Origin of the sequence: Bacillus sp. FSL K6-0923 (assembly GCF_038630825.1) — a bacterium.
Lineage (GTDB): Bacteria > Bacillota > Bacilli > Bacillales > Bacillaceae > Bacillus > Bacillus pumilus.
In genome coordinates this window covers 627960-685630 of sequence record NZ_CP152044.1, presented here as the reverse complement: position 1 = coordinate 685630, position 57671 = coordinate 627960, and the positions used below count along the sequence as shown (strand labels likewise).

The 57671-nt window shown below is 40.9% G+C and carries 65 protein-coding genes, 1 pseudogene and 2 riboswitches (2 of these 68 cut by a window edge); of the genes and pseudogenes, 14 read left to right on the top strand and 52 right to left on the bottom strand.

Translation table 11 applies throughout. The annotated features are described in order from the left end of the window. The 12 genes from purL to MHI16_RS03480 form a co-directional block, all read right to left on the bottom strand. On the bottom strand, nt 1-1208 hold the 5' portion of the coding sequence (gene purL / locus MHI16_RS03535) for a phosphoribosylformylglycinamidine synthase subunit PurL (RefSeq protein WP_268467451.1). Its footprint begins 1024 nt before the window's first position; 1208 of the gene's 2232 nt are visible here — the first part of the coding sequence; the start codon lies at nt 1206-1208; its stop codon lies off the left edge, out of view. Then, nucleotides 1192-1875 (bottom strand): phosphoribosylformylglycinamidine synthase subunit PurQ, encoded by a 684-nt coding sequence (purQ, locus tag MHI16_RS03530; protein ID WP_058015531.1) that lies wholly within the window; start codon nt 1873-1875, stop codon nt 1192-1194. The genes purL and purQ overlap by 17 nt, the downstream gene beginning before the upstream one ends. Next, nucleotides 1872-2126: a phosphoribosylformylglycinamidine synthase subunit PurS gene (gene purS / locus MHI16_RS03525; RefSeq protein WP_003214349.1), complete on the bottom strand. Its 255-nt coding sequence runs from the start codon at nt 2124-2126 to the stop codon at nt 1872-1874. Before purS ends, purQ begins: the two co-directional genes overlap by 4 nt. Beyond that, on the bottom strand, nt 2119-2841 hold the full coding sequence (gene purC / locus MHI16_RS03520; protein WP_268467453.1) for a phosphoribosylaminoimidazolesuccinocarboxamide synthase: 723 nt from the start codon (nt 2839-2841) through the stop codon (nt 2119-2121). Before purC ends, purS begins: the two co-directional genes overlap by 8 nt. Nucleotides 2842-2913: 72 nt before the next feature. After that, nucleotides 2914-4209, bottom strand: a complete 1296-nt coding sequence (purB, locus tag MHI16_RS03515; RefSeq protein ID WP_058015533.1) for an adenylosuccinate lyase — start codon at nt 4207-4209, stop codon at nt 2914-2916. After that, a complete protein-coding gene (gene purK / locus MHI16_RS03510) occupies nt 4206-5348 on the bottom strand; it encodes a 5-(carboxyamino)imidazole ribonucleotide synthase (RefSeq protein WP_268467456.1) in 1143 nt (380 codons plus the stop codon). Before purK ends, purB begins: the two co-directional genes overlap by 4 nt. Continuing rightward, nucleotides 5341-5829, bottom strand: coding sequence for a 5-(carboxyamino)imidazole ribonucleotide mutase (gene purE, locus MHI16_RS03505; RefSeq protein WP_058015578.1), 489 nt, complete (start codon nt 5827-5829; stop codon nt 5341-5343). Before purE ends, purK begins: the two co-directional genes overlap by 8 nt. Before the next feature lie 169 nt (nt 5830-5998). Further along, nucleotides 5999-6100, bottom strand: a riboswitch (purine riboswitch). 79 nt (nt 6101-6179) lie between these two features. Continuing rightward, complete coding sequence (locus MHI16_RS03500; RefSeq protein ID WP_012009137.1) at nt 6180-6380, bottom strand: NETI motif-containing protein; 201 nt, start codon at nt 6378-6380, stop codon at nt 6180-6182. After that, nucleotides 6377-6931: a DUF2179 domain-containing protein gene (locus MHI16_RS03495; protein ID WP_024424505.1), complete on the bottom strand. Its 555-nt coding sequence runs from the start codon at nt 6929-6931 to the stop codon at nt 6377-6379. Before MHI16_RS03495 ends, MHI16_RS03500 begins: the two co-directional genes overlap by 4 nt. A gap of 408 nt (nt 6932-7339) precedes the next feature. After that, the gene (locus tag MHI16_RS03490; RefSeq protein WP_268467458.1) at nt 7340-8140 is read right to left on the bottom strand and encodes a hypothetical protein; all 801 of its coding nucleotides are present in this window, start codon (nt 8138-8140) and stop codon (nt 7340-7342) included. Nucleotides 8141-8359: 219 nt separating this feature from the next. After that, nucleotides 8360-9685: an NCS2 family permease gene (locus MHI16_RS03485; protein ID WP_050945706.1), complete on the bottom strand. Its 1326-nt coding sequence runs from the start codon at nt 9683-9685 to the stop codon at nt 8360-8362. A 144-nt stretch (nt 9686-9829) separates the two neighbouring features. Further along, a riboswitch (purine riboswitch) is annotated at nt 9830-9931 on the bottom strand. Nucleotides 9932-10046: 115 nt separating this feature from the next. Continuing rightward, nucleotides 10047-10943, bottom strand: coding sequence for a LysR family transcriptional regulator (locus tag MHI16_RS03480; protein ID WP_253622898.1), 897 nt, complete (start codon nt 10941-10943; stop codon nt 10047-10049). A gap of 101 nt (nt 10944-11044) precedes the next feature. On the opposite strand from MHI16_RS03480, the gene MHI16_RS03475 reads away from it, so the two are divergent. Then, nucleotides 11045-12232, top strand: coding sequence for an MFS transporter (locus MHI16_RS03475; RefSeq protein WP_268467460.1), 1188 nt, complete (start codon nt 11045-11047; stop codon nt 12230-12232). Between the two features lie 18 nt (nt 12233-12250). Here MHI16_RS03475 and MHI16_RS03470 read toward each other — a convergent pair whose 3' ends face one another. Continuing rightward, nucleotides 12251-13696, bottom strand: a complete 1446-nt coding sequence (locus tag MHI16_RS03470) for a DUF4179 domain-containing protein (protein WP_268467461.1) — start codon at nt 13694-13696, stop codon at nt 12251-12253. Further along, nucleotides 13665-14210, bottom strand: a complete 546-nt coding sequence (locus MHI16_RS03465; RefSeq protein WP_268467463.1) for a sigma-70 family RNA polymerase sigma factor — start codon at nt 14208-14210, stop codon at nt 13665-13667. The genes MHI16_RS03470 and MHI16_RS03465 overlap by 32 nt, the downstream gene beginning before the upstream one ends. A 179-nt stretch (nt 14211-14389) precedes the next feature. Here MHI16_RS03465 and MHI16_RS03460 point away from each other — a divergent pair, with 179 nt between their 5' ends. The 5 genes from MHI16_RS03460 to MHI16_RS03440 all read left to right on the top strand — a co-directional run bounded on the left by MHI16_RS03460 (nt 14390) and on the right by MHI16_RS03440 (nt 16826). Next, entirely contained in the window at nt 14390-14575 is a 186-nt protein-coding gene (locus MHI16_RS03460) for a hypothetical protein (RefSeq protein ID WP_012009130.1), read from the top strand. 4 nt (nt 14576-14579) lie between these two features. Then, nucleotides 14580-15140: a GNAT family N-acetyltransferase gene (locus tag MHI16_RS03455; protein WP_268467465.1), complete on the top strand. Its 561-nt coding sequence runs from the start codon at nt 14580-14582 to the stop codon at nt 15138-15140. 5 nt (nt 15141-15145) lie between these two features. Beyond that, the gene (locus tag MHI16_RS03450; RefSeq protein WP_058015542.1) at nt 15146-15598 is read left to right on the top strand and encodes a LytTR family DNA-binding domain-containing protein; all 453 of its coding nucleotides are present in this window, start codon (nt 15146-15148) and stop codon (nt 15596-15598) included. 5 nt (nt 15599-15603) lie between these two features. Further along, the gene (locus MHI16_RS03445; protein WP_111912118.1) at nt 15604-16014 is read left to right on the top strand and encodes a hypothetical protein; all 411 of its coding nucleotides are present in this window, start codon (nt 15604-15606) and stop codon (nt 16012-16014) included. A 95-nt stretch (nt 16015-16109) separates the two neighbouring features. Next, nucleotides 16110-16826, top strand: a complete 717-nt coding sequence (locus tag MHI16_RS03440) for a CPBP family intramembrane glutamic endopeptidase (RefSeq protein WP_268467470.1) — start codon at nt 16110-16112, stop codon at nt 16824-16826. Between the two features lie 230 nt (nt 16827-17056). Here the strand turns inward: MHI16_RS03440 and MHI16_RS03435 are convergent. Next, nucleotides 17057-17363: pseudogene (locus tag MHI16_RS03435) on the bottom strand (GNAT family protein); the annotation flags it as partial. Next, nucleotides 17362-17805 carry an Lrp/AsnC family transcriptional regulator gene (locus MHI16_RS03430; RefSeq protein WP_144525949.1) on the bottom strand — a complete coding sequence of 148 codons (444 nt, stop codon included), beginning with the start codon at nt 17803-17805 and terminating at the stop codon, nt 17362-17364. The pseudogene MHI16_RS03435 and the gene MHI16_RS03430, both read right to left, overlap by 2 nt. Before the next feature lie 219 nt (nt 17806-18024). Between MHI16_RS03430 and MHI16_RS03425 the strand changes: the two genes are divergently transcribed. Beyond that, nucleotides 18025-19242 carry an MFS transporter gene (locus tag MHI16_RS03425; protein ID WP_342498089.1) on the top strand — a complete coding sequence of 406 codons (1218 nt, stop codon included), beginning with the start codon at nt 18025-18027 and terminating at the stop codon, nt 19240-19242. A 354-nt stretch (nt 19243-19596) separates the two neighbouring features. After that, the gene (locus tag MHI16_RS03420) at nt 19597-20484 is read left to right on the top strand and encodes an AraC family transcriptional regulator (RefSeq protein WP_058015547.1); all 888 of its coding nucleotides are present in this window, start codon (nt 19597-19599) and stop codon (nt 20482-20484) included. A 513-nt stretch (nt 20485-20997) separates the two neighbouring features. Here the strand turns inward: MHI16_RS03420 and guaA are convergent. The 5 genes from guaA to MHI16_RS03395 all read right to left on the bottom strand — a co-directional run bounded on the left by guaA (nt 20998) and on the right by MHI16_RS03395 (nt 28092). Beyond that, a complete protein-coding gene (guaA, locus tag MHI16_RS03415) occupies nt 20998-22539 on the bottom strand; it encodes a glutamine-hydrolyzing GMP synthase (protein ID WP_342498088.1) in 1542 nt (513 codons plus the stop codon). Nucleotides 22540-22725: 186 nt separating this feature from the next. Then, complete coding sequence (locus MHI16_RS03410) at nt 22726-24930, bottom strand: transglutaminaseTgpA domain-containing protein (protein WP_342498087.1); 2205 nt, start codon at nt 24928-24930, stop codon at nt 22726-22728. A gap of 9 nt (nt 24931-24939) precedes the next feature. After that, nucleotides 24940-26025 carry a DUF58 domain-containing protein gene (locus MHI16_RS03405; protein WP_235567083.1) on the bottom strand — a complete coding sequence of 362 codons (1086 nt, stop codon included), beginning with the start codon at nt 26023-26025 and terminating at the stop codon, nt 24940-24942. A 101-nt stretch (nt 26026-26126) separates the two neighbouring features. Continuing rightward, entirely contained in the window at nt 26127-27089 is a 963-nt protein-coding gene (locus tag MHI16_RS03400; protein WP_058015550.1) for a MoxR family ATPase, read from the bottom strand. Nucleotides 27090-27192: 103 nt separating this feature from the next. After that, a complete protein-coding gene (locus tag MHI16_RS03395) occupies nt 27193-28092 on the bottom strand; it encodes a cation diffusion facilitator family transporter (protein ID WP_044141457.1) in 900 nt (299 codons plus the stop codon). Nucleotides 28093-28574: 482 nt separating this feature from the next. Here MHI16_RS03395 and gabP point away from each other — a divergent pair, with 482 nt between their 5' ends. From gabP to MHI16_RS03380, 3 genes are all read left to right on the top strand, one after another. Then, the gene (gene gabP, locus MHI16_RS03390) at nt 28575-29963 is read left to right on the top strand and encodes a GABA permease (RefSeq protein ID WP_058015551.1); all 1389 of its coding nucleotides are present in this window, start codon (nt 28575-28577) and stop codon (nt 29961-29963) included. Nucleotides 29964-30060: 97 nt separating this feature from the next. Beyond that, nucleotides 30061-31590: a multicopper oxidase domain-containing protein gene (locus tag MHI16_RS03385; RefSeq protein ID WP_342498086.1), complete on the top strand. Its 1530-nt coding sequence runs from the start codon at nt 30061-30063 to the stop codon at nt 31588-31590. A gap of 288 nt (nt 31591-31878) precedes the next feature. Next, nucleotides 31879-32253, top strand: coding sequence for a carboxymuconolactone decarboxylase family protein (locus MHI16_RS03380; protein ID WP_058015553.1), 375 nt, complete (start codon nt 31879-31881; stop codon nt 32251-32253). Here MHI16_RS03380 and MHI16_RS03375 read toward each other — a convergent pair. The 3 genes from MHI16_RS03375 to MHI16_RS03365 all read right to left on the bottom strand — a co-directional run bounded on the left by MHI16_RS03375 (nt 32233) and on the right by MHI16_RS03365 (nt 33961). Further along, complete coding sequence (locus tag MHI16_RS03375) at nt 32233-32355, bottom strand: hypothetical protein (protein ID WP_257474570.1); 123 nt, start codon at nt 32353-32355, stop codon at nt 32233-32235. The two genes, MHI16_RS03380 and MHI16_RS03375, sit on opposite strands and share 21 nt — an antisense overlap. A 114-nt stretch (nt 32356-32469) precedes the next feature. After that, entirely contained in the window at nt 32470-33519 is a 1050-nt protein-coding gene (locus MHI16_RS03370; protein WP_342498085.1) for a hypothetical protein, read from the bottom strand. A 73-nt stretch (nt 33520-33592) separates the two neighbouring features. Then, nucleotides 33593-33961, bottom strand: coding sequence for an RlpA-like double-psi beta-barrel domain-containing protein (locus MHI16_RS03365; protein WP_003213878.1), 369 nt, complete (start codon nt 33959-33961; stop codon nt 33593-33595). 209 nt (nt 33962-34170) lie between these two features. On the opposite strand from MHI16_RS03365, the gene MHI16_RS03360 reads away from it, so the two are divergent. Next, a complete protein-coding gene (locus MHI16_RS03360) occupies nt 34171-34845 on the top strand; it encodes a hypothetical protein (protein WP_061406969.1) in 675 nt (224 codons plus the stop codon). A gap of 320 nt (nt 34846-35165) precedes the next feature. After that, nucleotides 35166-35633 carry a hypothetical protein gene (locus tag MHI16_RS03355; protein ID WP_061406967.1) on the top strand — a complete coding sequence of 156 codons (468 nt, stop codon included), beginning with the start codon at nt 35166-35168 and terminating at the stop codon, nt 35631-35633. A 45-nt stretch (nt 35634-35678) separates the two neighbouring features. Here the strand turns inward: MHI16_RS03355 and MHI16_RS03350 are convergent, their stop codons facing one another. The 5 genes from MHI16_RS03350 to MHI16_RS03330 form a co-directional block, all read right to left on the bottom strand. Then, entirely contained in the window at nt 35679-36095 is a 417-nt protein-coding gene (locus MHI16_RS03350; RefSeq protein WP_058015556.1) for a hypothetical protein, read from the bottom strand. A gap of 169 nt (nt 36096-36264) precedes the next feature. Continuing rightward, entirely contained in the window at nt 36265-36876 is a 612-nt protein-coding gene (locus MHI16_RS03345) for an FMN-binding negative transcriptional regulator (RefSeq protein ID WP_058015557.1), read from the bottom strand. 20 nt (nt 36877-36896) lie between these two features. Then, complete coding sequence (locus MHI16_RS03340) at nt 36897-37415, bottom strand: GNAT family N-acetyltransferase (RefSeq protein WP_058015558.1); 519 nt, start codon at nt 37413-37415, stop codon at nt 36897-36899. 22 nt (nt 37416-37437) lie between these two features. Further along, a complete protein-coding gene (locus tag MHI16_RS03335) occupies nt 37438-37890 on the bottom strand; it encodes a MarR family transcriptional regulator (protein WP_058015559.1) in 453 nt (150 codons plus the stop codon). A 115-nt stretch (nt 37891-38005) separates the two neighbouring features. Then, nucleotides 38006-38131: a hypothetical protein gene (locus MHI16_RS03330; protein WP_268467507.1), complete on the bottom strand. Its 126-nt coding sequence runs from the start codon at nt 38129-38131 to the stop codon at nt 38006-38008. A 488-nt stretch (nt 38132-38619) separates the two neighbouring features. Here MHI16_RS03330 and MHI16_RS03325 point away from each other — a divergent pair, with 488 nt between their 5' ends. Next, complete coding sequence (locus MHI16_RS03325; RefSeq protein WP_322000661.1) at nt 38620-38955, top strand: YolD-like family protein; 336 nt, start codon at nt 38620-38622, stop codon at nt 38953-38955. Nucleotides 38956-39126: 171 nt separating this feature from the next. Here MHI16_RS03325 and MHI16_RS03320 read toward each other — a convergent pair whose 3' ends face one another. The 23 genes from MHI16_RS03320 to MHI16_RS03210 all read right to left on the bottom strand — a co-directional run. After that, the gene (locus MHI16_RS03320; protein ID WP_322000662.1) at nt 39127-39591 is read right to left on the bottom strand and encodes a hypothetical protein; all 465 of its coding nucleotides are present in this window, start codon (nt 39589-39591) and stop codon (nt 39127-39129) included. Between the two features lie 178 nt (nt 39592-39769). Continuing rightward, on the bottom strand, nt 39770-40585 hold the full coding sequence (locus MHI16_RS03315; protein ID WP_322000663.1) for an N-acetylmuramoyl-L-alanine amidase: 816 nt from the start codon (nt 40583-40585) through the stop codon (nt 39770-39772). Between the two features lie 55 nt (nt 40586-40640). Beyond that, nucleotides 40641-40904 carry a phage holin gene (locus MHI16_RS03310; protein ID WP_111927167.1) on the bottom strand — a complete coding sequence of 88 codons (264 nt, stop codon included), beginning with the start codon at nt 40902-40904 and terminating at the stop codon, nt 40641-40643. Nucleotides 40905-40923: 19 nt separating this feature from the next. Next, nucleotides 40924-41202 (bottom strand): hemolysin XhlA family protein, encoded by a 279-nt coding sequence (locus MHI16_RS03305; protein ID WP_251191563.1) that lies wholly within the window; start codon nt 41200-41202, stop codon nt 40924-40926. Between the two features lie 64 nt (nt 41203-41266). Beyond that, complete coding sequence (locus MHI16_RS03300) at nt 41267-41467, bottom strand: hypothetical protein (RefSeq protein ID WP_342498084.1); 201 nt, start codon at nt 41465-41467, stop codon at nt 41267-41269. Nucleotide 41468: 1 nt separating this feature from the next. Beyond that, on the bottom strand, nt 41469-45437 hold the full coding sequence (locus MHI16_RS03295) for a phage tail spike protein (protein ID WP_322000666.1): 3969 nt from the start codon (nt 45435-45437) through the stop codon (nt 41469-41471). Between the two features lie 19 nt (nt 45438-45456). Beyond that, a complete protein-coding gene (locus MHI16_RS03290) occupies nt 45457-46224 on the bottom strand; it encodes a distal tail protein Dit (RefSeq protein WP_322000667.1) in 768 nt (255 codons plus the stop codon). Further along, on the bottom strand, nt 46221-51371 hold the full coding sequence (locus MHI16_RS03285) for a hypothetical protein (protein WP_342498083.1): 5151 nt from the start codon (nt 51369-51371) through the stop codon (nt 46221-46223). Before MHI16_RS03285 ends, MHI16_RS03290 begins: the two co-directional genes overlap by 4 nt. A gap of 4 nt (nt 51372-51375) precedes the next feature. Further along, nucleotides 51376-51684, bottom strand: a complete 309-nt coding sequence (locus MHI16_RS03280; RefSeq protein ID WP_251211291.1) for a hypothetical protein — start codon at nt 51682-51684, stop codon at nt 51376-51378. 17 nt (nt 51685-51701) lie between these two features. Further along, nucleotides 51702-52211: a tail assembly chaperone gene (locus MHI16_RS03275; RefSeq protein WP_304716960.1), complete on the bottom strand. Its 510-nt coding sequence runs from the start codon at nt 52209-52211 to the stop codon at nt 51702-51704. A gap of 68 nt (nt 52212-52279) precedes the next feature. Further along, nucleotides 52280-52555, bottom strand: a complete 276-nt coding sequence (locus MHI16_RS03270; RefSeq protein WP_304716959.1) for a fibronectin type III domain-containing protein — start codon at nt 52553-52555, stop codon at nt 52280-52282. After that, nucleotides 52542-53066, bottom strand: coding sequence for a phage major tail protein, TP901-1 family (locus MHI16_RS03265; protein ID WP_304717722.1), 525 nt, complete (start codon nt 53064-53066; stop codon nt 52542-52544). Before MHI16_RS03265 ends, MHI16_RS03270 begins: the two co-directional genes overlap by 14 nt. 13 nt (nt 53067-53079) lie before the next feature. Beyond that, nucleotides 53080-53481: a DUF3168 domain-containing protein gene (locus tag MHI16_RS03260; protein WP_342498082.1), complete on the bottom strand. Its 402-nt coding sequence runs from the start codon at nt 53479-53481 to the stop codon at nt 53080-53082. 15 nt (nt 53482-53496) lie between these two features. Further along, nucleotides 53497-53916, bottom strand: coding sequence for an HK97-gp10 family putative phage morphogenesis protein (locus MHI16_RS03255; protein WP_342498081.1), 420 nt, complete (start codon nt 53914-53916; stop codon nt 53497-53499). Next, nucleotides 53909-54241, bottom strand: a complete 333-nt coding sequence (locus tag MHI16_RS03250; protein ID WP_342498080.1) for a phage head closure protein — start codon at nt 54239-54241, stop codon at nt 53909-53911. Before MHI16_RS03250 ends, MHI16_RS03255 begins: the two co-directional genes overlap by 8 nt. Beyond that, entirely contained in the window at nt 54238-54537 is a 300-nt protein-coding gene (locus MHI16_RS03245) for a phage head-tail connector protein (RefSeq protein ID WP_342498079.1), read from the bottom strand. The genes MHI16_RS03250 and MHI16_RS03245 overlap by 4 nt, the downstream gene beginning before the upstream one ends. A gap of 8 nt (nt 54538-54545) precedes the next feature. Next, on the bottom strand, nt 54546-54797 hold the full coding sequence (locus MHI16_RS03240) for a hypothetical protein (protein ID WP_342498078.1): 252 nt from the start codon (nt 54795-54797) through the stop codon (nt 54546-54548). A gap of 1 nt (nt 54798) precedes the next feature. Beyond that, nucleotides 54799-55134: a hypothetical protein gene (locus tag MHI16_RS03235; RefSeq protein ID WP_342498077.1), complete on the bottom strand. Its 336-nt coding sequence runs from the start codon at nt 55132-55134 to the stop codon at nt 54799-54801. A gap of 4 nt (nt 55135-55138) precedes the next feature. Continuing rightward, nucleotides 55139-56056 (bottom strand): phage major capsid protein, encoded by a 918-nt coding sequence (locus tag MHI16_RS03230; protein WP_342498076.1) that lies wholly within the window; start codon nt 56054-56056, stop codon nt 55139-55141. Between the two features lie 11 nt (nt 56057-56067). Further along, the gene (locus tag MHI16_RS03225; protein WP_342498075.1) at nt 56068-56649 is read right to left on the bottom strand and encodes a DUF4355 domain-containing protein; all 582 of its coding nucleotides are present in this window, start codon (nt 56647-56649) and stop codon (nt 56068-56070) included. A 115-nt stretch (nt 56650-56764) separates the two neighbouring features. Continuing rightward, entirely contained in the window at nt 56765-57031 is a 267-nt protein-coding gene (locus MHI16_RS03220; protein ID WP_342498074.1) for a hypothetical protein, read from the bottom strand. 3 nt (nt 57032-57034) lie between these two features. Next, the gene (locus MHI16_RS03215) at nt 57035-57217 is read right to left on the bottom strand and encodes a hypothetical protein (protein WP_342498073.1); all 183 of its coding nucleotides are present in this window, start codon (nt 57215-57217) and stop codon (nt 57035-57037) included. 1 nt (nt 57218) lies between these two features. Beyond that, on the bottom strand, nt 57219-57671 hold the final stretch of the coding sequence (locus MHI16_RS03210) for a phage minor head protein (RefSeq protein WP_342498072.1). It continues 465 nt past the right edge of the window; 453 of the gene's 918 nt are visible here — the last part of the coding sequence; its start codon lies beyond the right edge, outside the window — the gene reads right to left on this strand; it ends in the stop codon at nt 57219-57221.

Genomic DNA, 57671 nt, shown 5'->3' with positions numbered 1-57671 from the left:
GCTGGAGCTTCCACTTTTGTTTCTAAAAACTCACGATAGTATGCAGGCTCACTTGACGGCTTATGATAAACCGGTGCTTCTTCTGCAAGAGCGTCAACAGGAAGCTCACACACCACTTCACCTTGATGGAGTAAACGAAGCATTTTATCGTCTGTCACATGACCGACTGATACCGCTTCAAGATCGTATTTTTCGAAAATATCAATGATTTCTTGCTCACGGCCTTTTTCAATGACTAGAAGCATTCTCTCTTGTGATTCAGACAGCATCATTTCGTATGCGGACATGCCTGTTTCACGCTGCGGAATGAGGTCTAAATTCATCTCAATCCCAGATCCTGCTTTACTCGCCATTTCCGCACTTGAGCTTGTTAAGCCAGCCGCTCCCATATCTTGAATTCCAACGAGCGCATCGTTTTTGATGACTTCAAGGCACGCTTCAAGCAAAAGTTTTTCCATGAATGGATCACCGACTTGAACCGCTGAACGTTTTTCTTCTGATTCATCAGAAAATTCTTCAGACGCAAATGTTGCACCGTGAATACCGTCACGTCCCGTTTTAGCACCAACATACATCACCGTGTTGCCGACACCTTTTGCCTGCCCTTTTTTGATGTCCTCATGATTGATTAAACCAACACACATCGCATTCACGAGCGGATTGCCTTCATAGCTTTGATCAAAATGAACTTCTCCGCCGACTGTAGGAATTCCGATACAGTTTCCATAGCCTGCGATCCCTGCCACTACTTCTTCAAACAAGTACTTCACGCGCGGTGAAGTCAGTTCACCAAAACGAAGAGAGTTTAGTACAGCAATTGGACGCGCACCCATGGAGAATACATCACGGATAATTCCGCCGACACCAGTAGCTGCTCCTTGATACGGTTCAATCGCAGATGGATGGTTATGTGATTCGATTTTAAATACAACCGCTTGGTTGTCTCCAATATCAACGATTCCAGCGCCTTCCCCTGGACCTTGAAGAACATGCTCTCCTTTTGTCGGGAATTTGCTTAAAACAGGCTTTGAGTTTTTATAACTGCAATGCTCTGACCACATGACAGAAAAAATACCCGTTTCTGTGTAGTTTGGCAGCCTGCCAATAATGGATTCGATTAAAGCGAATTCTTCATCACTCAATCCCATTTGCTGATACAATTTCTCTTCTTTAATTTGCTTGTTACTTGGTTCAAGCAGTAGTGACATGAGTGTCCCTCCAATTTTTCACGATAGATTGAAACAATTTAAGTCCGTCTGCGCTGCCTAGTAATGAATCCACCGCGCGCTCAGGGTGCGGCATCATGCCGAGTACATTGCCCTCTTCATTCGTAATACCTGCAATTCGATTGACACTGCCGTTAATATCGTCTCCGTAAGTGAAAGCGATTTGGTTATTTTCAATAAGCTTCGCTAAAGTGTCTTCATCACAGTAGAAGTTTCCTTCACCGTGCGCTACAGGAACCGAAATGGATTCGCCTTTTAGATAGCCGCTTGTAAATTGCGTTTCGTTGTTCTCTACAATGAGTTCAACTGGACGACAGATAAATTTTAAGTCTTTATTTCGTCTCATCGCACCTGGAAGAATGCCAAGCTCCTGAAGAATTTGGAACCCGTTACAAACACCAAGAACAGGCTTTCCTTCCGCAGCTGCTTTTTTCACCGCCGGCATGATGTTTGAAAAGCGAGCAATCGCACCGCATCTTAAGTAATCCCCATAAGAGAAACCGCCTGGTACGAGTACACCGTCAAATCCGTCTAGACTCGTTTCGTCGTGCCATACATATTCAACTTGTTCACCTAACTCATCTTGAATCGCATGGTACATATCGATATCACAGTTAGAGCCAGGCAAGACGATCACTGCAAACTTCACTGTGCGACAACCTCCTCCACCTCATAGCGGTAATCTTCAATCACCGTGTTGGCCAGTAATTTTTCGCACATTTCTTTGACGACTGTGTCTAAATCACGATCTGATTTTTCAATGACAAGCTCCATGTATTTTCCGATACGGACATCCTTTACTTCCTGATAAGACATGCTATGCAAGGCGTGCTGCACGGCACTTCCTTGTGGATCAAGAACACTCTCTTTTAAGCTGACAAAAATTTTCACTTTATACATGTTTATGGCCTCCAAGTCTTTTGAAAATTTCTTCGTATGCATTTGTTAAGCCGCCCAGGTTTCGTCTGAACACGTCTTTATCAAGCTTTTCGTTTGTATCTTTGTCCCAAAGCCTGCACGTATCAGGTGAAATCTCATCAGCTAGCAAAATACGATTCTCGTGATCTATTCCGAATTCAAGCTTGAAATCAATTAAATTCACATGGCAGTCTGAGAAGATTTGCTTTAACTCTTCATTGACTTGTCTTGTGATCTGTTTCATTTCCTCGACCTGCTCTGGTGTCGCTGCATGTAAAATGCGAATATGATCTTCTGTAATGAGCGGGTCGCCGAGTGCATCATCTTTGTAGTAAAACTCGATCAATGGTGTATCCAGTTTTGTTCCCTCTGGAATGCCAAGGCGCTTTGACATACTGCCTGCCACCACATTTCGCACAACCACTTCAAGCGGCACAATCTGTACCTTTTGAATGAGCTGCTCTGTTTCAGAAAGGCGTTTCACAAAGTGATTGTTGATCCCTTTCTCATGCAGCATTTGAAAGATTAAGCTTGAAATTTCGTTGTTCAGTCTGCCTTTGCCTTCGATTTCAGCTTTCTTTTCGCCGTTAAATGCTGTCGCTGAGTCTTTATATTCAACATATAAAATTTGCTCGTCATCGGTCTGATAGATTTTTTTCGCTTTGCCTTCGTAGAGAAGTTCTTGTTTCACAGTCATTCAGGTTGGCCTCCTAATTTGAATGTTGGCAATTTTCAGGATTGGGCACCTGACAAGCAGGTGGCCCTTTTCTTACACAAGACCTAGACGTTCGAAAATCATATCGACATTTTTCAAGTGATAGTTGTAATCGAAGCAGTCAGCGATTTGTTCAGGTGTTAAGCGTGATGTGATTTTTTCCTCCGCTTCTACTAATGAACGGAATGGCACTTGCTTCTCCCACGCTTCCATTGCCTTTGGCTGAACCGTATCATATGCCTCTTCACGTGCCATGCCTGTATCGATTAATGCAAGAAGAACACGCTGTGAGTAAATCAAGCCAAGTGTGCGGTCCATGTTGCGTTTCATGTTCTCAGGGAAGACCGTCAAGTTTTTCACAATGTTTGAGAAACGGTTTAGCATGTAGTTCAGTGCAATCGTTGCATCTGGTAAAATGATGCGCTCAGCAGACGAATGAGAAATATCACGCTCATGCCAAAGTGGTACATTTTCATAAGCTGTCAGCATATATCCACGGATGACGCGGGCAATTCCCGTCATATTTTCAGAACCGATTGGGTTCCGTTTATGCGGCATTGCTGATGATCCCTTTTGTCCTTTTGCGAAGAACTCTTCTACTTCACGTGTTTCACTCTTTTGAAGACCACGGATTTCAACAGCAAATTTCTCAATGCTTGTTGCGACGAGTGCAAGAGTAGCCATGTAATCGGCATGACGATCACGCTGCAAGGTTTGGGTGGAGATTGGTGCAGCTTTGATGCCAAGCTTCTCACATACATATTGCTCAACAAACGGGTCGATGTTCGCATATGTGCCAACAGCCCCAGAAATTTTTCCAAATTCGATACCGGCTTTTGCTTGTTTAAAACGTTCTAGGTTACGCTTCATTTCTTCGTACCAAAGACCAAGCTTCAGACCAAATGTTGTCGGTTCAGCGTGTACACCGTGTGTACGTCCCATCATGACAGTGTATTTATGCTCTTTCGCTTTTTCTTTTAGGATGTCAACAAATCTCTCAATGTCCTTGAGCAAGATATCGTTTGCCTGCTTTAATAGATATGAAAGCGCCGTATCCACTACGTCTGTAGATGTTAGCCCGTAATGAACCCACTTTCTTTCTTCTCCTAGAGATTCAGATACAGCACGCGTAAAGGCAACCACGTCATGGCGCGTGTCTTGTTCAATCTCTAAAATACGATCAATATCAAAGCTTGCATTCTTACGCATAGTCACAACGTCTTCTTTTGGAATAACACCAAGCTCTGCCCAAGCTTCACAAGCGAGAATTTCTACTTCAAGCCATGCATTAAATTTGTTTTCCTCTGTCCAGATTGCTGACATTTCTGGTCGTGCGTAACGTTCGATCATTTCCCGTTTCCTCCATCTCTTTCAGTCCATATCTTTGTGATGTTTGTCATCCATTCATCATCAAGCTGTTTCATAAATGTCATATGCCCCATTTTGCGGCCGGCTTTTACTTCATGCTTTCCATATAGATAAAGCTTCGCTTCTTTGAGAAGCTCGGGAAGCTCTATTGGGATGTCTACTTCATCGCCTAATAAGTTCACCATCATGCCCTCTGACAAAAGGGCTGTGCCGCCAAGCGGTAAACCGCATATCGCGCGAACGTGCTGTTCAAACTGACTCGTCTCACATAAATCGAGCGTATAATGACCAGAATTATGCGGGCGAGGCGCCAGTTCATTGACGAGCAGCTCTCCTTCGTTTGTCAGGAACAGTTCTACAGCAAGTGTACCCACTAGCCCCAGCTTTTCAGCCAGTGTCGTTGCCAGCACTTTTGCCTTCTCCTGAATGCTTTCATCAACTCTTGCAGGCACAATGCTCTGGAACAAAATGTTGTGCTTATGAATGTTCTCAGCGACTGGGAATACCGCAATCTCCCCATGAATAGAACGAGTGACGATCACCGAGAGCTCCATTTGAAATGGGACCCAGCTTTCTAAAATACAAGTTCCATGTGTGAGCAATTCAGATGCTTCGTGAAGCTGTCCTGTTTCCTTGATCACATACTGCCCTTTTCCGTCGTAGCCGCCTCTGCATGTTTTCAAAACGGCTGGCAAACCAAGTACAGTTACTGCGTCTTCCAGCTCTTTTTCATCATGAACGATGCGATAAGGCGCAACTTCACAGCCTGCATCTACAATCCCTTTTTTCTCCGTTTCACGATTTTGCGTTAAAAGAAGAAGTTCACTTCCTTGCGGCAAATTGGCTTCTTCCTTCAATTGATTAAGTGCATCGTAATCAATATTTTCAAATTCATATGTCACGACATCGCTGATTTCTGCGAGCTGTCTGATTCCATCCAGATCACTATATGCAGCTGTGATTTCTGTATCAGCAACCTGTCCACAAGGAGATTGTGCGACTGGGTCTAATACAGCTGTCCGGTACCCCATTTGCTTTGCGCTGACGGCCATATATCTGCCAAGCTGTCCTCCGCCGATAATACCGATGGTTGCGTTTGGAAAAATGGTCTGCTTAGCCAAGCTGATCACTGCTTTCTAGTACAGTCTGTTTTGTTTGCTCTCTTCTTTCCTCAAGGCGAGCAGCGATTGTTTCATCAAAAGCTGAAATCATTTGTGCGGCTAGAAGGCCTGCATTTGTTGCACCGGCTTTGCCAATCGCCACTGTCGCAACTGGTACACCGCCTGGCATTTGAACGATGGATAATAAGGAATCCAGCCCATTTAGTGCTTTTGATTGTACGGGCACACCAATGACCGGCAGTGTCGTTTTTGCTGCGACCATCCCCGGTAAATGTGCTGCGCCTCCAGCACCGGCAATGATGACTTTTAGTCCTTTACCTCTTGCTTCTGCCGCATATTCAAACATCAAGTCAGGTGTCCGGTGTGCGGATACGACCTGTTTTTCATACGGAATGTCTAATTCCTCTAAGATATCGCACGCATTTTTCATTGTTTCCCAATCAGATGTACTTCCCATGATGACACCTACAAGCGGCTTCATTTTGTCCCCACCTTTAAGCTGATATTCGATTTTGTATCGTTTGACACGCTTCCCAAACCTAAGCAGCTTGTCAAACGCCGAACAAAAAGGCCCGATTTGCATTGCATTGTTAGGAAGCAACACAAACCGGGCCATGGTAAGCGCTGTTCGCTTTTGAAACGCCATGTCAGTTTTGTTCACTATCCTGCATAGTCCAGTCATTTACGGTAACTGGGTAGAAACTTATGGGCCATATTCCCAAGATTATATGAGGTTCGTGTTTTGAATTCATGTTTATCTTAACAACGGATGTTCATGATGTCAACGGATTTATCGAACAATCTATGAAGTCGTCGTTTTAATGTTCGGATTTAGACTATTTTTCCTTCAAATACGATTTTTTTCCCAATCGGAATGATCTGAATCGACCCATTTTCCTTCTTTTCCTGAAAAATGGGCTCCTCCATTCGTCGGACAGGCGAGTAGCCTTCCGCTGCCATCTGGGACAACACTTGATCGATCGTCATGTTGTCTTCCACATAGAATTTCTTCTTCTTTGGTTTTGCGGTCATTCTTTAATTCTCCTTTTCTTCACAGCCTTCACCCAGAAGCCGCCATGAATCGATTTGGGCTCATATGAAATGATAAATGCCTTTGAATCCAGCGTTTTAATCGTTTCATATAATTGCAGTTCATATTTCCTCGGTGTTAAAATTTGCAATGCTGTCCGGTCTCCTTCAAGACCGCCTGCTACCCAGCTGGTGACACCATATCCTTTTTCTCTCAATTGTCTTGGGAGATCGACATCTAATTCTTTTGTGATCACGTTAACAGTTGTGTAGCCAAGTGCCAGCTTCTCTTCAATTTTCATCCCGACAATGATCCCCATCCCATAACCTAACGCATACGCAATGACATTTTGGATTTGATCTAAGTTATCAAGTACGATACTTAATCCAATCACATAAATCAGCATTTCAATCGTACCAGCAAAAGCTGCTGCGTACCGTCTGCCTTTCATTGTTAAAATCAAACGCATGGTGGAAAAAGAGACATAGACAATATTAATCACTAAAATGATCAAAACCATGGTGAACGCATTGGATAAAAGTTGTTGAAGCACGATTCGAACCCCCTGCACTAAAAAATCAAATAAAGCACCCCATATTCTACTAGAGAACATACCTTGATACAATCAAATTTGCGCGAGAAAAACACATATATCTTTCGACAAGAACGGTGGTCTTTGTTACCAAGAGTTTACCCGTTTTTTCCTCTTCTCAACATGAAAACCTCCTTTTTCAAAAAAGGAGGTTTCAGATTGTTGACAAAGGGCTAAAATGATCTTGATTTTAGCCCTTTGTCTCCTTGTCAGCGTGATAGAAAACCTTTGCAGTCTAGAAAGGACGAGTACTGGCGCGGAGCGAATTTGACATTCGCGAGCACCAGCACGCAGGACTGACACCGAATGCGAGGGTTTGTCTAAACGCTGAACCTCCTTTTTCAAAAAAGGAGGTTTTCAGTGTGTGTATTATCCAAATCGAACAGGCACAAGTGAAGGAATCAAATACTCTCCGACAATGCCCCAGAGCAGTGCAATGATGACAAGCTCCACCAATAAAAAGATCCAGCCGGCATACATCAAATCACCGCGCACCGCTTCATGCTCCGATTGAATCGAGCGAAACAGCACGACCGCAATCAACTGAAGACCAAAAAACATCATCACAGATAAAATGACCGTCACATATGGAATATTCAGCATGGCAAATACAAGCCAAAGGATAGCTAAAACCAAAACCGGTACAAGTGCGGCACCAAACTTCATGATCACTTCTTTCAGTGATATGTTTCCTTTTAACATGTATTTTCCGAGTAACCAGACGGTCAGCATCATCAATGTGAGCAGAATGAGTGTAAAGACCGCTACCCTCAAAAAGGCGTCACCAAAAGAGTAATGAATGCCAAAGCCTAATAAACGAGTCTTTGACGCCTTTAATTGAACATAGTTGCCTAAAGCAAAAAACACGCTGAATAACACAATCGAGATCCAGGCGTACTTCATCCGTAATGTTTCCGCTTGATTGATGGCCCGGCTCGGTGATTTTAACATCGCAAGTCCATATGAGCCATAGCGCTTAAACGCGCCTCCTACACCTTGCAGCATGCGCTGAATGGTAGAACGCTCATCATCGGCTGCCGCTTTTACTTTCGACGTTCTTCCACGTTTTGCGGCGCTTCTGCTAAGACGAGATTGTCTCGTTTCTTGATCTATTGATGGCTCTTCATTTTTTACGTCTGATGTACTTTGCTCTTCATCTTTTTCTAACATCTCATATCAACTCCTATCCAGTACAATCCTTACAGGCTCATACGAATGACCTGTAAGGATGACTCCTCTTAAAGTAGCGGAGTCTCTCTGTTCAGTCAAGATTCCTTGACGTTCATACGAATAGACGGCTAAAGGGCATCAGAGGTTTTAAAATGGCAAGAAAATTAGGACAAAACAAAAAAACAGCAGCTTCCATGAGCTGCTGTTTCAGGTGAACTATTAATGATTTAAGAAAGCAAAGTAGAGAATAAAGATCACAAACAATCCGTACATAATTGGATGTACTTCTTTGGCTTTCCCTTTAAAGATCATCGTAATCGGGTAGAAAATAAAGCCAACCGCAATCCCTGTTGCAATACTATATGTGAGTGGCATCATAATCATGGTTAAGAATGCTGGGACGGCGATTTCAAAACGATCCCATGCAATCTTCGCAAGCGGAGCGACCATCAGTGCACCAACAATGATTAAAGCAGGTGCTGTCACATTCGATGTAACGATAGATAAAAGCGGCGAGAAGAACATCGCAAGCAAGAAGAAAATCCCTGTCACGACAGCTGCAAATCCTGAACGTGCACCAGCAGCAACACCTGAGCTAGATTCAACATAAGATGTTGTCGTCGATGTTCCAAGAATAGAACCTACAACGATTGAAGATGAATCCGCTAGAAGTGCTCTTCCTGCACGCGGCAGCTCATTATTTTTCATTAAACCAGCTTGGGTTGCAACAGCCACAAGCGTTCCTGCTGTATCAAAGAATCCAACGAATAAGAACGTTAAAATCACGACAAGCATTTGAATCGAGAAGATGTCTGGCAAGTGAATCAAGGCTTGTCCAAAGGTTGGAGATAAGCTTGGAATACTTCCCACAATTTGCGTCGGTACTGGGACAAGACCAACAATCATTCCTGCAATAGCTGTCACAAGCATCCCAATGAAGACACCTGCATTCACTCGCAGAACCATTAAAATGACAGTCACCACGATACCAAACACCGTTAATAAGACAGGACCACTATGAATGTTCCCAATGGAAACGAGCGTATTATCGTTATTGGCAATTATGCCAGAGCCTTGCAGACCGACAAACGTAATGAATAGACCAATACCCGCACCAACCGCCAGCTTTAGCTCAGCCGGAATGGCATTGATGATTTTTTCACGGAAACCTGTTAAAGAAAGGGCAACGAAAATCAACCCTGAAACAAATACACCAGAAAGTGCTGCTTCCCATGTGATGCCCATGCCAAGAACAACCGAGAAGGCGAAAAAGGCATTCAAGCCCATACCTGGGGCAATCGCAATTGGATACCTGGCAATCAGCCCCATCAGAATACACCCTGCGGCAGAGGCTAACGCCGTCGCAGTAAAGACAGCGCCCTGATCAATTCGTAATTTATCTGGAAAATCCGGTACCGACACTAAAGCAAGTGTGATCGGATTGACAAACAAAATGTAAGCCATCGACAAAAATGTGGTTAAACCACCGATGATTTCTCTGCGGTAATTCGTTCCTAACTCATCAAATTGAAAAAACTGTTTCAAGCCAACTGACTCCCTTCATGTCCTTTTGCTTTAGTCTGCCCCATTCACAAGTCAAATAAAAAACGCCCCAACAGTTTTGGGACGCTTGACTACATATGTGAATTCAGACGGTGACATAAAACAAGAACAATGCATGATTTATATCAAACGAGTGTGAATTGACGTAGTCAAGCTATTTACGGTAGCTTGGTAGAAACTTGCGGGCCATATCCCCGCTATTATACGACTTCTATCTATTTGATTTCTGTGTCTATTGTACCAACTTCATTTTTAAAACACAATACGAAAAGCGAACATTTTTCAAAGAAATGTCCGCTTCATTCGTCTTATTACACGAATTTGGAAAATCGCATGTAGTTCTTTATACACCCTTCTCCAAATCCTTCTCTTTTGCAAAAACTGCTTCGGCTACATGGAAAAACTCTTTCACTGCCGGAGAAGCTTGGGAGAGAGACGGACAGGCGAGCGCAACCTCACGATGATGAGAGACATTCAGCTGGCGAATATGCACAAGCTGCTGCGTTTTTAAAAACAGCTCAGGACCTATCGTGACACCAAGCCCTTCCCCAACCATACGAGCAATGGTCGTACAATCGTGTACTTCAAATAAAGTAGCTGGCTTCAATTGAGCCTCAGAAAAAATATCCTCTACATGTGATTGATACATGCCAGTCGGCATAATAAATGGTTCATCCGCCAAATCTGTGATGTCTACAATGGACTGCTGGTGAAAACGATGATTTGGATGATAGGCGACCACCATCTCATCTTTGATCAGCGGCAGCAAGTCAAAAGCTTCATCTGCATGACCTTTCACAACAAAACCAACATCAATGATGCCAGAGTCTAGCCACTCCAATATTTCTTCATACGTTCCCTCATAAAATTTAAATTCGATTTTCGGATGCTTTTTCTGATAGCTCACAAGCAGCTTAGGTAATAAACAAGCTGATGCACTGGCAAAAGTTCCGATACGAATCAAGCCCGTTTCGATATTTTTCGTTAACGCAATCTCCTGCTGGATCTTCTCCACCCTATTTAACACTTCTCTAATATGCGGGAGAAGCGTTTGACCGATATCTGTCAGCATGATGCCCTTTTTTCGATCACGAATGAATAAGGACACACCCCACTCCGTTTCTAAACTCGCCACCGCATGACTCACCGCGGACTGCGTCATATTTAATGCTTCAGCTGCTGCGGTAAAACTGCCAAGCTCGACCACTTTTGCGATAATATCAAAGCGAACAAAGCTCATGAGTATTCCCTCATCTCCTTCATGAAAAACATCAATTTTACTTATGTTAGCACGGAATTTAAACTAAATACAACGTATCAAATTGAAGGAAGGGTTCAAAAATGAAAAACACATCATATCAGCTATTGATTATTCTTTTAGCTGTCGGTTCATTCGTCACAGGCACGTCAGAATTCGTCGTGTCAGGCATTCTAGATATCATTGCTGTTGATTTACACATCTCCATTCCTGCTGCCGGGCAGCTTATTACCATTTACTCTCTCTTTTATGCAGTAGGTGCTCTCTTTTTAGTCATGGCAACATCGAAATTGAACCGAAAAAAGGTTCTGTTATCGGCTATTTTTGTGTTTATTTTAGGCAATGTAGTCGCCTTTTTTAGTCAACACTTTGTGCTGCTCCTGCTATCCCGAGTTATCATGGCCATGAGTGGCGGCTTATATATTGTCGTCGCCACGAATTATGCAGCGCAGATCGCCCCTCCAGAAAAAAAGGGAAGCGCAATGGCAACGGTCATTACTGGTTTTACCGTTTCACTCGTACTTGGTGTCCCTATTGGCACATTTTTATCAGGTCATGTGGATTGGCATTATATTTTTCTCATCATTGCACTAGGTACTGCTTGTCTTTTACTACTGCTTTATCAATTACTGCCACGCATGGAGGGACATTCACATATGCCATTGAAGCAGCAATTACATCTCCTTCAAGATAGCAGGGTAATCAGTGGATTAGCCACGACCGTCTTTTGGATCTTAGGCTACACAATGGTATTCGCTTATATCTCGCCTTTATTACGACAGACTGCTGGCTTCTCTCTTGAAATGACAAGTATCGCCTTACTCATTTTAGGAATCGCTGCTTTTATAGGCTCACGATTTGGCGGCTTCGCCGTTGATCAATGGGGACCAAACCGAACCATCTCGATCAGCATCATGATCCAGATGCTCGCTCTCTTTGCCATATTCTTTACGCAATTCTCTACAATAAGCATCTTGATTACGCTTGCCATATGGGGCATCGCTACATGGACGACAACTCCAGCGAAGCAGTTTTACCTCATCTCTCTAAAACCGCAAGCATCAGAAACCGTGCTGAGTTTTAATACAGCGATTATGAATATCGGCATGATGCTCGGATCGTCAATGGGCGGTGTGATTATACAATATACAAATGTCACGAACTTAAGCTGGATTGGCGGTTTAGCCAGTTTTGTCGCATTCATGTTGATTCGGTACTCGTTCCATCGTCATCGACTGGCCCAAAAGCAGGCAAAAAGCGAACATGTATAACCATGTTCGCTCTTTTATTTATTGACTAGCTTTTGATGTTTCTTTTTTGACTGGAATGGTTACCTCTATTTCTTTGAGCGGTGCCAACATATTCAGTTCTGACAAATCAAGATAAAGACCATATTCTTTAAAAGAAAAATGGTTTAATGATAAAGTCTCTAGATTCTTATCATCAAATTCAAAGGTGGATTGCATGGAAGCTGTCTTTAAATTCGTCACTTTCGCATGGTTCCCCTTCAAGTAATATCCGCTTTCATAGTCTGCTTGTGGATCGGGCCATGATTTCATCTTTTCAACATCGCCTAATCCAATGAATTCACCTATATTCTCCATCACATTCTGATCTAATTCTTTTTGATCTACACCAGTAAATTGATAATCAACGATCACAGAACGGTCTTTTTGCTCTATCTTATTTATTTTGATTCCGATGCCATGGTGTTTTGTTTTGAACTGAATAGGCAGCTTTGTCTGAAGAGGAATGATATGGCTGTATTCTCGTTCGTTTCTCACATCCGTGTAAAATGTCAATTCAGTCGCCTTTGGATTAATCGGTTGATTCAAAATCGTCAAATGATCTTTTCTAGTTTTGTCAGAAGTCAGTTGTTTTTTTCTTAAAACGGTTCCAATCTCAAGCTCATACTCATTCCCTAAATTATCTTTCATTCCATCTATACTGACTTTATCATCTTTGGCAAAACCATTGTAATCAATGGCATATTGAATAGCAGAGCCATCCACTCCATTTTCTACCTTTACGTTTCTTATTTGATAACGTCCATTTAAAATAGACACGTCTTTTTGTCCCGCTAATAAAGTGGTTTTTTGCTTGACCACAGGTAACTTGAAGCGCCAATTTCCTACAATATCCCCAATCTTCGAAATAACAAGCGGTACTTGTTGACCTTGTTTGATCGTTTGTCCATTTGTATAGACTTCCGTCTGCCCAACATAGCGGCCATCTTTTAATTTTTTTAACTCTGTTTTATCAAAATTCAGTTGAAAGTTTCCATCGATTTTTTCTGGATTCACTCTAAACGATACAACATCTTCTTTTGTATGGAAATTCTCCACAGTAAACGTATAAACAAGCCGCCCTGCATCATAGTACACACTGTTTACTTTCACAGTAACCCCTCTTGATTCAGCCCCCTCATTGACGTGCTTCACCAAATCACTCTGAAAAAGAGACATTCCTACTTTATCGTGAAACATCATATAAAACTGTCCAATAATCGGGACACGTGCCATCGCTGTATTAAGAGAAGGAAAAAGGAAGCCTGATGAAAAATAAAGAACGATTAGTATGATGACAGAATATATTGGCGTTCTCCAATTCCATGTGAACCAACGTCTTTTCTTTTCCGCTTTCACATCTCCTATTGCTTGGCGAATTGCAGAGGTTACTTCAACCTTTGGTACTTCAATCTCATCATAAAGCTTTTTCATTTCTTTTCGTTCCATCGACACTCTCCTCCTTTTCCAACGTTTGCTTTAATAACTTTCTTGCTCGATACAAATGAATTTTGACCGTTCCTTCAGGCAACCCCATCTGTTTAGAAATCATCGAAATCGAATAATCTTGAAAATAAAATAGCTGAATCACAATCTGGTATTGCTCGTCTAACACATCAAGTGCATGTTTTAAATCTAGCTTGTCTTCCAGAAAATCATTCCGCTCAACGCTTTCGTGCTGCTGATCAAACGGAACAACATCTTGCTGCTTTTTCTTCATCGCAAAAATTGTATGAATCAAAATCCGAGTCAGCCAGCTAGAAAAATAAGCTGGTTCTTTCAAGCCAGATAGATGCTTAAACGCTTTAAATACCGTCTCCTGAACAGCATCTAACGAATCCTCTTTATTTCTTGTGTAGAGAAAAGCCGTTTTATATAAACGCTCCTGATACATCAGCATTAATTTCTCAAATGCCGGGACATTCCCTTTTTGTGCTTTTTTAATTAGACGCACTTGCTTCATCTCACTCACACCTCCTACACCTGTTAGAGCAAGCTTTCTCTCAAACGGTTTCAACAAACGGACATTTCTTTTACTTAGCATATGTCGGATAAAAATAGAGAAAGTGAAGAATGGAGTCGAAAGAGCAACTTGAACTTTTGATATAATGGAAGAAATATCTACAAAAAGGAGTATGTCGATTGTTTCGATTCGAAGAACCCACGTGTGCTAGCTGTCAGAAAAAGATAGAAGGAAACGAAGAAGTGTACGTTAAGCTGGTCTATCCAAAGAGAAAAGGAATGACAGAGGTGAAGGCTTGGCTGAGGAATGAAGGGGTTTTTTATTGTAAGGCATGTACAGAACAAAAGACATCACATGGAGGATAAACACATGAACAAAATGACCTTTCCCCAATTATTTCCAACAATTCATACCGAAAGACTAATCTTAAAACAAGCAACGATCGAAGACGCTGAGGATATGCATATCTATTTATCCAATGAAACCGTGTGCCGCTACATGGGCATTGATGCTCATAAATCCATCGAAGACACAAAAGGAGAAATCAAGTGGTATGACAATATCTTCAAAGAACAAACAGGCATCAGGTGGGGCATTTCTTTAAAAGAAGATCCTGCGATCATCGGCAGCTGCGGCTTTCTCAATCTAGAAAAACAGCACTATCGCACCGAAATTGGCTATGAATTACACCACGATCATTGGAGAAAAGGCATCATGAAGGAAGCGATTGCTGCGGTGTTACGATATGGATTTCAGGAGATGAACCTGAACCGAATTGAAGCCATCATTGATCCAGCAAACACGTCCTCTGTTCAATTATTGGAGAAGATTGACTTTGTACGAGAGGGTTTATTGAGAGAGTATGATCTTGGTCAGGATGGGTTTGATGATGTGTATATGTATGCGATTTTGAAGAAGGATTACGAATAAAACAAATGAAAACAGATATTCATTTCATTCAAAAGCCGCAATCAGAATATGTTTCTTTTCACATTTATGAGCTTAATTCGACGATTGAAAAGCTTGTCCAGCAAGTGGAGCAATCAGCCCCCTTCTTCCTAGCGAAAGATCCTGAGAAAGAAAAAACGAAAAAGATTTATTATTACGACATCTTATATATAGAAAGCGTCGATAAAAGATCGTTTTTGTATACGACAGATGGGGTGTTTCTTATAAAAGAAAAGTTATTTGAACTCGAAGAGCAACTTGAGGCGCATGACTATGTCAGGATTTCGAAATCGATGATTCTTAATATTGATTATATCACGTCTATTTCTCCTAAAACGAGCGGCCGTTTCGAAGCAAACCTGACAAATGGAGAAAAAGTGATGATTTCACGTTTTTATATTCAAGCATTAAAAGAGAAGCTTGGGTTACGGAGGAAGTGAACAGGATGAAACGTTATATCACAAATCTTTTGATCACATTTTGTATGATCTTTACTGCACTCGTATTGATTTACTGTTTCACGTTTGGAACGATGCCCATCTATATTTTACAAGCAATCATGTTCAGTTCCTTTTTTTCAAGCGCCCTAACCTTCTTGCTATATCCAAAACAAACGTACAGTCATAAACGGATTCTTTTTCAACAAATTCTATATATCGTCCTTGTGATGTGTATGATTATGACCACCATCATCATTGTCAGCGCTGAAATCAGTCTCCTTTCGTTCATCGTGAATTTCCTTGTGGTCATGGCATTATTCTTTTTGATGAAGTACCTATTGTATAAAAAAGATCAAGCAACTGCTGAGGAAATCAACGAACTTTTACAGCAGCGAAAGAAACGAACAACATCTTAAAGTGCATCTTAGGGCTAAATATTGACATGTTAGGAAGATTTCATTGTGACTTCTGCTTGATTCCACTATTCTGACGTTAGAGGAGGAATCAAAACATGAAACCAATCACAATCATTCGAAAATCAGTACTTCTACTGTTGTTTTCTTTAATCATCCCAACAAGTGCAGGCGTCTATATATCCATCAAAGAAGTAACCGATCCAACGAACATCTATCTCATCAATGGCTGTGCGATGCTGGCTGGGTGTCTTTTACTTCTATTCATTATTCAAAAAAGTCGTTTTCACTTGAAAGAAATAGGTTTTCGAAAAGGGTCTCTTGGTATGTGGATATTTCCCATCCTTATCATCGAGGCCATTCCATTTATTGCTGGATTAAATAAGGATCTAACCCTTTCTTCCTTTATAGCACTTTGTTTCTTCATGGTGTGTGTCGGTCTGTTTGAAGAAGGAATCTTTCGATGCATTCTGTTTCAATATTTAAAACAGATCAATCTGAGTACCGCCATCTGGGGATCTGCCGTACTATTCGGCCTTGGTCATTCTGCTAATCTACTAAGCGGAAAAAGCCTCACATTAACAGTGGCACAAATCTTATTCGCCTTTTTATTTGGATTCGTTGCAGCTGAAATTGTGGCACTCACTAACAGCCTGCAATGGGTCATCATGTGGCACGCGGTGCATAATATCGTGGATCAAATGACAAATGGAAATACGCCTGTTGGAATGCAAATGCTTTTACTATCCATTCAATGTGTCATCTTGCTTGTTCTTGCCGTGATTTTGTGGAGAAAATTAAGAATAAAAAATTGAATGTTTAATAATGGCAGGTGAGTAGAATAGGAGGAAAGGAATGAAACAGCACACTTGGATTGAAGAACGAGGAAAATGGATCACCAAAACGAAGAACTGAATGATATGCAATTTTCCAATGAAATGAAATAAAGAGAAATGAGCGAGCTCAGTGCTTCGCTTTTTTATTTTCTAAAAGGCATTCCGAAAACAGAAAAATTAGATCGTAACAAAAGCCGATATCCTCAGCATCATGTTATCGAATCAACAACCTCTTTGCCAGACCATAAAACAGCTTGTCTAAGCAGCTCTTCTTTGATAAAACCATTTTTCAAAAGGACTTTTTTTGATACCTCGTTTGCCAGCTTGACCTCCACTTGAATTCTATTGATATCAATCTCTTCAAACATAAATTTCACTAGTGTAGAGACCCCCTTCTGTTGCAATGGCCTTACCCCAGTATTCCTCCGCCAAGATATAGCCAATCGTCACCACATTCATTTTTTGATTGAAGTCCGTTGTTTCGATTATGCCAGCTAGCATATGAGGCTTGTCCTTAAATATTTTCTATTAAATTTGGTATCAAAGGTTTGCTTTCTATGGGTGATGATAAGGAAATCAATGTAGTGGAATTCCCATACTTCATACTCTCATTTTCAAATAATTCAAGATCCCTTATAGATTCGGCTACTACTTTAATCAAATAATTGAATTCTCCGCTAATTCGGTGACATTCTACTACTTGTGAAGCCTCCTTACAATAATCAACGAAATGATTGCATGTGGTGGTTCGGAAAAGGATAAAAGCCACTATAGGTTTTCCAATTTTCTCATTTGAAATGACAGCACTATACCCCTTTATCACCCCTTGCTCTTCTAATCTTTTCACTCTTTCCGTAACTGCTGGTTGAGACAGCCCTATCAATCTTCCAAGGGAAGTCATTGACAACCTAGCATCTGACTGTAAACATTCTAATATATTTCTATCAATACTATCCATGTAATAATCCCTCCATATCATTAGATGATACTGACATTTCACCATAACTATTTAGAATGATAAACTCTAAAAATCATTATATAATAATTCAAAACCAATATCATTGAATTTCCTTAATTTCAAAGTTAAATACATACTAATACCTTGATTATCATATGTAAAACTCAACTACCTGTTAGTATAATTGATTTCATTAACTAATCAGGAGGGCTTTTACAAATGGATAACCATTTTAATTTAACTAAACCAAATCAAAAACCTTATACATCACCTTCAGAACGTCTACCTTGGGCTGGCTTAATTACACTTGCTATGGCTGGATTCATATGTGTTCTTACGGAAACAATGCCAGCAGGTCTATTGATACCGATCAGTGAAGGACTTGGTGTGTCAGAATCCCTAGCAGGTCAACTTGTTACGGCTTATGCTTCGGGCTCACTCATTGCAGCTATTCCACTTACAGCAGCAACACAAAGTTGGCGTAGGAAACCATTGCTTCTTTTATGTATGACTGGATTCCTTGTATTTAACACGATTACAGACCTTTCTTCTAGTCTGACTTTAACTCTAATCGTTCGTTTCTTTGCGGGTGTAACGGCGGGAATACTGTGGGGAATGACAGCGGGATACGCACGGTTGATGGCACCGAAGTCATTGAAAGGAAAAGCTATGGCTATAGCTATGATTGGTACTTCTTTTGCATTAGCTTTTGGTCTACCTGTTGGGACATTTCTTGGCTCCCTTGTTGGTTGGAGAACTGTCTTTGGTATCATGTCATTACTAGCTGTATTATCAATTTTATGGATTTTTTGGAAAATACCAGACTTCCCTGGACAAACTTCAGAAAAGCGAACGAGCCTATTCAAGGTGTTTATTACTCCTGGTGTTCGTCCCATTCTATTTGTTGTATTGGCTTGGGTACTTTCCCATAATATACTTTATACTTACATTGCACCATATCTATCCGAAGCAGGCCTTTCCCAGCGGGTTGATTTGGTCTTACTCATTTTTGGCGTTACATCTTTAATTGGAATCTGGATGATAGGTATATTCATTGAACGAATATTACGCACTTTGGTTTTAATGAGTCTTGCTGGGTTTGGATTGGCATCATTAGCGTTAGGTATCGGAATTAGTCAGCCTGCAATCATTTATGTTGCGGTTGCTTTATGGGGATTAACCTTTGGGGGAGCAGCAACACTAACGCAGACAGCAATAGCAGATCATGCGAAACAAGGTACTGATCTTGCTCAATCTATGCTGGTTACTGTTTGGAACCTGGCTATTGGCGGCGGGAGTGCAATTGGAGCCATTCTGATGGAATCATTTGACGTAAGTTCTATTCCATTGGTCATGGTATTCCTCATTGCACTTGGATTACTAGTAGTGTTTCGTGCAAATGTTTATGGATTTCCTTTAAAAACGAAAAAGAGCTAGAATCCCCTTATTTCAGTAAGTGGCTTCACCTTCATATCGGTTCATATACTTCTCTTCATTTACGATACGAGTTGAGATTTAGATGCCTACGTTGCTGTTCCGTATCGTTTGACAGAATAACTAAGTGAAAAAACCTGCCTTGAAGCGCCCGGACTCATATCCGACGCTTCAATTTCATGTATTTTAGATGGCTTTCATATTCACCTATACGAACAACAGGAAGGTACAAAATTTTCTTATTTATTTCTTAAAATGCTTTTCCCCGTTCTTTGATCTTGCAACATAGCACAAAAAGTCAAGTTTCTAAAAGATGATTTCCGCTATACTAAACTCGTAAAGCAAGGAGGTGCTCGATTGTCCTATCAAGAACATGAAAAAACGATTCAAGAAACATTGAATTATATTGAACAACATCTAAAAGACGATTTACCGCTACAAACTCTAGCGAAACATGCTGGTTATTCTAGGTTTCATTTTCACCGTATGTTCAAAAAAGTGATTAAGAAGTCAGTGGTTGATTATATACGGGAACGACGAATGACCCAAGCGGCAAAGGATTTAATTCATACGGATCAACGGGCGATTGACATCGCATTGCAGTATCGATTTAGTTCACAGGAATCCTTCACTAGAGCCTTTAAGAAGATATATGACATGTCACCCGCACGTTATCGGAAATTATTAAGGAATGTGATTAATGAGGAGGAAACAAATATGGCTGACAATCAGAACACACCTACTGGCTGGATTATGACGGGGGATACCCCATCTGACTATGAAACAGGTTTGGATAACAGAATTGTACACAGTGGGACTAACTCCGCTTATTTAAAATCAAAAGATGAAAAAGCTGGAGGTTTCGCAACATTGATGCAGCAAATTAAGTCTGATCGTTATCGAGGAGAACGGCTTCAATTTTCTGCTTTTGTTAAAAGCGAAGATGTGAAAGGCTCAGCTGGTTTATGGATGAGAATTGACCACTCTTCAGGTGAAGTTCTAGCGTTTGACAACATGATGAACCGTCCCATTACAGGAACAAATGGATGGAATCATTTTAGTGTCGTACTAGATGTTCCAGTAAAAAGTGAAGTCATTGCATTTGGCATATTACTACAAGGTCCAGGTCAAATTTGGATGGACGAACTTAGTTTTAAAATTGTAGATGAAAGTGTGCCAGTGACAGAACAAAATACTGTGGATCATTTAGAGGATGAACCAGTGAATTTAAATTTTGAAGGCTAGCAGACTGAAGTGAAGAGGAGATTGATTGCCATGAAAAAAATTGGTGCGATTTTATTGTTCGCTGTGAATTCACTTACCTTTATTTGTGGCCTCGGATTTATATTTGGTGAAGAGGATACCACATTAAAGCAGAAGTAAAATGAAGATAAGACACCCATAGGACAAAAAAAATCAATTGAAAAAGATATCCCTACCACTATCTCTTTTTTGTAAACTTGGTATAATAGAAAAAATCAGAAAAATTAGAAAGTGCTCCGATATGGTGCAGTGTGGATCTACGGGATGGATTTCAATTTCAGCCATTTGTAATACCTCTCCTTAAATCTCAGCCATTAATTATTTATGATTATATTTTATTATTTCCGTTATAAATATACAACAAATACTATTAATTTCAATATTTAGGTTGAAGTGAAAGACTTGGTGGGGAACTATATAAAAACAAGCCTATTTTACAGCTTTTAACTCACAATAAACACTGTAAAATAGGCTTTTTCAATTCATTTTAGTTTCTTACTCCCACTCAATCGTAGCAGGCGGCTTACTCGTAATATCATACACCACGCGGTTCACATGCTTCACTTCATTCACGATACGATTGGAGATCTTTTCAAGTACATCCCAAGGGATTCTTGCCCAGTCACTCGTCATACCGTCAATAGATGTAACAGCACGGATACCGATTGTGTAATCGTATGTTCTTGCGTCACCCATGACACCTACGCTGCGGATGTCTGGGAGAACCGTGAAGTATTGCCAGATGTCGCGCTCAAGGCCGAAGTTGGCAATTTCTTCGCGTAGAATTGCATCCGATTCACGGACGATTTCTAGTTTTTCTTCAGAAATTTCACCTAGTACACGGATACCTAGTCCTGGACCTGGGAATGGCTGTCTCCAGACGATGTCGTCAGGAATACCCAGCTCTGAACCTAGGGCACGGACTTCATCCTTGAATAGCGTGTTCAAAGGCTCAATCAATTCGAACTGCATGTCTTCTGGAAGACCACCTACGTTGTGGTGAGATTTGATTGTTTGTGCCGTTGCTGTTCCGCTCTCAATGATATCTGTGTAAAGTGTTCCTTGTGCTAAATAGTCGATTCCTTTTAGCTTGTCCGATTCATCATCGAATACATAGATGAATTCGTTACCGATGATTTTACGTTTTTGCTCAGGATCAGACACACCTTTTAGCTTGTTTAAGAAGCGATCTTTTGCATCTACTTTAATCACGTTCATGTTGAAACCTTCGCTAAATGTCTTCATAACCCCTTCTGCTTCGCCTTTGCGAAGAAGACCGTGGTCAACGAAAATACATGTCAGCTGATCACCAATGGCTTTGTGAATCAATACCGCCACAACAGATGAATCTACACCACCGCTTAGTGCGCACAGTACTTGTTTGTCTCCTACTGTTTCACGGATTTTCTGCATTTCGATTTCAATGAAGTTCTCCATTGACCATTTGCCATCACAGTCACACACGCCGAAGACAAAGTTTTTCAATAGGTCATTTCCGTACTCAGAGTGACGAACCTCTGGGTGGAACTGAACACCATAGAAATTCTTCTCAGCTAAGCTCATCGCTGAGTTTGGACAATGTGCACTTGTTGCATCAACTGTAAAGCCTTCTGGTACTTCAACAACGAGGTCACCATGGCTCATCCAAACGACTTGATCAGTCGGAAGGTCTTTAAATAAAGCAGGCGTTCCATTAATGTGGATATCTGCTTTTCCGTATTCACGCTGGCTTGCCGCTTCTACTTTCCCGCCTAAATAGTGAGTCATAAGCTGCATGCCGTAGCAAATGCCTAGAACCGGAATGTCTAGATCAAAAATCTTTTCATCACAGCGGAAAGATCCTTCATCATAAACACTGTTTGGTCCGCCAGAAAGGATGATTCCTTTAGGCGCCATTTCTTTAATTTCTTCAGCAGTTAAAGTGTGCGGATGAAGCTCACTGTACACACCAAATTCACGAATACGGCGTGTGATCAGCTGATTGTACTGACTGCCGAAATCTAGAACCAAAATCATTTCATTTACTAAATTTGTCATGGTGTCACCTCTATGTCCAATATATTTTTTTATAAACGCACAGAAAAAATGAGAGGAGAAAACCTGCTCTCAGTGTGAATCACGCTTTTGAAGCGCCCAGACTCACATCCGAACGCTTCAATTTCATGTATTTTAGAAGGTTTTAATATTCACCTATTCTAACAACAGGAAGGTACGGGGTCAAGACTATCTCCTGTTTATTAAATTTTCCCATAACTTTGCGGATTGCCCCCAAAGCACCGACGCATCCTCTCGTCGATAGAGTGCCCGCTCATAGAGCTGCGTCAACTCTGACATCCGATGATCTCCATCCTTGTCATCGATCAAAGAAGCGAATTCTCTTAGCGTCATGCCAGGTTTTTTCTCAATTCCCCTGCGCTTCAGCTGCTTTAATAGCGCAGCATACGCATAGAAGAATGCTTCCTCCTCTGGCAGACGTTTCACCTTTCTCACAATAAAGAATGGCAGCCATCTTGCTCTGAATCGATAAAGCATCCAGCTGATCAATCCTAGAAGGATCATAGCTCCTGCCGCAAAACCCAGGATTGAACCAACATGTACCATATTAGGCTTCGCTTGCGCTGTTTGTTTCTTTGGTTCAGCCGTCTGCGCTGTCTCCTGCTGCTGCGGCTGTTCGGCCTGCTGATCTTCGCTTGCATCGGAGCTAGACTGATCTTCTTCCTTTTGATCATCATCTGCTTGATCACTTGAAGCCGATTCATTTGTAAAGGTCTCTGGGTTCGTAAAACCTTTTGTCGGTTCGAAGGTCACCCAGCCTCTATTTGGAAAATACACCTCTACCCATGAATGCGCATTGTTATTGGTCACTTCATACACATTATTTCCATCCATCTGTGTTTCATATAATTGACCTGACGTGTACCCTTTCACCCATCTCGCCGGAATCCCAATCGAACGAAGCAGTACAATCATAGAGGTTGAAAAGTTATCACAGTAGCCGATCATCGTATCAAACAAAAATTGATCCACATAATCTTCTTGACGACTAGGCACAGCGACATTTTGCGTTTCATATGAAAACTTCGCAGACCCTAAGTAATCCTCAATCGCTTTAGCCTTATCGTACATATTATCCTTCGTTTCCGTTAAGCTGTTTGCCAATGTTTTCACTCGCTCTGGCAATGAGGAAGGAAGCTGTAAGTATTCACGGCCAACCTCCTGATTGACCTGCTTCTTTGTCGGAACTTTGATTCTCTGCAAATCCTCAAGGATAAATGTAGGAGACAAAAAGGTGACTTGGTAGTTCCCTAAATTTTTCGGCGGATTTTGAACGGATGGGACGATTTTCTCCGTTTTCCCCATCATTTGCAGCGGAATGTTTTCCATTGGCGTCAGTGTGATTGTCCCAATCGGATAGACGGCATGATTAAAACGATAATTCGATTCCATATCGACTCTCGTTTCGTGCATCTCTGTTTTTACACGCTCGGTAAACCAGCGATTCGGCACACTGTCCTCTTTTAGCCGCGTAGGTTTCGTATCATTTGAGGCATCCTCCCAGCCCTTTCCGGTGTAGATGCTCTTTGTTTCGACACGAAAGTAGGAGGGTTCCTTCCCGCTCCATTTAAAGACCGGTGTGCGGTCCTCACTAAATGGTCCGCCAAGCGACGAATCATCTGTACTATATCCCACCTTATTCTGTCCGGCAGAGCCATCTTGATTCGTCACCGCCTTAAAAAATGGGACAGGATCAGGCCATTTCGGATCAGACTTTGGTAAAGAAGCGCCGAGTGTCGCTGACAGAAGAACAAGCGCCAGCATAGGCAAAAACCACTTTAGACGCGCCTTCTGTGATACCCGGATGCCTTCAGCAGAACGCAGTCGATCGAAATACAGCAACCCAAGCAAACAAAAACCAAACACCATAATACGAACGATCGCAAAGGTTGCATCATATGGCGTAAACGTATCCAGAATCGTGACATACACAATCGTCATGAGTAAAAAGAAAAAGATACGCTGCTGATAGACCACCCAATAATGAAGCAAGTAGACAAGCAGCCATAGCAAAATATAAAACAATAATGTGCGGAAGGAGGGATACATGTCACTCCACATACCTGTGCTCATCAAGGTGATATTATCTTTGATATCAGCAAATAATGGAGCCGGATAGCTTGGCTCTGCTTGATAAAAGATCAAATATAAGGCGAGCAAAATCAAGCCAGTACAAATAGGAAACGTCACATACCACTTCAAACGAAAGAATGTAAACAAACATGTAAGCCCTATAAAAATGATGAAATAAGACGTATGACTCGTCTCTGTAAAATCTTGAAGCGGTCGAAGCCATTCCCAAAGCAGCAGGAATGCTACAGCATAATAGATGAACAACTCAAAACGGCTTTGCCGCTGATGCGTATGCAGCATAAATGTTTGTCACCTCACAGTTCTTTCGTGCAGCCGGTCTTCAAATAAAACGGTCGTGCGTATTCCAGATGCCTTGAGCCGGTCTACAAGCTGTTTTTCTTTTGTCGTGAATCGATCCACGGCTCTCTTCACTAAAAGAACAGTGATGTTCTTTCTGTTTCGATTTCCAAAGAGGCTCGCAGCAAGCTCTTCATGCAGATGACCCGTAATGACATATTTTCCAGAGTATTGGTACTCACTCGCTGCGAACGCTTTATATTCGAGTACGCGAGAAGGATGATGCTGCACCCTTGTTAAAAAGTAAAGCATGTCCTGCAAATGAGATTCCCCTTGATCCACTCGAAAGACACGCTGATCACCAAGTGGGACAAGGCCTGCCGGAACCCCTTTTTTCACTGCCGATTGGAGGACAGACGCTGCAATAGACACGACGGTCTCAAAAACCGCTTCATCGGTAAAATCAGCAAACACGACAAGATCCTTTGTTTGATTCTGTTCAAACTCCTTCGTCATGAGCTGACCTCTTCTAGCTGTCGTCTTCCAGTCCACCCAGGCAAAACGGTCGCCTTGCTGATATTCCCTTACACCTGTTGTCACATGGGTCGGTTCATTTAACCACGAGCGAACCGCTTTGCCTCCATTTTCATTCAATGACTCAGCAGACTCCACCTGAAGATCGAGCATTTTCGGATAAACAAGCAGCTTTTTTTCTAACGGGATGATGACTTCTTTCTCCACAAAACCAAACATATCACCCGTTTTGATTCGAACTGCTGACAAATGATGTTCCCCGCGCATGACATCATTCAATTGATAGGAAAAACGCCACGTTTTCCGAAACCAAGGAAACAGTATTTGCTTCATTTCAATTTGTTCCTGTAAATGAAAGGTGTCTGGCGGATCCTCCTCAATCAAGACGTAAACGTATGGAAATAGATTTGTCCGCTTGATTTCAAGGTCAACAGGCAGCACGTCTCCCGCCTTCAAGTGAGTTTGTTGTAATGTCCTTTTCGCAGTCACTCTCAGCGGAACAAGCGCAAACAGCAAAGCATACAATGCATATGGTAAAAATGCATAAAAAAGGAACCAACTCACAAACCCTCCTTGAAACATGGCATAACAAAAGACTGCGGCAGTGAGAATGATGAGCATCATCACCCGTAACCATAATGAAAAAGCGAAACGATGACCTAATTTCATTGACTCATCGACTTTTGAACTGGCACGCCAATTTGCTCAAGCATTTGTCGCAGCAGTGTCTCCGCCTTCTTCCCTTCATACGTCGCTTCTGATGTCAAAATCATTCGATGCGGTAATGTATAAGACGCCAAATACTGTACATCATCAGGAATCACATAATCTCGCCTGTTCAACAGCGCATACGCCTGAGCCGCTTTCATAAGGGCGATCGATCCCCTTGGACTCACACCTAGATAAACAGATGGATGCTGACGTGTCGCCTGTGCAATTTCCACAATATATTCTTTAATGGATGCATCCACATGAATGGTCTGAACCGCTTGCTGCAGCGCATGGATATGATCCTTTGTCATCACTGCCTGGAGCGTATCAATCGGGGACTGCTTCTCCTGCAAGTTGAGTACCTCCAGCTCTTCCAGCATGGTCGGATACCCCATTTGTAGCTTGAATAAAAAACGGTCCATTTGCGCTTCTGGCAGTGGATAAGTCCCTTCATATTCCACTGGATTCTGCGTAGCCATGACGAAAAAAGGATCAGCAAGCAGCATTGTTTCTCCGTCCACTGTGACACTGCCTTCCTCCATCGCTTCGAGCAATGCAGACTGTGTTTTTGGAGAGGTCCGGTTGATCTCATCAGCCAAAATGATCTGTCCCATAATGGGACCTTGCCTAAATTCAAATTCATTTGTCTTTTTATTATAAATCGACACACCTGTTACATCAGATGGCAAAAGATCAGGAGTGAATTGGATTCGCTTAAACTCACAGCCAATCGATTTTGCCAAAGCACGAACCATCATCGTCTTCCCAACACCAGGCACATCCTCTAGCAGCACATGCCCCTTCGCCAAAATCGCAACAAGGCTTAATATCGCAATGTCTTTCTTCCCAACCATGACTTTATTGATGTTATCTACGATTTTTTTTAAATCTGAATGCATTGGTTCATCAAATGCCATCCTGATCCTCCTATCACGTTTCCGTTAAATTTCATATAGTCTAACTTTACCATACAACGCGCAATTGCATAAAACATCAACACGTAGAAAAAAAGAAGCCTTCTCACGATGGAAAAGACTTCTTCTCTTCTTTTGGCTCACCTGCTGGCTCCATATGAACATGAGAGTGAAGAATATCATGTTCCTTCTTCATTCTACGTTCGATCTCATCTGCAATATCATGGCTTTCTGCAATGTTCAAGTGCGGCTCGACCTCCACTACTACATCCACATGGACCGTGCTTCCGAGATACCGTGCCTTAATATCTTTCAAATCGCCCACCCCAGGTGTTGCTTCAATGGTCTCTTTATATTTGGACATATCTTTTATATGAAAACCGTCCGTTAACGAATGAGAAGCATCTCTGAAAATCTCCCACGCCGTTTTACAAATAATGAGGCCAATCACAAACGCTGCAAGCGTATCAATCCATGCCAGTTGAAATTGAGAGGCGATAATCCCTACAAATGTTCCGATACTCACATACGCATCTGATTTATTATCAGCTGCTGCTGCATGAAGAGCCTGGCTATTGATCCGTTTGGACAGATTGCGGTTGTAAATATACACACCATACATCACCACAGCACTTCCTGCTGCCGTCCAAGCTGCGATCATATCGGGTGTTTGATGCTCAGACGAGAAGAGCGACTGGCCTGCACTCAGCAGAACCTGAAGTCCAACAAGCATCATAATAAAGGACGCCACAAGAGACGCAATATTCTCTGCTCTAAAATGACCGTATGGATGATCTTCATCAGGCGGTTTTTGAGAAATACGAAGTCCAATCAATACTGCAAGGGATGCAATAATATCCGTCGTATTATTCAATCCATCTGCCGAAAGGGCTTCTGAATGAAACGTATACCCAATCAGAAGTTTCACCGCAGATAAGATCACGTAGGCAATGATGCTGACCCAAGCACCTGTTTCACCTTGTCTTAATTCGTTATAGCGCTCCATGTCGAACCGCGCCTCCTCACACATCACTTTTCTATTATTTATCTTACAAAGCAAAGCCCGTGTGGGTCTACAGCAACATGATTCGCTTGTGTCAGCAAAATAGGATACATAGAAATGTGTTGACCTAAGTAAACTTATTTTTATAAGGTCAATTGACCTCAAGACCTACTCCCATCAACCTTTTTCCAATTCACTCTGCGAGGATCATATGGGCAATATCACTCTTACTAATTAATTGTCAGAATAATTTTATTTTAAGACACAACTTCTCTTCATCCGATCTTATGCTATTTTTAAGAATGAACAGAGGAAAAAGAGGGAACATAATCTCTCAAATCCTTTATACTTTTTAACATCATGTTAAGAGGTTTGAAATGTCAGTTTGATAACCTGTCCAATGCTGAATGACAATTCAGTGTGATAAAATTTAAAATATTCTAAAAACAAATTCTCTATCAGGAGAAATGTTTGGAGGTAAAGACATGTCCAACATGACAAACGGTCTTCAAAAAAATCTTAAAACAAGACATATTTCAATGATCTCCATTGCTGGGGTTATTGGCGCAGGGCTATTTGTTGGTAGCGGCGCTGTCATTCATTCTGCAGGGCCTGGATCCATTCTTTCCTATTCTTTTGCCGGACTTCTCGTGATCTTTATTATGAGAATGCTTGGAGAAATGGCATGCGCCTATCCGACAAGCGGTTCCTTCTCACAATATGCGAGCGACGCCATCGGTCCATGGGCCGGTTTTACAATTGGCTGGCTTTATTGGTTCTTCTGGGTGATTGTCATCGCCATCGAAGCCATTGCTGGTGCTGCCATTATTCAGTATTGGTATGGAGATGCACCTGTTTGGCTCACAAGTCTTATCCTCACGATCCTCTTAACATTAACAAATATCTTTTCTGTTAAATCTTTTGGCGAATTTGAATATTGGTTCTCATTAATAAAAGTCGTCAGCATTATTCTCTTTCTACTCATCGGTTTTGCATTTATCTTTGGTTTTGGTGGTCATCATACTGTCGGTCTTGCTAATTTAACGGGGAACGGCGGTTTCCTTCCAAATGGATTCAGCTCTGTTTTACTCGGAATTGTCGTTGTCATCTTTTCCTTCATGGGAACCGAGATTGTGGCAATAGCGGCCGGAGAATCAGCAGACCCGGTCAAGTCTGTGACAACAGCTACCCGCTCTGTTGTATGGCGTATTATCATATTCTACGTCGGATCAATCGCTGTCGTTGTCACCCTGCTTCCATGGAATTCAGCAAGTATTTTAACAAGCCCGTTCGTTGCGGTATTAGAATACATCGGGGTTCCATCAGCCGCTCAAGTCATGAACGTCATTGTTTTAACAGCCGTTCTATCTTGCTTAAACTCCGGATTGTACACAACGTCCAGAATGCTTTATTCATTGGCAGAAAGAGGCGAAGCACCGAAACGCTTTATGAAAATCAGCAAACGTGGTGTTCCTGTAGCGGCTACAGTTGCTGGCACCTTCTTTTCCTACATTGCCGTCATGATGAACTACTTTTATCCTGAAACCATCTTTTTGTTCTTAGTCAATGCATCTGGTGCGATTGCCCTTCTTGTCTACTTGGTCATTGCTGTTTCACAATTAAGAATGCGCCGTAAAATCGAAAAAGAAAATCCAGAACAACTCAAAATCAAAATGTGGCTGTACCCATATCTCACGTACTTTACCATTTTGGTCATTTGCGCCATCTTGGCATCAATGCTGTTTATCGAATCAATGAGACCACAGCTCATTTTGACAAGTATCATTACCTTCGGTGTGCTTGCTGCTTATTTCATCTTTAAACCGAATAAAAAGGTGCCTGCAAATGCAGCGCTTGAAAATAAACATCCGTAATGTTCCCGCTGAAAAGCGGGTTTTTTATTTTATTCACCTATTTTCATGTCCGCACTTATACTGTATCAAATTGGATTTTAAGTGAGGATTAGATAACATGAACCTAGAAAAATTTGTTGACGAGCTACCAATTCCAGAAGTTGCGGAGCCCGTCAAAAAGAACCCAAGACAAACGTATTATGAAATCACTATGGAGGAGGTATTTCTAAAAGTTCATAGAGACCTACCCCCAACCAAGCTATGGACCTATAATGGCAGTTTGCCTGGTCCAACCATTCATGCGAATCGAAATGAAAAAGTCAAAGTGAAATGGATGAACAAATTGCCACTTAAGCATTTTCTACCGGTCGATCACACCATTCACGAAGGCCATCATGATGAACCAGAAGTCAAAACCGTCGTTCATTTACATGGAGGTGTCACACCAGCAAGCAGTGACGGCTATCCAGAGGCTTGGTTTTCACGAGACTTTGAAGCAACCGGCCCCTTCTTTGAACGAGAAGTGTACGAATACCCAAATCATCAGCAAGCCTGCACATTGTGGTATCACGATCATGCGATGGCATTGACACGACTAAATGTGTACGCCGGTTTAGCTGGGTTTTATTTGATCTCAGATGCATTTGAAAAGTCCTTAGAGCTGCCGAAAGATGACTATGACATTCCTTTAATGATTATGGACCGTACGTTTCAGGAGGATGGCTCTCTGTTTTATCCAAGCAGACCAAACAACACGCCAGAAGAGAGTGACCTACCAGATCCGTCCATCGTGCCCTTCTTTTGCGGAGAAACCATTTTGGTCAATGGAAAAGTATGGCCGTATTTAGAAGTAGAACCACGAAAATACCGTTTTCGTATTTTAAATGCATCCAATACAAGAACTTACGAGCTGCATCTAGACAACGATGCGACGATTTTGCAAATTGGATCTGATGGCGGCTTTTTGCCAAGACCTGTTCACCATCAATCCTTTAGCATTGCTCCTGCTGAGCGATTTGATGTCATCATCGATTTTTCGGCTTACGAAAACAAAACGATCATCCTTAAAAATAAAGCCGGCTGCGGACAGGAAGTAAATCCTGAAACAGATGCCAACATCATGCAATTTAAAGTCACACGTCCGCTAAAAGGAAGAGCGCCTAAAACATTACGGCCTATTTTCAAACCGCTTCCACCGCTTCGTCCTAGTCGAGCTGATAAAGAGCGCACGCTCACTCTTACGGGTACACAGGATAAATACGGCCGCCCCATTTTATTGCTGGATAACCATTTTTGGAATGACCCCGTCACGGAAAATCCTCGGCTGGGCAGTGTAGAGGTTTGGTCCATCGTCAATCCAACAAGGGGTACACATCCCATTCATTTACATCTTGTTCAATTTAGGGTGATAGACAGAAGACCATTTGATACAGAGGTCTATCAATCGACAGGAGACATTGTGTATACAGGACCGAACGAAGCCCCTCCTTTACATGAACAAGGCTACAAGGACACCATTCAAGCGCATGCCGGTGAAGTCATTCGAATCATCGCTCGCTTTGTTCCATACAGCGGCAGGTATGTGTGGCATTGTCATATATTAGAGCACGAAGATTATGACATGATGCGGCCGATGGATATTATTTAGTAACATGAAACCGATCCCCCGTCACATACGTAAAAACATGTATTGAGTAAATCATTACGAAGGGCTAACAGACAGCGATATATTAGCCCTTTCCTTCCTTTTCATTGAATCATTCTAAAATAAAACAAAGCATGACTTAAAATGGCATTTATTTGTACATTCAACACTTAAAAAGTTGACGCAGCAAACCGATAATACTACTATATACCCATTGCATGTATCAAAAGGCACATTTGCCACAATGAACGAACAAATGGAAAATTGCGATAAAAAACGGAGGAGTTCAATTTGAATGAAGAAAAAGAGACTTGCCAGATCACACAAGAAACAGCGGCAGGTAACATAGAGAAGCTTTCAATTCAGAAAAACGAGAGCATTCGGTCAAATATTGAACAGCTAACAATTGAACTCGGTGAACAAAAAGAATTCAACCACTTCATATTAGATGAAAAACAAAAGGCCATCAGCACATTATCTGCCCTCATTACAAAAGGCGATTGTGATGAAGAATTAAAGACTCATTTTGAACAAGCATTACATATCGGACTTTCTGTCATAGAGATCATGGAGATTATTAAGCACTGTACAAAAGTTGCTGGATTCCCTCACTCCATCAATGCCCTGTTTATCTTTCAAAACTTATTAGACAATAACACCAAATAAATCAGTGAAAACGAGAAGCCATCTGTCCTCTCGTTTTTTATGTCCATTCATATTACTCTCTTTCTTTTCCTCTGTCACATAAGCAAAATACGAAAATACCACACATTTCCCACCTTAAAAACTGATTTTCCTTACATAAATTCCTCAATTTCTGCAACATGTCAAACGACAAAATAAAAAAACGTCCAGTTATATAAAAATAACTGAACGTACCTTTTATCGATTGACAGTGAAATTGTTAACAATCCCGCCATCCTTCTCCCATGCGGCTTCCACTGTTTTTTTCTTGATATCGTATTCAAAAATCGTTCTTACCTTTGCTTTTCGTCCGGTGTCATCCTTTAATTCCTTTGCGTTTTTAGCAACACCTAAGAAATAAACAGAAGACCCATCCGTAGAAAATTGCGGCTGTGCGGCACTTAAAATATGCACATCCTTACTGTTCTTAACAAGTGTTGCCTGTTTTCCTGTTTCTACATCTAGCATTTTAATAGAAGATACTTCTTTTTCATTTCGCACCTTCACTTCTGTATAAATCAATGTCTTATGATCTGGTGAAAATGAAATATCATTAATCGTTTGCGAGATGCGTGCAATTCGCTTCCCCTTCGCGCCTGTTTGAAGGGTGATTTTCATGGTCGTTGGTTCAGGATCTCTTCCCTTTTCATTCGCTTCGTCGGTTTTCTTGTAATCTTCTTTTAACGAATAATGCTGGATTGCCAGAAGGTTTGACGCCGGATCATATGCAAAAGAACTTACCGTGTCATCCTTGCTTTTTTCTGGATACAATACATTCACTTTGTGTGTGTTGACATCAAACATAGCGACATAAAATTGTTCCCCAGAATTCTTATTATACCTAAGATATAACTGTTTCCCGTCTCCAGACAGCCTCATACTGTCGATGGAATCATCACTCGTAAATAGCGTTTTTTCTTCATCCGTTTTTACATTCAATTCTCGAATACTCACTTTTTGCGTGTCTTCATCCGTATACGTGTAATATAAAAGCTGTTTCGTAGAATCATAAGCAATCGAAGGATATGCTGTCAGTTTCTCCGTATGAAGCGCCCGGTCATGCAGATAATACGTATTGTTTAACTGTTGATCTGTAAATGAAACGAGTAATTCGTCTTTTGCATTCTGATTTGTTTTCACTTTTCCCGCATGCTTCGTCTCTTGATCCGGCTTCATCATAAAGAAAATGACGGCCGCAATCACTGCGACTCCGATGACCGTGATGATCCACCATGTTGATTTTTTCATTGCCTTTCAGACCCTCTCTACAAGAAAAGAAGCCAGAAAATGAACTTTTCCCGCTTCTTTGCATGCCTATGTATTAATAAGTGTAATGTCCTTTTACGACACCTTTACTTGTTTTATACCCAAGTGCTTTGAATGCTTTTGGACTAACGTCTAATACAGCGTTTGGCATTCTACCTACATCATATTTATATACTGTAATCACTTTATGTGGTTTCGCTTTTGTTGTCACTCTTAATTTTGTACCTTTTTTCGGTACGTCAAATCCCATTTTAGTTGCTGCATCCCAATGACCGAGTTTTTTTCCATCTGCGCCTTTTTTACCGACACCATTATACCAAGTAATATTGCCGCTTACTTTTTTTGCACTTGCTCCATGTGAGAAACTAAACGCCAAAAATAAACTAGCTACTGTTACGATTGTCGCGATAAGCTTTTTATTCATTAAAAAATCCTCCGTATTTGGTTTCTGAACTCATTATACATGAAGATGCACCCTTTTATTTTACAGACACGTTACAATTCGAATACAAGTTGACCACTTTTCGACCGGTTTTTTTCATAATTAATACCAAAACCATCCATAAAATTGTAAGTAGATCCCTCCTTTCATTTTATATAATGAAAGTGAATCCATTTTAGGGAGGAATTTTCATGAAAAAGTGGTTTATCGTTTTGAGTGTAGGTTTGGCCTTCGTTTTGATGCTATCAAGTATTCCCGCCTCTGCAGCTGGTCCTCGTCACGGCGCGATTGTGACACAAACGGATGAGGCCAAATGGTCAGGTATCTCGGCTGATATTGTGCTGCCGAAAACAGCTACCATTAAAAATGGCTATGCGGACTGGTATCTCGGCCTCGGTTCTGCCGTTGTTGAAAGCGGTATTTCAAAAACGTCTTCTGGCTACAAGGTCTTTCTAGGCAGCGGCTCACAAGGCGGCAGCAAATACTGGAACAGCGAATACGATAAGAGCATTAAGGATGGCGCACGCGTCAACTTAAAGCTCATCAATAATGGTGATGGCACAGTGTCACTATACGTCAATGGGACATTGCGCTATAAACAGCCTGTTTACAACCCTAGCCGTCTGAAAAACCTCGATGTCGTCAAGATGGTACACGGTGTACAAGATAATGGTACAAACAGCTACTCACAAGCAAGCTTCTCAAATGTACAGCTTCGTGCAAATACTTCAGGAAGCATCTATAAAAAATGGGATGGATCCATCAAATCATCGCTTTTACGTAAAAATTTAGAGTCTGGTGCTGCGACTCCAAAATTCACCGTCATTTCTTCTGTTCCATTAAGTACAAGCCTTTCAGCACAATAAGAAAAAAAGCGCCCTTTTTGGGTGCTTCAGATTGTTGACAAAGGGCTAAAATGAACTTTATTTTAGCCCTTTGTTTTCTTTTCAGCGTGATAGAAAACCTTTGAAGTCTAGGAAGGACGAGCATCGGAGCGGAGCGAATTTGACATTCGTGAGCACCGGAGCGCAGACCTGACAACGAATGCGAAGGTTTGTCTACACGCTGAAGCGCCCTTTTTGGGTGTTTTTTATTGTTCACAGCATATCAACACTTCTCTTTTAATCAAATCAAGGATTCGTGGTAACATAAACATACATACTTCGAAGAAAAAAGGAGAACGAACGTGAAAAAAAATCTACTTGTTTTCATGAGCCTAGTTGCAAGTCTCTTCATGCTAGCAGCTTGCTCAAATACGGCAAACGAACAAAAAACAGAAACGAAGGCACTTCCAACGATTAATGAACGTATTCAAAAAGAAACGAAAGAAGTGATGGAGCAGTCTAAACTTATAAAAGACACGGATATCACTGTTGATCAACAGAAAAAAGTCATTTCTTTAAATGTAACAGCTTCTTCTGATACCAATAGTGATTACGCTGAAGTCATCGGTTTAAACTTTGCCAAAACGCTGGCCATTGGGGCATCAACTGAAAAAGAAAACAACCTGCACAAACCTGAAAATGACAGTCTTGGCGCCCTCTATTCCTTTTACGACCTAAACATCACCGTGAAACAAGAAAACGGTAAGGTGCTGGCAAAGGGAACGAAAAAAACAAATGAAACAAAGATCACTTGGGAAAGAGCCCAATAATTTAGAAAAGCTTGTAGAGGATCGCTCTACAAGCTTTTTTCAAGTTTATACAAACAAATCGTCTCTCATCGCATCGACCAGTGTGTGAATATCTGAGTGAGTCCATGATGCTAATCGTACCAACAAATCATCTATACACTCATACAAATGATGTTCCCTCAAAATATACTCCTTATAAAATGGAATGACAAAGAAATAGAGCAAATCAGCCAATTCAAGCGCAACGATATCGTTATCCTCAACTTCTAACGCCTGTCCAACACGTTGAATCAGCCAATGCAAATCTGCTTTCTTTTCAATCGGAACATACATCAGTTGATGAATATTATCCGTATCCTTCATTTGTAAAATCCGCTCAGCCGCTTCCTTTGACAGCGCCCCAATTTCTGTAGAAGATATATTAACAACCGCTAATTCATCCTCTGATCTCACTTGATTCATTTGCAGCAAGTTTTGGTCCATCTTGACTCACTCCCCATTTCTCAGATACTTTTATTATAAGGAATCGATCTGATTTTTTATGGAAATAGTGGATTTTTTTATGTAATTTTAAAGAAAATGTGACATTATAAGCCAAGTTTCTCATTTCTCTCAAAACAAAATAGCACTCTTGATCATAAGAGTGCTTTTCTCATACATCCTTTACTCCCTTTTTCATTGCCTCAGCCATTTCCACGTCACCCTCTGCTTCCAACTTTTCAATGATGTGAGCATAATCCCTTTCATTGCGATTTTGGCTTATTTTAAAAGCAGCCTGAACTTCATCAATGATGATTTTAAAGCCTACAATGCCTTTCATTTGTTTCTCTAACAATTCATCAGACAACGTATGCCATAACACTGGTTGTTCTCTATGGCTTTCGTATGTCTCCAGCATCGTTGTTAATTCTTTGACCAGTTCCGATTTTTCAAGCAGTTTAGCCTTTCCATAAACATGAACAGCTTGGTAATTCCATGTCGGTACTGCTTCTTTTTCATACCATGAAGAGGATATGTAGGCATGCGGCCCTTGAAAAATCACGAGCACCTGCTCATTCTCTTCAAACGTTTTCCACTGAGGATTTCCAATGGCCATATGCCCTGAGATCACAAACGAATCTTCAATTTGAAGAAAACTCACTGGAATATGTGTCGCAATGGGCTTTCCATCCGTCGTGGTCACAACTGTTGCAAATGAATGTGATTGAATAAATGCTTTTACTTCCTCCATATCTTTCACTTGAAAAAATGATGGAATATGCATGTTCCCTTCCCCCTTTTTGATCAGCTAAGTGTTTTGGTCATAATGAGGTCCAATTGTTCTTCGTCTCCCAAAAGGAAGGCGTGCACCCCTGTTTGAACAAACCCAAGCTTTTGATAAAATGCGATGGCCGCTTTGTTGTGCTCCCACACGCCAAGCCAAACATCACGTTTATGATATTCCTTCGCGATCTCAAAAGCTTGATTGATTAAATATCGGCCTAATCCTTGTTTTTGAAAGGACTGCTTGATATAAATTCTTTCAATCTCTAACGCTTCACTTCCCATCTCTTCTGACTGCGCATCCTCCATATTGACCTTCAAATAACCAGCAACTTCGCCATTCACTTGAACAAAATAGAACTGTGAAAATGGATGATGTAATTCTTTTAACAGCTGGTTCGGATGAAAGGCTGTCTTTACGTAAGCATCGATATTTTCAGCTTCGTTTGGATCCTGAAAGGTTTCTTTAAACGTGTCGCTGCCGACTTTTTGCAGCTCTTTTACATGCTGATCATTACATGGAATAAAAGTAACGGTCATTGAAGTTATCACTCCTTATCATTTAGTAGCGTCTCTTATTTCCTTTTTTCACATAATCCCAATCTTTTTCGATATTTTGTCTTATCCTGTGGAGATACTCATTTATCTGTTCCACTTCCTCTTCAGAAAATCCATCCAGCGCTACTTGATTCGAGTAATCATGTTCTCGTTTGATCAGTGGATATATGATTTTCCCTTTATCGGTTGGAAACAGCTTTTTGATTTTTTTATTCACCGGGTCATCTTTCTTCTCAATAAAACCATGAAGCTCTAGTTTTTTGATAGCACGAGCAGCTGTTGTTCGATCCACCTTGATCATTTCCGCTAGCTTTTCCTGAATGATGCCCGGCTCCTCACAAATACGCACAAGATACAAATACTGCCCCTTCGTTAAATCGTACTCTTTAAATTCAATATTACTAATAGAATCAAGCGCCCGAGCAATAACGCCGATTTCCCGTAAAATCTCTTTCATTTATCACGACTCCCTTTTGTTGCATTTACAATAAATTATTAAAATTAGTATAGTTCATTAATGTTGTATTTGCAATAAAAAACCCACTTCCTCTGTAGAAGTGGGTTGCAACCTCTTATTTATCACGCTTTTTCGATCCAAACAACCCAAACACGACGGCCAGTACAACAATAATCGCTACCCAAGTAGTAAAGCCCATGTGATCACCGCTTTTCTTTTTAAAATCATTCAAACTCTTCACTTAAGAAAAAGTTCCCAAAATCACTATCTCTTATGTTAACGAATGAGAAGCGGTGAAGGTTTCAATTCATCAACATTCTTGACCAAATGAAGACATAACAAAAACCCCTATATTTCAAGGGGTTTTCGAGGGTGTTTACATCATTCCACCCATAATTCACCCTGTTTTCGCGGGATTTCCGTCTCTTTCATTCAAGGGTTTCCTTGATAAAAAACAACAATGATAAAACAAGAAAACACCGCATTTTTTCGCATTTGAACGCAACTTTCGTTATTTTTGTGTTATTTTCAAAAAGATAACAAAATAACAAAAAAGAACTGTCTTTCGCAAGACAGTCGCACTTGTGAGTAATATAAGAAGAAGTTAATCATTGAAATATACGAATTTTTTTAATACCTGTTTCCGCAGGTTAAACCGTATATTTTAATTATACACCACATTTAGACACCAAACAAACATTCGGTTATAATCTCTATTGAGGTGATACTGTGTGGGATGAAAGAAAAGATCAGAATAGATGGCAGATGAAATTCATCTTGCCAGAACATAATGAGGCATTAAGACAACTGCATCTTTCAAAAAAGAAAATTGAACAGCCGATTCTAAGTCCCGAGCAATTAGAAGAATTTGAATACATCATTGCAACCGCAATGAGTGAGGACATGCCCCTCAATTTTGAGTTATTCGATAATGGGTTTGTCAGAGAAATTTCGGGGCGAGTTGTATACGTGGACCACATAAAGAAACTGTTTCATGTAAAAGATAGCCGTTCTGATACAAATTTAATAAAATTTGCAGATATACTTAATGTAAAAATACTTTAAATAAAAAGGCCGTCCTTCTAGGCGGCCAATAAATTTCATTTGTTAATGTTTTTCTTTAAATCCTCAATTTCATTTTTGAGGATTTTATTTTCTTTCTTTATTTTTGAAACCTCAACGACTGTAAATAACAAAGTTGCAACTATAAGTAAAATCAAAATATACTCAAACATGTTAAATATCCATATAGTAGTCATCAAAGCCAAATGTCGCAGCAATACCTATTACCGGTACTAATGCAGCTCTGAAACCCCATCTGTGTTTTTTATAAGTTGATTTCGTCAACTGCTTGCGCTTGTAAAGTTGATTGGCGATATAGCGACCAGCAGCATATCCACTCCCCACAATTGCGGTCATCCCTGTAATTATACCGATCACAACAAGTATAGGATTATGTACTGTGGCTTTATCTTCTTTGTCAAAAAGACTGTCGATTTTAAAGATGTCATTGTCAGTTAGGCCAAGCTCTAACGCACCTTTATATAATTCAGGATCGTTTTTTGTAAATGATTCAGACGGTGTTTTTTGTTCATATTGCGGCTGATTAGCTTTTGCCTCTGCAAACTCTCCAAGCGTACAGGAGATACCCAACGCAGCTACAATGGATAATGAAATTCTTGTTATCCATTTTTTATTCAAATCAAACCCTCCCCTTTTTAATCCCATCAAGCATAACTTAAAATATACAGTAATTTCCATAGTTACAAATAACCGAATAGTGAAGGTGGATTAGTAATAAAGTATGTAATTTACGACAAACAAAAAAGCCCCCATCCATTAAGGACAGGGGCTAATTTCTTTTCCTATAGTCATATGTCTATAGATTTTTATTTAATAGCTTTTCTAACGCTGCTTTTGTCTTCGGTCCATATATGCCGTCCGCCGTTAGGCCGTTCATTAATTGGAATCGTTTGACCGCATTCGCCGTTTTCGGTCCATAATAGCCGTCAATACCGTTGTTTTTCGCGCCCTTATCAGGATAGAAGAAAAGAGCGGCTAGGGCTTCCTGTACGGCTTTTACTCCCGCTCCCTTCGTTAATGGCTTGGTTACTTTTAAAATGCCAGAAGGCAGGTTGTATGCCTTTTTAGCAGGCTTGGAAGCTGGTTTTTTGGATGGTGATGGTGTTGCCTTCGTTGGTTTTGTAATTGTTTGCTTCACTGTACCAGCTAAAACCGCCTTATAATCAAAGACAGGACACGCTTTCCAAGAATAGCCCGGAAACTCATTATGACCTCTTGTTCTTTTGTAGTTCGGCATATCTTTCTTCAATGCCGTTACTAAAGCTCTGAAACTCGTTTCCTGTGCTGCTGTCGGCTTTTCACTTCTGAAATCGCCCACAAGACAAATGCCGATAGCGAAGCGGTTTGAGTTACCTACATGATAAGATTTGATTCCTAGATCATGATTCCATTCAATGGTACCGTCTTTGAGAATGACAAAATGATAGGCTACACCCGGCCAACCATTAGTGCCTACATGATAGTTTGCAAAAGCTGCGCTGTTTCCCGATGTTGTTAAGCTATGATGTACCGCGATGTCCGTTTTTGCATTGACACCCACATTTGAATAGCTCCCGTTCCTTTTTGTTTTTCCTCGAAGATCAACAAGCTTGCTTAATTGTCTAAAATTCATTTGCGTTCTCCCCATTCGTTTAATGGAATACAAAAAGCCACCCCGAAGGCGGCTTCTATTTTGTTAAACCTTTTTGCTTCAATACTTCCTTTTGTTGCTTACCTTTTGATGTCACATAGTTGTTCTTAAACCATGTGATAAGCGTCATAACCGTTGTAAAGAGTGTTGAGAAAGCAACATATAAAACGTCGGCTAAATTATTCACAGACTCTTCATCCAATGGTAAAGGAGTTTTACCGAACATAACTAAAAACTGATTGATCAAAGCAACTAAAAGAAGCACTGTTCTTATCACAGTGCCTTTGTCTAAATTCTTCATATTCAATTCCCCATTTCGTTTATTTTTGAATGAGCGTGTACACAAGGGCAATTCCTCCACCAATTACACCCGTGCAAACAGCGGTTATCATTGCCCCTGTGATTGTTCTCTTAATCCATGTTGTGTTTTCTTCAATTTTATTAAGCTGATTGTTCAAACTTATAATTTGCTGATCATGCTTGTCTTGACCTCTTTCAAGTACAGAAACACGTTGTTCCAAAGCTTTTTGACTGGTTTTTAATTCAGACACATCTTTTTGTATAATGTTCACATCATTAACCTCCGTCATCCCTGACATGAGTTAGCCCCCCTAGTCCTATTTCAAGTTCCTCACCTCCTTAAAGAAGGCAAAATAAAAACGCCTATTCAGCGTGGTTTGAATCGTTTTGTGTATATTTAAGCAATTCCTCTTTCAGCAGCTTGTTTTCATTGTCGCAAACTGTAAATTGTGCTCTTGCTTCCGCAAGTTCTAAATGCGCTTTTGTTAGCTGCTCCGATAAAGCCATTGCTTTATAAAAAAACAACTCTTCTTTTTCTGTAAGTTGTTGTTGTTGTTGTTCCATCTCAATTCCCCATTTCTTTTATTTGATTTTCTAAGACATACACCTTATCTTTCAATTCCTTAACTATTGGAATTAATAAGGCATACAAACGGTCATACATAACGCCTTCGATTTGTCTCTCTCCGTTTTCGTCTGGATCACTCCAGAATAGATATTCCTTCAATCCCGCTTCGTAAAGATCCTCGGCTATTAAACCCGGCACTCTTTCAAGATAAGGTCTGTCACCATCATCTGAACTGTTTGACTCAAGTATTTCTGCATATGATTCCGCAACTTGTTTATCAAACCATGTTTTAGGTTTCAACTTCAAGATATTTTGCAGCTTGTCGTCAGGGTATTCCTCGATGTTTATTTTGTACTTTTTCGATGAAACAACACGGCCCAAAGTTCCGTATTGTGTTATATATACATTTGCCGACCCTGTGTACATTCTAAAGTATATATCTTCTGACCAGACACGCTTTCCTGTGTTATCCCTTCCGAGAAATAATGATCCGTTCCATCCCCCTCCATCCAAAGAAATTCCACCATCTTTTTCTGCCTGCCCTTTTATTGAAACGCGACCATTGTAAGCAGATATATTGATTCCTTTGTCACCGTATATATCAGTTCTTATTCGGCCATTCATCCAAAGGTATCCCTCTGCAAATAAACTTATATCCTCGTCTGCTGACAATGAAGCATATTGTTTTACTGAAACACTATAAGATTTTAATGAAGCCACATGCCCCGTTTTTAATCCATTAAATGCAAAACTTGGTTCTCCACGATTTAATTCAACACTAACCTTGAAGACCACTTCATCATTTTGTGAGAAGATCATATGAGTACCACTACTGCCCACGCCGAAATCATTAGGAACCCCCGGATTAGTCTCTATTCTTAACTTATGTGAAATGTTTTCATTTCTAGGGTTCGCTGCTGCAAATAAATTGATTCCACCTCTTTTTATATCAACGGTACTAATCGGTTCTTGCGTCTCATTTTCACCAATTCTATTTCCATATTCTTGTGAAATCAGGCCTGATTGGATTGTGAGTTTCTCATATCTTTTAACAGTGACATCATATATAGTTTTTCTGTATTGATAAATTTTATCGGCTTCAATGAAGGATTCAAATGCAGTTGACCCCGAAATAGGTTCAATCCTTGCCCCTCTAATAAGTGAACCCTCAATCGTGATCCCTTTAATCGTGCCAGCTGTGATTTTGTCCGCAGATAGATTGGCTATTTTGGCATTTGTAATGGCACCATCTGTGATGTGCGCCGTGTCAATTATCGCTGTGCCTAAATGTGCTTTTTGGATTGCGGCATTTTGAATGGCTGCCGTTCCAATCGCAGCATCATTTACGTGCAATGCTGTCACTGATTTTTCGGTAAGCATTACATCATAGGGGCTTGCTGACCATTCTTTCACTTCGTTCCCTGATCGCAACTGGACATTGCGAATATCGAATGAAACAGACGTCACATCTAAAGTTTCAATACCCTCCACAGTTGTTGCTGATCTTGTGACACTGCCTATAATTGTATCTTGTGAATTAGGCGTAAAATTGACCCATGTAGAATTATTGTTGTATTGCCATTGAGAGCCGTTATATCTCACTACTCTGAAATCGTATGTTTGTACAGTGACACCACTTGTAAACCTTGAATTATCTGATCCAGTAAACATCAAAAAGGCATTGGTTTCAGTAGAATTTGCCCCTGTACCTTCTAAATTTGTGCTAATTTCGGTGCTTCCCTTTGGAAATTTGTAAATAGTTCCGTCTGGCGTTGTAAAAGAAGCATTTTCACCGAAGATAACTTGAATTTCCCCCGGATTATACGAAGCAGTGAAGTTCATATTTTTTAAAAACTGTATGTCTCTTACTGCTCCACCACGTTGTACCCCATTTACTGTTAGAGCAGGTACCTTTCCACCTAAACCAGCTATTAGAATGTAATAGTCAGAATTTGTTTTGCCAGTAAATTCGAAAGGAATATCATATCTCACAAATTCTTCTTCTGGATAATTGGTTATGTCCGTGTATGGTGATGGAATCAGCACACTTTCCGTACTAGTAGCAGTTGTATTTCTTCTTGCGTAAACATAATTAAAGTTATCCATCAAACCTCTTTTTGCTTCGAATGACAAGATATATTGTTTTCCGTTTGTTAATTTCAATGCCTTTCTTTGACCCGTTATAATCCCCACAGCATTGAAAGTTGAATTTCTCATGACAGTAACAATATTAGATCTTTCATTTTCCTTGAAGAAAAGAAAGCCATTATTCACCGACGTTAAATCACTTGAGCGCAGAAGTGACCCCGGTAATATATTTGAATTCTCAATGTCCGTGTACAGTTTTTCAGCCGTTACTGACAACGAAGCCAGTTTATCTGCTGTGACAGCACCGAACATAATATCATCGGTAAGGATTCTCACCGTCTTAGCTTCATATTCTTCTGACCAATCGCTGGCCGTCCCATGTGTGTTTATGGTTCTCAAGCGGTAATACCATACTTGATCAGCTTCCACGCCGTCTTGATGATGCCAACCACCTGTTTTACCTCGGAAAATTAGCTGTGCAGCTGTAGGTGTAAATCCCTTGTTTTGTGATGCGTACACTTCATACGCAGCTATAAAGGATCTAGGGTTATAATCCCATGTAAGTGAAATCGTCTTGTAAAGACCTTCTACTTTGATATTTGCTGGACGTGGCGGCTTTGTATTAGGAAAACTGCCATCCGTCACGTTGCCCGCTTCCGGCTTTCTTTCCCAAGTACCACGATTACTATCAATTATCTTTTGCAGCTGCTTTACTCGATCATCACCCTGTAAGGCTGACAAGAACTGTCCTATTTCAACCACACAAGTATTTTCAGGATCAGTAATGTCATATTCCATTGAGATAATGCGCTGTGATGTTTCAATAGGAATAGCAAAATTGCGGTCAATAGCGATGGTTGTATCTCCAAGATCGACATGCTCATGTTCATACCCCTCAACGCCTTCAAGTAGCTTAACCGATAATTCATAATTGACTTCTGTTTTTGAAGCGACAGTAATTAAATGATTGTAAGTTGCTTTCAACAGCTCTTCTTCATCTTCTATATCTTCATCACTGAAAATGCCTTCTCTATGGATTAATGATCCATTTTTCAATCGGCCGTATTTTTGCAATAAAGCGGGATCGCCTACCCACTCTTGGCCTTTTGGTTTATCTACTGGATCACCATTTGACTTTTTCCACTCAACTTCCGAAAAATCAATGAAACGGGAATAACCTCCTGTTTCTTCTCCGTCATCGTCAGTCGTTTCCAATGATGCACCATAACCATACAATGCCGTCTTCGGATAGCTGATCACAGTGCGTCTGATACTTTCTGTGTCTTTGTCAATTTCAAACCGCTTGCCGCTGTCTTTTCCTCTGCGTGATAATACCTTGATCGTGCGTTTGTTGATGGTATTTCCGTCAAACTCCACAACGTCTTTGAATTCGCCACCCCATTTGTTCAAGACGTCGCTTAAACATTCAAGAGCAGTCATTTTATAGAATGATGTCGAGTTTAGTCCTAGCTCGGCGGTCACTTCTGCGGTCCATCGGGTTCTTTCAAATACTTGATCAAGAACATACTGCGCCGTTTTATCTTTTGGCCGCTTCTCTTTAATGATTGTTTCAGCCAATTCCATCATTGCGGCTTCACATGTAACGAGCGTATTAATTTCGGAACCATCATCTGTATCATCAAGCTCTTTTATAACAAACGCCCGCAATTCGCCGTCCTTATCTCGGAACACGACTTGATTCTCTTCAAACAGATACTTAGCATCTGGATGTGAAGCATCTGCAATAAAAGAAAAAGAAGAACCCAAGTTGAGTTCTTCTTTGTATTTAGCATCCCAAAAATTACACGAATCCTGTCCGTCACTGGACAGAACAGCCAAAAGTTCATCTTCTGGCGATAAAATGAATATCTCAGCCATGACGGACCCCCTTTCTTATCTATAGATAGGCTTCATTGAATTTGATACTACTTTTATGGCTGAATCTTAGCTTGACCGACTTTTGAGCAGGAAAATCGAAAAACTCAGATTGGATTTGCAGACCATTCATGATAGCTTTTCCATTGTTCCTTATTTTTCGTTTAGCAATGTCAATCACAAGCGTGTCACCAACGATGAAATTATAAACAATTTTAATAGTTTTCCTCACACTGTTATCTGAGTTTAGAAGAGACACCTCATATGAAGTGGCTGCTGCCGTAAATACACATTCAATCTTTGGTTCGATTGTGGCTAAACTTGGATTCGTAAAAGTCCTCAAGCCGCTCTCGAATTCATAAATCGACGCTAATCCGTATTTTTTTGGATCAGAACAAAGGAAAGTTAGTGTGGCATGTTGTAAGCCTCCCTTTGTCTCACCCTCTGTCAAACTCTCAAATATGGCGTTATATGTCCTGTCTGGTTCATCGAAGAAAACAAGCGGCTTTTCTTCATCTGTGTGAAGAATATAGTTTAATTCCTCCTGTTTTTTCTTCAATTCACTTTCACTACTGAATGCGAATAACACTTCTAGGGTTATCACTCTTACAGGCAATCTAGTACCACGAAGAAAACCGCCTGCGCGGTTTCCTATCGTGTCTATTTTCACCTCTCGACCCACAACACCCCTCCCGCTGGGTGTCTCTTTAAGGTAGAAATATTGTGATATATCAGTTCCGTTAAAAGTGATCTTCCATTCGTTGGGGACAAGTTGTTGATAATTGATCATGTGATCCTCGTCCTCCTTGCGTTTGCTCTCTTCTGTTCATTTTCAACCGGCTTGGCAACACCTTGACCAACCTTTTTGCTGTCCATTTCAATAACAATCACTTGTTCAGGAAGTTCAATATTTTGAAGCTCAGCACTCAATTCGTGTTTAACCGCTCCTAATTTACTGTTTGTAATAGAAGCATCGTAAGCGATGTTTAAATCCTCTTGTTCGATGTACATAGCATCCTTTACATCATTCATCGCTTTACTCACAGTACCCACGCCCTGCTGAATCCCCACAGCAATACCAGCTGGCACCATGACACCCACTTGATCACGCATTAAACGTGAAGGCGAATGAATTTTCAGCTTCTTCTTGATCGTTTTTTCAATTGTGGAAGCAATATTGTTGGCTTCCTTCGCAAGCTCGCCTTTCATTCCTTTCATGCCGGATATAATGCCTGACATCGTGTTATATCCAATCGCTTGCCCGCTCTTTTTAAGCGATCCAAGCTGCTTAACATTGACAGTCAATTGTGAAATTTTATTCATGTAATCAATTTTCAATTTGTTCAATTCTGTATTCGCTGCACTTCTCAATTCTGCGATTTTCTTAGTTGTTTCGTTTTTAAGTCCAGCAAGTTCTTTTGTCGCTTGTTCGCTTGCCATATTGTGCTTCTGTTTCCATAGTGAGATATATTTATCTAATTCTGGTTCAGACATAGCAGCAATGGCTTTTATTTGATCAGCTGATCCCACGCCCATTTGTCTTAGTTCCTCAACGAACTCTTTAGGCGCATTACTTGATAATTTCGATAGATCAGATTGGAAACTTTTCATTCTATCAATTTGCGCTTGCAGGTTATTTAACAGCTTGGAACCACTGACTTTTTCAGTTTTCACACTATCAAACAATCCCATTGCATTGTAAATGGAATCAGTACGATCTTTAAGAGCGTTCTTATACTCTTCATTGGCTTTTTTGATGTCACTAGTTAGCTTGTCGTTAATGCTTTTAAACTTAGATAGATAAGAATTGTTTGCTGAAAGAAGACCTTTATTCAGCTTATCAGCCGCTTTTCTCTCATCATCTTTTTTCTTCTGTGCTTCTTTTTGAAGTTTGGTTCTAGTTGCATAAATTTCTTTCTGAACCTTATTGCGTTGTTCAGCTGTCAGTTTTTCTTTCTTTTTTATCTTCTCAAGCTGCTTCATATACGTCTGACCGCTTATTTTCTTGGTGTCATATTTCACTTCTGCATTAGCGATCTTCTGTGAAACCTTCTTTTGATAAGCAAGCTGCGCTTTTGCCTTTTTGCGCTGCGCCTCAAGAGCCTTTTTCTTTTGCTGTGATTGCGATTTTTTCTGAGCATTATATATTTCACGCTGTATTTTCGCATTTTGCGTGGATGTTAGCTTGTTTTTCTTCTTGATCGCGTTCAATTGCTTGATGTACGTCTTTGAGCTGATCTTACCTGTGTCAAACTTGGTTTCTACAGCTCTAATCTTGTTATCAATGCCTGTTTTTCTTCTCGCATTCGCTTTACGTGCCGCAGCAGCTTGTTTTTTCTTCAATGCTGCCGCTTGTTTTTGCGCTTGCTTTTGTGCTTTCTTCATTTCAGCTTGCGATGCTTTTTGCGCCGCCTGTGTTGTCTTTTTAGCAGAAGAAACCACAGTATTTGTTGATCTATCAAGACCTACAGCCATACCAGCACCCAAGTTATAACCGATCTCATCACGCATCCAGCGTGAAGGAGAATGAATGTTAAATAGTTTGGTAAAGGTATTTTTGACGTTGTTGACAATATCAGTAGCCTTTTTATATAAGCTAGATGCCATCCCCCCAACACCACGCACCAAACCTTGAATAATGTTTTTCCCGATGTTGTAAAGGTTAATTCCTTTAAAGAAAGCCATGACCTTATCCCAAATACTCTTGATCTTGCTTTTGACATCATTCATTTTACTTCCAACAGTATTCTTTATATCGTTGAACTTGCCAGATACAGCCTTCCATATACCGCCGACAACGTTCGAGACAGTCGACTTGATCTTATTCCACACACTACCGATAAACGTCTTTACTGTGTTGAAAACAGTAGTTGTCGTACTCTTGATTTTGTTCCAGTTGTTCACAAAGAAGTTTTTAATGCCGCCTAAAACAGTCGAGAAGAAGGATTTGATTCCGTTCCAAACTGAGGAGGCGGTATTTTTCAAACCATTCCAAACAGTCGTGACAACCTTTTTGATGGTGTTCCAAACTGTTGTAAAAATGGTTTTATAGATTTTAAATACTGTCGTAAAGTACGTTTTAATCCCGTTCCATATGGTTGTGGCCGCCTTCTTGATTCCATTCCAGACACCAGTTATAAAGCCTTTGATTCCACCCCAAACACTAGAAGCAACTTTCTTGATGCCTTCCCATAACCCTTTCAGGAAGTTTGAAATTGCTTCCCAAGCTTTAATAGTGAACGCTTTGACTTTATCCCAATTGGCGATGATTAATGCAACAATTCCAATTACTGCGGTCGTTATCCAACCAATAGGACCCATCGCAACAACCCAAGCCGCAGCCATCCGCACTGCATTTGCCATCGCTTGAGCGGCCATAACAGCCATTCGAGCAATGAATAAAGCCATTTGTTTTATTCCATTTTGTAACATAAGAATGAATGAACTCATCTTCGTTGCTGTCCACGCCGCTGCCATTCTTGTGGCATTCGCAATGGATTGTGTAGCCATTAACGCCATTTGTGTGACCCATAGAATCATTTGTCTAATGCCGTTTTGCAACATCAAAATAAACGAACTTATTTTTGCCGCCGTCCATGCAACAGCCATTCTCGTTGCTTGCGCTACAGACTGAGCGGCCATGAGTGTCATGTTTTTGATCCAAAGCCCCATTTGAATAATTCCGTTCTTTAATGATGTAATTAAAGATGAAATTTTCATAGCAGTCCATGCAACGGCCATCTTTGCGCCGTTTACTGTGGCTTGCGTTGCCATTAGAGCGTTTCTAGCGATGAATTGACCCATGACAAGTATTGTTGTTTTTAATTGGCTTACAAAGCTTAGCAGCTTCACTGCTAGTAAAGAGTTTTTAAAACTTGAGATCCAGCGAGCAGCCACCATAAAATCTTTAAAACCATTAGTTAAAGAGCTAACAGCAACCATTGCCGGAACAATCGCTCTAACGACACCAATAAGAGATAAACCAGCTGCGATAAATTGTCCGATTGCTGGATTTGCTTCCATTGCAGCATTTGAAAATTTCAAGAAGCTGTTTACAGTTTCAAGAATCGTCTTTCCTAGTGGTGCCATTCCAACTAGTAGATTTATAATAGTCCGAGAAATTTGACCAAGTGTACTCCACACTGTCGGACCTGTTTTTTCAATGTATGCGATGAAGTTTTTAAACCCTTCTGTATGTTGAACGGTACCAGCCCATTCTCTGAATCTAGCGGTCATATCAACCAATGATGTGAGCATGTCGGAAGACATTGGACCAAACGCAGCAAATAAACGGCGTAATGCACCAGAAAAGTTTGTGATCACTTGTAAGAGCTTCGGACCGTTTTCACGAGTGTAAGCAATGAAATCTTGGAACCGTTGTGATGAGCTTAAACCTGCCGCCCATTTAGCCCAAGAAGCAGTTGCCTTTTCCATGCTTGCAGCCATGTCATTTCCCAATGGCCCGAAAGCTACAATGAGATTCATGACTGTTCTCATAACGTTACCTGCGATATTTCCAAAGGTCACAAATGCTTTACCTGCATTGTTGTTCATCCATTTGATGAAGTTTTGCATGTCTTTTGCTTTGAAAGCATTATCAAGGTTTTTCGTTAATGTAACCGCTCCATTTGCCACGTTAACAAACATAGGTCTAAGACTATTCAGAACTGTTTTAAACGTTGTAAGCGAGTTCGTGAATGATTTCAAGATAGGCTTTTGTGTGATCTTCGCAATGTCCTGCCAGTTATCTTTAAAATCTTCTAAAGTAGCAAGAGCCTTCTTCTCTTCTTTACCTAGCGACTCTTGCAATACTTTGATTTTTTCCATGATTTTGGCGCGCTCTTTTGCATTTGTAGCATCATCTAGCTTGGCTTGGAGCTTATCCAGGTCTTGACCAGTTTTGATAACACTACCAATGGACGTTACCGCCAATGCACCAAAAGCCACCGCGCCAGTACCAGCAGTAGAAAAAGCACTGACAAGCCCCATTAATCCACTCGTAGCCGTTCCAATCATTGGACCAATTGCTCCAATTACCCCTACAGCACCAGACAAAGCAGGAGCGATAGCAGGTAGTAAAGCAAGCAATCCACCACGTAAAGCATTCCCCATGACGTTTGAGATTGAATTTGTGATCTTTGAAAGCCTGTTCATGGCATTCTCGAATTTATCTAGCCGTTCCTCAAAACCGCCCCATATATCCATTATTCTAATAACAACAGTATTAGGAAGACTCGCTAATGCTGCTCTTGCAATTGCTACAGACCGAATCAAAGCCGCAGAACTTGCATTTATGATTGTTGTAACTCTGTTAGGTAAGCTTGCTAATGCAGCACGAGCAGCGGCGACAGATGAATTTAAGTTGCTAGCGTTTCCTGCAATCATTGTCGTCACTCTCTGCGCTATTGAAGAAAGAGCAGTACGAGCAACGGCAACCGATGAAACTAGCGGGCTGGCGTTTCCAGCGATTACTGAAGTTACCCTTTGAGAAATAGTAGATAATGCCGTACGCGCGACAATAACAGCACGTCCTAAAGGAGTAGGATTTCCGGCAATGACGGTCGTCACTCGTTGAGCGATTGACCTTAGCCCTGCTTTAGCACGAGCTATTGAACTGGTTAATGGATTGTTATCACCCGTAAAATAAGTATTGATCCGTTGAGGAATCTCACGCAATTTTTGACGGGCAATACGAACCGCCCTAGTTAAAGGGTCTGCATCGGCATCTAGGTCAACACGGTTGCGTTCATGACGGCGTAAGAAACTGTCCATTTGCTGTTCTGCCTCACGAACACGCCTTTGGAAGTCAGCGATTTCAGCATCTACTTCGACAGTGTGATGATCACGCATCCGACGCATCATATCATTCACTTTGTCCATTTGCTTTTTGAATTTACGTGTTTGCGCCTCGACAACCGCCGTTAATTTTTCGATCAAACCCTCACCCCTCTTCTTTTGGTTTTCTAAGCATGTTCCTTAATCCAATGTTAAGATCGTTCAGCTTTTTAGCATCCACTTGATTTTTGAAACCATTGCCAGTGACATCCCGCTCAAGCTCTGCTCTAGCTTTTTGTGCATCAAACATTTGTGAAGGCTTAACTTTTTTGGCGTTATTCGCATACCGGTGAAACATTGCGTTTATTGTCAACCTCTCTATTTCATCAATTTCACGCAGCTTGGCCGCCTTGAGCTTGCGTTTATACTCGTTTGGAGTCCATGACATGATGAGATCGTTGTCATAGACACCCATCCAACGAGCTGCATCTTCTATGACTTGGAGGTAGTCAATCCCGTCAACTCTTTGCGGGCTTGTTTCAGCATTTCCAAGTATTCCTTGCCGGTCTCTTGTTCCTCGATCCGCTTCGCTGCCATTTCTGGTGTCTCGTTCGGAGCAACTTTCTTCGGTTTGTTCATCTTCTCGAGTAGCGTCCAGTTCTGACGGATCTTTCCTTTGAAAAAACCAGCGTTTTCAAGTGTTTGGAAAGCTTCTTTAACCAAGCGATCCACTGCGTCACCTTTTGTATCTTCTTCAATGATTTTCATAATTGCATCTTCGATTTGCTCTGGTGATGGTTTACTCCCTTTAAGATGAGAAAGAGCGCAATCCCAAAATGCAGATAACATAAAAGCATCTTCGTTTAGCAAACCCATGTAAATGTTAAGCGTACCGCCTGCTTTGTCTTCCTCTTTAGTTGTATATTTTTCATTTGCTGTACGGTCAAATGCAAAGTCACATCTTGCTGTATATTCCTTATTTCCAATTGTTAAAGTAGCCATTTATAAAAACCCCCGATTTGTTTTTTGTAATAGAAAAGAGCCTCCAGATAATAGAGGCTCTTCATGTGTTATTCTCCTGTGGAAGCCGGTTCTGTCTGTGTAACGATTTCACTCATTGGAGACTCGCCAGCTTCATTCACTGCTGTCACATTAATAGTCAGTTTCGTATCAGGATTCATACCTGTTGCGACATAACTTGTGTCAGTGACGTTTTTATCAAGACGCTTGTCTGCGCCTCTGTATACGTTATATGAAGTCGCCCCTTCTACCGCATCCCACTTTACTGAAATACTGTCAGACGTGGCTGTAAACGATAGATTTTGGGGCTGCTTAGGGTGTCTCAACTTTCTTGTTAAGCTCGCCGAACTGCTTAAAGCTGTCAGCACCAGCAGTAGAACGAATTTGAGCAATAAAAGCAGGATCTAACGCATTTAGCTCACCTTTTTGCGTTTTACCCAATACAGGTAACGTTGTTGAAACCTCAATGAAACCATCCTGCGGCGCACTTTTTTCAAGGTTTTCAATAATTGCATGACCATATTCTGAATCATGCTTTCCGTTTTTGTTTAGATTTAAATTTACTTTCCATACTTGGATAGCTTCTTCATTGTCAAAAGCCGCTTCAATGGCTTTTTGACCCGGATCATTATCCGCAGCGTAGAAAGATAATTCAACTGATTCACTTTTTGTGCCGTATCCAACAATACGACCTGACTTTGTGCTTTCATCCAGCGTGTCCTGCTCTTTTGTGTGAGAGCCTTCCGTCTGGAAAGCAATAAATAAACCTTCATCGTCTGTTGCATCCATCGGCTGAACAAAATAGATTTCGTCCTTACCATTCAATAGGTTTACCACTAAAATCATCCTCTCAATTGTTGTTTATCGTGTATCTCATTCGCAAGATACCGTGTCTTGTATATCCGTCTATGTCTGTGATGACCTGCATCCCTCGCAACTCAGAACGGCATAAAGAAAAGCCCTCTATTTCTAGGGGCCTTTTGGTCAATGCTTGCAACATGAGGTCTATGACCTGCTGCGCTTCCTTTTTTCCGTTGTAATCTGACCAGCAGTGTAAAACCACGTTTACAACCTCGCCAGCAGATGTTTTTGTCTCAAATAAGGACACATCGTCATCACCCATAGAGACATAAGGCTTTTTAGTATCTTTGGAAACCGCATCAAAAACGCCTGTGACACGTTCGTTTAACCGCTTATCCATAGATAGCCTTTCAAATATAGCAGCCTGTAACGGCCACAATGATGAGCGCATTTGAGCAGCTCCTTTCTATTGCGTTTCACGGGCAAAATGCCTCATTCCCTCTTCTACAGCAGGATTAAAGAATGGTTGCGCCCTCATACCTCTTGTCATCACCCATCGGCCTAGCTTTTGGTCATAGTAAACCCATGGTGTTTGACGGCCGCCGCCTTCCTCTGCATAAATACCGGTTCCATATTCAACGTATATGGCGTAATCGGCACCAACGGTGATGATGGCTTTCAATCCTTCGTCTCGATATTCAACCTCAATCGAGTTCTTAAGGTTCCCACCATCAATCATGGCTGTTGGTGCGTTAATGACAGCATGACTGTAAATCAGTTCTGCTGTTTCTGTGACGATCTGTTTTGCATGATCTATGACTTTGCGCTCAAATTTCTTAACTGTTTTCGCCATTTGTTTAGCCCATTTTCCGCTTACCTCAGCCATTGAGCACCTCAGAAACTTGGCATTTGAGACACATGATTTCATTCTCTCCGCCTTGGTCGATAGGATCTGACTTCAATGTGAGTATTTTATTTTTGTGTTTAATTCTCATGGTCTTTTCAATGTCCTCTCTGTACTCGAAATAGACATTGTGATCAACTGGGTTTTGCAGCTGTTGAGCTTGATAAAATTCTCCCGATTTAACACTTGTCACCCGAGCGGGAATTGTCAGATGGTCCACATACTGTTCAGTGTATCCACCGCCACCGTCCGGCACTTTTTCAAGCTTTTGAAACGTGATTTCATGGGGAAATTCCTCATAAATCATTTAACTCTCAACCTTCGATATGGCGTAAGGTGTTTCATGATGTACTGAGGAAATTCTGTATTGTACGAATACGATATATCCCCCATGCTTCTCCCTGAAAGTCCAGAAGGATTCATGCTATATTCTGCTGCCTTTGCAACAAAAAGCTTTACACCACCTGGCAAAGCCTCCGGATCGAAAGTGTTACTGCAAAAGTCACTGGCATACTCAATCAAATTAGGGACTATTTCAGACAAATATTCATCATGCTTATTTGTCTTAATCCCTGTCATTCGCTTTACTTGTGCGATGTCCACTGAATCACCTACTCTTCACCTAAGACAATTTTAATCAGTTCATCTTTAGGCATTTTGGGATCAAACTCGTATTCATTCTCTTTCAAGAAAGCAATAATCTCATCCTTATTTACTTTTTGAAGTTGAGCCTCAGTCATATCAAGAAGATCGACAGATGGTTTCTTGTACTCTTCCACTCTCCTAAAGCCAATATGAGAGTAAACCACCTCAAAAGCCTTTTCAGTGCATTCAATTGTTTTGGAACCGTTAGATGCTTTCATATCATGCACTTCCTCCTTCCAATGCTTTCAGACGGTTTTCAATATCAGTGAGTTTTGCTGTTACATCATCACCAAGCTTGGGTAAAGTAACAGCCTTTGCAGCGATATTTGCGTTTTGCACACTACCGGTCCCGATATTTCGATTTTGAACAGAACCATCACCAATATTGATGTTTTTCACTTCCCCGTCTCCAATCATTTGAGAAGTGATGCTTTTATCAGCAGGCGTTGAACCAGACAATCCTGTCACTTTCGCGCCTGATTTGATTTCTAATTCGCCACCAATCACCAACTTGTCGCCATTATTTGTCTTATAGTTTTTAGATGTGTGCCCCATAATTTTACGCCCCCGTCGCTGGAGTAATAGCTGCAAACGCATCATCAGTCAATGTCATGAAACCGACTTGCTGAGTCACACGAAGAGCAACCATATCACGTTCATACAAATTAATCGGACTTCCATCTTCATCAACAATTGTTGTTAATGTTGCATCCTCAGAAATCTTGTATTCCATACCTTGAGGAATGCCGTAACGAGTGTAATTCCAGTCAGCCGCAAGTAATGCCGCTTTGTCGTAATCCCATGACTTAGAATCAACATAGCCGATCGGAAGACCAAGAGCCTGCTGTGTTGCACCGCCTGTTGCGTCGTTGAAGATCGGAAGACCGTTACCATCCTTAGTACCACGAAGTTTTTGACGGAATCGGCGTGTTGTTGTAAATCCGTTTACATCCTTATCGGCATCCTCAACTAGCGCCATTACTCCGTTAAGCTCGTCATACAAGTTGCCGAGTGAGTTTAACGCAATAGTGTTACCGGATTCCTTAATTTTTTCAAATACAGAAACACCTTGACCGAATGGTGAATCAACACCGAATAGCGCAGCTTGATCGAATTTAATCGCAAAGGCTTCAGCAATAGCCGGACGCATTTGTGTGAAGAAGTCTGTGATGGTATAACGTAAAAACTCTTTAGAAACAGGGATGATAACACCCAATTTCTTAGAAATCATTTTTGCTGTTAACCATTGGGCCTTAGAAGTTTGAATCCTCTCGCCTTCACCAACCCAATAAGCCCCAGGCCCAGAAGCTAAGTATGTGAATTCTTTCTCTGGCTTAGTCATTTCTTCATATTTTGCTAGTTTCGTGACAGCAGATTGAGTCATAAACTCTTTTAAAACTAGGGTACCTTGTTCTGTTGGAATCTTTCCGTTTACTGCGTCTTGTAACAATACTGTTTTCGGATCAAATTTTGGCATGATAGCCCTCCTTATTTTCTGATACTTGCTTCAGCTGCAAGCGAGCTAATATCTAAATTTTCATTTGTTGGTTCATTGATACCAGTCTGAACATCACGGCCATTCTCTTGGAACTTTGATTCAATCGCCTTTTGAAGTGCAGCACTGTACTTTTCTTCGAATGCTCCAAGGTTCTTCATCGTTGATTCTTCATCCTCACCGATAAAGAACTCCACTACGTCTGCTGGAAGTTGCTTTTCAGAAGCATAAGAAACAGCTTTATTTAAAAGCTTTTCACGTTGTGCTGCTGATTTTTGATCCTCCAGTTCTTTTTCCAGCTTTCTGATGCGCTTTTGTTCCTCTGTTTCCTCTGGATAAAGCTCTTTTACCTTTGCATCGACCAGAGCATCAAGGTTGTTCGCCTTCCATGTATCGAGGCCTTTCGTGAAATGAGAATCCAATCGAGGCTGAATCAGACGCTTACCTTCTTCGGTATCTAAAAACCCATTCACCTTGTCAGCAGACACGGCAGAAAGTTCATTCAGATACGACTTCACTTCTTCGTTCTCTTTATTTTCTTCGAGAAATTTTTTCACTTCGTCTAATGTTGGCATTACAGTTTTCCTCCTTCGCCCTCTACAGTGCGCGCCTGTTATGAGTGCATAAAAATAAACCTTTTAACGTCATGCTCAGGACAAAAGAAAAAAGCTGTCACATAAGTAACCAGCTTTAAAGCTTGTCTATTTTGTCGGAAATTTTTGTTAGCTTAGCAGTAAAAATGTCCCACCCATTAAATTGACTAGAATGATTGTCTTTTGCTCTGTACTCTTCTTGTAATGCAACCATTTTTTCAGCAGTCTCCGTATCAAACGCTTTATGGGTAAATAGTGATTGCTTCAACTCGCTGACAATCTCGTCATAAGTAACAGGATCATTGTATTGAATTACGCTATTGAGCATATCTAAAAGATATTTAACGCGTTCATTCTCTTTCATGAATTATTTCCCCTTTTCGTTATCAAAAATGTTTGGAAGTTTCAAATCATGAATTTTTGCATCATGTAAATCACCTTCAATCTGAACACTTTCAGTTTCTTTTTGGATTGTTTGGAGATATGTCGATAGTTTCCCTGTTGCATCAATTGCTTTTTCTCGGCAATTGATTTCATCATCTTTCATCATATTAATCACCCTTTTTAATTGTTTTGTACCACTCTTCATAGGTTTGGTATGGGATGACTTCACCCGCTCCAGAACCGCCTTTTCTCGCTCTTCTGGTGTCTGGCATTTTGCCATTCACTTTGAAAGAGACCGTGCAGCGGCAATTTATATCATCTTTGGCGTTATTCATGTGACCTGGAGCGGGGCCAACACCGCCATAAATAGAAATGAATAAACCGTTTTTAGCGGTCTTCCCGTCCAGCTTTCTATGCCCCGCCCTTGTTTTTAAATCAAGGGTAGAATTCCACACCTTTTCTAAATTGGCGTGCTCAGAAGCCTTTTCAGCGCTTTCCATTCTTGCTGATACCTGTACCCTATGAACTTCGGTTCTCGCTACGTCTCGGGCTTTTTTTCGCGCAAATTCGGTCGCTCTTTCAATTCGTTTTGCTATTTTTGAGTAATCTTCACCAGCTTG

Coding starts and splice junctions, on each gene's coding strand:
- purS (WP_003214349.1), bottom strand. CDS start 2,126: ATGTATAAAGTGAAAATTTTTGTCAGCTTAAAAGAGAGTGTTCTTGAT.
- purC (WP_268467453.1), bottom strand. CDS start 2,841: ATGACTGTGAAACAAGAACTTCTCTACGAAGGCAAAGCGAAAAAAATC.
- purB (WP_058015533.1), bottom strand. CDS start 4,209: ATGATCGAACGTTACGCACGACCAGAAATGTCAGCAATCTGGACAGAG.
- purE (WP_058015578.1), bottom strand. CDS start 5,829: ATGAAGCCGCTTGTAGGTGTCATCATGGGAAGTACATCTGATTGGGAA.
- MHI16_RS03500 (WP_012009137.1), bottom strand. CDS start 6,380: ATGACCGCAAAACCAAAGAAGAAGAAATTCTATGTGGAAGACAACATG.
- MHI16_RS03490 (WP_268467458.1), bottom strand. CDS start 8,140: ATGTTAGAAAAAGATGAAGAGCAAAGTACATCAGACGTAAAAAATGAA.
- MHI16_RS03480 (WP_253622898.1), bottom strand. CDS start 10,943: ATGAGCTTTGTTCGCTTTGATATTATCGCAAAAGTGGTCGAGCTTGGC.
- MHI16_RS03475 (WP_268467460.1), top strand. CDS start 11,045: ATGAAAAACACATCATATCAGCTATTGATTATTCTTTTAGCTGTCGGT.
- MHI16_RS03470 (WP_268467461.1), bottom strand. CDS start 13,696: ATGGAACGAAAAGAAATGAAAAAGCTTTATGATGAGATTGAAGTACCA.
- MHI16_RS03465 (WP_268467463.1), bottom strand. CDS start 14,210: ATGAAGCAAGTGCGTCTAATTAAAAAAGCACAAAAAGGGAATGTCCCG.
- MHI16_RS03455 (WP_268467465.1), top strand. CDS start 14,580: ATGAACAAAATGACCTTTCCCCAATTATTTCCAACAATTCATACCGAA.
- MHI16_RS03450 (WP_058015542.1), top strand. CDS start 15,146: ATGAAAACAGATATTCATTTCATTCAAAAGCCGCAATCAGAATATGTT.
- MHI16_RS03445 (WP_111912118.1), top strand. CDS start 15,604: ATGAAACGTTATATCACAAATCTTTTGATCACATTTTGTATGATCTTT.
- MHI16_RS03440 (WP_268467470.1), top strand. CDS start 16,110: ATGAAACCAATCACAATCATTCGAAAATCAGTACTTCTACTGTTGTTT.
- MHI16_RS03430 (WP_144525949.1), bottom strand. CDS start 17,805: ATGGATAGTATTGATAGAAATATATTAGAATGTTTACAGTCAGATGCT.
- MHI16_RS03425 (WP_342498089.1), top strand. CDS start 18,025: ATGGATAACCATTTTAATTTAACTAAACCAAATCAAAAACCTTATACA.
- guaA (WP_342498088.1), bottom strand. CDS start 22,539: ATGACAAATTTAGTAAATGAAATGATTTTGGTTCTAGATTTCGGCAGT.
- MHI16_RS03410 (WP_342498087.1), bottom strand. CDS start 24,930: ATGCTGCATACGCATCAGCGGCAAAGCCGTTTTGAGTTGTTCATCTAT.
- MHI16_RS03400 (WP_058015550.1), bottom strand. CDS start 27,089: ATGGCATTTGATGAACCAATGCATTCAGATTTAAAAAAAATCGTAGAT.
- MHI16_RS03395 (WP_044141457.1), bottom strand. CDS start 28,092: ATGGAGCGCTATAACGAATTAAGACAAGGTGAAACAGGTGCTTGGGTC.
- gabP (WP_058015551.1), top strand. CDS start 28,575: ATGTCCAACATGACAAACGGTCTTCAAAAAAATCTTAAAACAAGACAT.
- MHI16_RS03385 (WP_342498086.1), top strand. CDS start 30,061: ATGAACCTAGAAAAATTTGTTGACGAGCTACCAATTCCAGAAGTTGCG.
- MHI16_RS03370 (WP_342498085.1), bottom strand. CDS start 33,519: ATGAAAAAATCAACATGGTGGATCATCACGGTCATCGGAGTCGCAGTG.
- MHI16_RS03365 (WP_003213878.1), bottom strand. CDS start 33,961: ATGAATAAAAAGCTTATCGCGACAATCGTAACAGTAGCTAGTTTATTT.
- MHI16_RS03360 (WP_061406969.1), top strand. CDS start 34,171: ATGAAAAAGTGGTTTATCGTTTTGAGTGTAGGTTTGGCCTTCGTTTTG.
- MHI16_RS03350 (WP_058015556.1), bottom strand. CDS start 36,095: ATGGACCAAAACTTGCTGCAAATGAATCAAGTGAGATCAGAGGATGAA.
- MHI16_RS03345 (WP_058015557.1), bottom strand. CDS start 36,876: ATGCATATTCCATCATTTTTTCAAGTGAAAGATATGGAGGAAGTAAAA.
- MHI16_RS03340 (WP_058015558.1), bottom strand. CDS start 37,415: ATGACCGTTACTTTTATTCCATGTAATGATCAGCATGTAAAAGAGCTG.
- MHI16_RS03335 (WP_058015559.1), bottom strand. CDS start 37,890: ATGAAAGAGATTTTACGGGAAATCGGCGTTATTGCTCGGGCGCTTGAT.
- MHI16_RS03315 (WP_322000663.1), bottom strand. CDS start 40,585: ATGAATTTTAGACAATTAAGCAAGCTTGTTGATCTTCGAGGAAAAACA.
- MHI16_RS03310 (WP_111927167.1), bottom strand. CDS start 40,904: ATGAAGAATTTAGACAAAGGCACTGTGATAAGAACAGTGCTTCTTTTA.
- MHI16_RS03305 (WP_251191563.1), bottom strand. CDS start 41,202: ATGTCAGGGATGACGGAGGTTAATGATGTGAACATTATACAAAAAGAT.
- MHI16_RS03300 (WP_342498084.1), bottom strand. CDS start 41,467: ATGGAACAACAACAACAACAACTTACAGAAAAAGAAGAGTTGTTTTTT.
- MHI16_RS03295 (WP_322000666.1), bottom strand. CDS start 45,437: ATGGCTGAGATATTCATTTTATCGCCAGAAGATGAACTTTTGGCTGTT.
- MHI16_RS03290 (WP_322000667.1), bottom strand. CDS start 46,224: ATGATCAATTATCAACAACTTGTCCCCAACGAATGGAAGATCACTTTT.
- MHI16_RS03280 (WP_251211291.1), bottom strand. CDS start 51,684: ATGGGTGTCTATGACAACGATCTCATCATGTCATGGACTCCAAACGAG.
- MHI16_RS03275 (WP_304716960.1), bottom strand. CDS start 52,211: ATGGCTACTTTAACAATTGGAAATAAGGAATATACAGCAAGATGTGAC.
- MHI16_RS03260 (WP_342498082.1), bottom strand. CDS start 53,481: ATGCGCTCATCATTGTGGCCGTTACAGGCTGCTATATTTGAAAGGCTA.
- MHI16_RS03255 (WP_342498081.1), bottom strand. CDS start 53,916: ATGGCTGAGGTAAGCGGAAAATGGGCTAAACAAATGGCGAAAACAGTT.
- MHI16_RS03250 (WP_342498080.1), bottom strand. CDS start 54,241: ATGATTTATGAGGAATTTCCCCATGAAATCACGTTTCAAAAGCTTGAA.
- MHI16_RS03240 (WP_342498078.1), bottom strand. CDS start 54,797: ATGAAAGCATCTAACGGTTCCAAAACAATTGAATGCACTGAAAAGGCT.
- MHI16_RS03235 (WP_342498077.1), bottom strand. CDS start 55,134: ATGGGGCACACATCTAAAAACTATAAGACAAATAATGGCGACAAGTTG.
- MHI16_RS03230 (WP_342498076.1), bottom strand. CDS start 56,056: ATGCCAAAATTTGATCCGAAAACAGTATTGTTACAAGACGCAGTAAAC.
- MHI16_RS03225 (WP_342498075.1), bottom strand. CDS start 56,649: ATGCCAACATTAGACGAAGTGAAAAAATTTCTCGAAGAAAATAAAGAG.
- MHI16_RS03220 (WP_342498074.1), bottom strand. CDS start 57,031: ATGAAAGAGAATGAACGCGTTAAATATCTTTTAGATATGCTCAATAGC.
- MHI16_RS03215 (WP_342498073.1), bottom strand. CDS start 57,217: ATGATGAAAGATGATGAAATCAATTGCCGAGAAAAAGCAATTGATGCA.